The sequence below is a fragment of the Corynebacterium sp. P3-F1 genome (assembly GCF_030503635.1).
Lineage (GTDB): Bacteria > Actinomycetota > Actinomycetes > Mycobacteriales > Mycobacteriaceae > Corynebacterium.
In genome coordinates this window covers 519,045-576,715 of record NZ_CP129965.1, presented here as the reverse complement: position 1 = coordinate 576,715, position 57,671 = coordinate 519,045, and the positions used below count along the sequence as shown (strand labels likewise).

The 57,671-nt window shown below is 63.4% G+C and carries 51 protein-coding genes (2 of these 51 cut by a window edge); 40 read left to right on the top strand and 11 right to left on the bottom strand.

The window, feature by feature from the left end:
- The 5 genes from treY to QYQ98_RS02670 form a co-directional block, all read right to left on the bottom strand.
- Window positions 1-2,322, bottom strand: the 5' portion of a protein-coding gene (gene treY / locus QYQ98_RS02690) for a malto-oligosyltrehalose synthase (protein WP_302007232.1). 171 nt of this gene lie to the left of the window's left edge; only the first 2,322 of its 2,493 coding nucleotides appear in the window; the start codon lies at window positions 2,320-2,322; its stop codon lies beyond the left edge, outside the window.
- A 65-nt stretch (window positions 2,323-2,387) separates the two neighbouring features.
- Entirely contained in the window at window positions 2,388-3,044 is a 657-nt protein-coding gene (locus QYQ98_RS02685; protein WP_302007231.1) for a hypothetical protein, read from the bottom strand.
- A gap of 71 nt (window positions 3,045-3,115) precedes the next feature.
- A complete protein-coding gene (locus tag QYQ98_RS02680; RefSeq protein WP_302007230.1) occupies window positions 3,116-4,450 on the bottom strand; it encodes an exonuclease domain-containing protein in 1,335 nt (444 codons plus the stop codon).
- The gene (gene glgX, locus QYQ98_RS02675; RefSeq protein WP_302007229.1) at window positions 4,443-6,698 is read right to left on the bottom strand and encodes a glycogen debranching protein GlgX; all 2,256 of its coding nucleotides are present in this window, start codon (window positions 6,696-6,698) and stop codon (window positions 4,443-4,445) included. The genes QYQ98_RS02680 and glgX overlap by 8 nt, the downstream gene beginning before the upstream one ends.
- 39 nt (window positions 6,699-6,737) lie before the next feature.
- Entirely contained in the window at window positions 6,738-7,271 is a 534-nt protein-coding gene (locus QYQ98_RS02670) for a TetR family transcriptional regulator (protein ID WP_302007228.1), read from the bottom strand.
- Between the two features lie 261 nt (window positions 7,272-7,532).
- Between QYQ98_RS02670 and QYQ98_RS02665 the strand changes: the two genes are divergently transcribed.
- The 16 genes from QYQ98_RS02665 (at window position 7,533) to QYQ98_RS02590 (ending at window position 23,540) form a co-directional block, all read left to right on the top strand.
- Window positions 7,533-8,249: a hypothetical protein gene (locus tag QYQ98_RS02665; RefSeq protein ID WP_302007227.1), complete on the top strand. Its 717-nt coding sequence runs from the start codon at window positions 7,533-7,535 to the stop codon at window positions 8,247-8,249.
- Window positions 8,231-8,803: a hypothetical protein gene (locus QYQ98_RS02660; protein WP_302007226.1), complete on the top strand. Its 573-nt coding sequence runs from the start codon at window positions 8,231-8,233 to the stop codon at window positions 8,801-8,803. Before QYQ98_RS02665 ends, QYQ98_RS02660 begins: the two co-directional genes overlap by 19 nt.
- On the top strand, window positions 8,787-10,160 hold the full coding sequence (hisD, locus tag QYQ98_RS02655; protein ID WP_302007225.1) for a histidinol dehydrogenase: 1,374 nt from the start codon (window positions 8,787-8,789) through the stop codon (window positions 10,158-10,160). The genes QYQ98_RS02660 and hisD overlap by 17 nt, the downstream gene beginning before the upstream one ends.
- Window positions 10,161-11,303: a histidinol-phosphate transaminase gene (locus QYQ98_RS02650; RefSeq protein ID WP_302007224.1), complete on the top strand. Its 1,143-nt coding sequence runs from the start codon at window positions 10,161-10,163 to the stop codon at window positions 11,301-11,303.
- Entirely contained in the window at window positions 11,296-11,898 is a 603-nt protein-coding gene (gene hisB, locus QYQ98_RS02645) for an imidazoleglycerol-phosphate dehydratase HisB (RefSeq protein WP_302007223.1), read from the top strand. The genes QYQ98_RS02650 and hisB overlap by 8 nt, the downstream gene beginning before the upstream one ends.
- Window positions 11,899-12,053: 155 nt before the next feature.
- The gene (locus tag QYQ98_RS02640) at window positions 12,054-13,274 is read left to right on the top strand and encodes an MFS transporter (protein ID WP_302007222.1); all 1,221 of its coding nucleotides are present in this window, start codon (window positions 12,054-12,056) and stop codon (window positions 13,272-13,274) included.
- Between the two features lie 196 nt (window positions 13,275-13,470).
- Window positions 13,471-14,109: an imidazole glycerol phosphate synthase subunit HisH gene (hisH, locus tag QYQ98_RS02635; protein WP_302007221.1), complete on the top strand. Its 639-nt coding sequence runs from the start codon at window positions 13,471-13,473 to the stop codon at window positions 14,107-14,109.
- A gap of 9 nt (window positions 14,110-14,118) precedes the next feature.
- On the top strand, window positions 14,119-14,865 hold the full coding sequence (priA, locus tag QYQ98_RS02630) for a bifunctional 1-(5-phosphoribosyl)-5-((5-phosphoribosylamino)methylideneamino)imidazole-4-carboxamide isomerase/phosphoribosylanthranilate isomerase PriA (RefSeq protein WP_302007220.1): 747 nt from the start codon (window positions 14,119-14,121) through the stop codon (window positions 14,863-14,865).
- Window positions 14,866-14,871: 6 nt separating this feature from the next.
- Window positions 14,872-15,678 carry an inositol monophosphatase gene (locus QYQ98_RS02625; RefSeq protein ID WP_302007219.1) on the top strand — a complete coding sequence of 269 codons (807 nt, stop codon included), beginning with the start codon at window positions 14,872-14,874 and terminating at the stop codon, window positions 15,676-15,678.
- 7 nt (window positions 15,679-15,685) lie between these two features.
- Window positions 15,686-16,462 carry an imidazole glycerol phosphate synthase subunit HisF gene (hisF, locus tag QYQ98_RS02620; protein ID WP_302007218.1) on the top strand — a complete coding sequence of 259 codons (777 nt, stop codon included), beginning with the start codon at window positions 15,686-15,688 and terminating at the stop codon, window positions 16,460-16,462.
- Complete coding sequence (gene hisI, locus QYQ98_RS02615; protein ID WP_302007217.1) at window positions 16,463-16,852, top strand: phosphoribosyl-AMP cyclohydrolase; 390 nt, start codon at window positions 16,463-16,465, stop codon at window positions 16,850-16,852.
- The gene (locus QYQ98_RS02610; protein WP_302007216.1) at window positions 16,852-17,553 is read left to right on the top strand and encodes a TIGR02234 family membrane protein; all 702 of its coding nucleotides are present in this window, start codon (window positions 16,852-16,854) and stop codon (window positions 17,551-17,553) included. The genes hisI and QYQ98_RS02610 overlap by 1 nt, the downstream gene beginning before the upstream one ends.
- 80 nt (window positions 17,554-17,633) lie before the next feature.
- On the top strand, window positions 17,634-18,473 hold the full coding sequence (locus QYQ98_RS02605; RefSeq protein WP_302007215.1) for an indole-3-glycerol-phosphate synthase: 840 nt from the start codon (window positions 17,634-17,636) through the stop codon (window positions 18,471-18,473).
- Window positions 18,474-18,574: 101 nt separating this feature from the next.
- Entirely contained in the window at window positions 18,575-19,561 is a 987-nt protein-coding gene (gene lgt / locus QYQ98_RS02600; protein WP_302007214.1) for a prolipoprotein diacylglyceryl transferase, read from the top strand.
- 85 nt (window positions 19,562-19,646) lie between these two features.
- Window positions 19,647-21,074: a pyruvate kinase gene (gene pyk, locus QYQ98_RS02595; protein ID WP_302007213.1), complete on the top strand. Its 1,428-nt coding sequence runs from the start codon at window positions 19,647-19,649 to the stop codon at window positions 21,072-21,074.
- A 27-nt stretch (window positions 21,075-21,101) separates the two neighbouring features.
- Window positions 21,102-23,540, top strand: a complete 2,439-nt coding sequence (locus QYQ98_RS02590) for an excinuclease ABC subunit UvrA (protein WP_302007212.1) — start codon at window positions 21,102-21,104, stop codon at window positions 23,538-23,540.
- Between the two features lie 193 nt (window positions 23,541-23,733).
- Here QYQ98_RS02590 and QYQ98_RS02585 read toward each other — a convergent pair whose 3' ends face one another.
- The 3 genes from QYQ98_RS02585 to QYQ98_RS02575 form a co-directional block, all read right to left on the bottom strand.
- Entirely contained in the window at window positions 23,734-26,127 is a 2,394-nt protein-coding gene (locus tag QYQ98_RS02585; RefSeq protein ID WP_302007211.1) for a glycogen/starch/alpha-glucan phosphorylase, read from the bottom strand.
- A gap of 176 nt (window positions 26,128-26,303) precedes the next feature.
- Entirely contained in the window at window positions 26,304-27,611 is a 1,308-nt protein-coding gene (locus QYQ98_RS02580; protein WP_302007210.1) for an amidohydrolase, read from the bottom strand.
- Between the two features lie 110 nt (window positions 27,612-27,721).
- On the bottom strand, window positions 27,722-29,071 hold the full coding sequence (locus tag QYQ98_RS02575; protein ID WP_302007209.1) for a DUF4921 family protein: 1,350 nt from the start codon (window positions 29,069-29,071) through the stop codon (window positions 27,722-27,724).
- A 31-nt stretch (window positions 29,072-29,102) separates the two neighbouring features.
- Between QYQ98_RS02575 and QYQ98_RS02570 the strand changes: the two genes are divergently transcribed.
- Window positions 29,103-29,498, top strand: a complete 396-nt coding sequence (locus tag QYQ98_RS02570) for a hypothetical protein (RefSeq protein ID WP_302007208.1) — start codon at window positions 29,103-29,105, stop codon at window positions 29,496-29,498.
- Here QYQ98_RS02570 and QYQ98_RS02565 read toward each other — a convergent pair.
- Entirely contained in the window at window positions 29,468-30,661 is a 1,194-nt protein-coding gene (locus QYQ98_RS02565) for a glycerate kinase (RefSeq protein WP_302007207.1), read from the bottom strand. The genes QYQ98_RS02570 and QYQ98_RS02565 overlap by 31 nt on opposite strands.
- A 178-nt stretch (window positions 30,662-30,839) precedes the next feature.
- Between QYQ98_RS02565 and gdhA the strand changes: the two genes are divergently transcribed.
- The 11 genes from gdhA to ffh all read left to right on the top strand — a co-directional run bounded on the left by gdhA (window position 30,840) and on the right by ffh (window position 44,856).
- Complete coding sequence (gene gdhA / locus QYQ98_RS02560; RefSeq protein WP_302007206.1) at window positions 30,840-32,186, top strand: NADP-specific glutamate dehydrogenase; 1,347 nt, start codon at window positions 30,840-30,842, stop codon at window positions 32,184-32,186.
- Between the two features lie 106 nt (window positions 32,187-32,292).
- Entirely contained in the window at window positions 32,293-33,063 is a 771-nt protein-coding gene (locus tag QYQ98_RS02555) for a DivIVA domain-containing protein (RefSeq protein ID WP_302007205.1), read from the top strand.
- A gap of 110 nt (window positions 33,064-33,173) precedes the next feature.
- Window positions 33,174-33,728, top strand: coding sequence for a DUF177 domain-containing protein (locus QYQ98_RS02550; RefSeq protein ID WP_302007204.1), 555 nt, complete (start codon window positions 33,174-33,176; stop codon window positions 33,726-33,728).
- A gap of 12 nt (window positions 33,729-33,740) precedes the next feature.
- The gene (gene rnc, locus QYQ98_RS02545) at window positions 33,741-34,496 is read left to right on the top strand and encodes a ribonuclease III (RefSeq protein WP_302007203.1); all 756 of its coding nucleotides are present in this window, start codon (window positions 33,741-33,743) and stop codon (window positions 34,494-34,496) included.
- Between the two features lie 3 nt (window positions 34,497-34,499).
- Window positions 34,500-35,360 (top strand): bifunctional DNA-formamidopyrimidine glycosylase/DNA-(apurinic or apyrimidinic site) lyase, encoded by an 861-nt coding sequence (mutM, locus tag QYQ98_RS02540; protein ID WP_302007202.1) that lies wholly within the window; start codon window positions 34,500-34,502, stop codon window positions 35,358-35,360.
- 72 nt (window positions 35,361-35,432) lie between these two features.
- Window positions 35,433-36,983: a sodium:alanine symporter family protein gene (locus tag QYQ98_RS02535; protein WP_302007201.1), complete on the top strand. Its 1,551-nt coding sequence runs from the start codon at window positions 35,433-35,435 to the stop codon at window positions 36,981-36,983.
- A 63-nt stretch (window positions 36,984-37,046) separates the two neighbouring features.
- Entirely contained in the window at window positions 37,047-37,331 is a 285-nt protein-coding gene (locus QYQ98_RS02530; RefSeq protein WP_302007200.1) for an acylphosphatase, read from the top strand.
- Window positions 37,332-37,360: 29 nt separating this feature from the next.
- On the top strand, window positions 37,361-40,879 hold the full coding sequence (gene smc, locus QYQ98_RS02525) for a chromosome segregation protein SMC (protein WP_302007199.1): 3,519 nt from the start codon (window positions 37,361-37,363) through the stop codon (window positions 40,877-40,879).
- Between the two features lie 30 nt (window positions 40,880-40,909).
- The gene (ftsY, locus tag QYQ98_RS02520) at window positions 40,910-42,688 is read left to right on the top strand and encodes a signal recognition particle-docking protein FtsY (protein ID WP_302007198.1); all 1,779 of its coding nucleotides are present in this window, start codon (window positions 40,910-40,912) and stop codon (window positions 42,686-42,688) included.
- Window positions 42,689-42,871: 183 nt separating this feature from the next.
- Window positions 42,872-43,126, top strand: coding sequence for a P-II family nitrogen regulator (locus tag QYQ98_RS02515; RefSeq protein ID WP_302007197.1), 255 nt, complete (start codon window positions 42,872-42,874; stop codon window positions 43,124-43,126).
- A 104-nt stretch (window positions 43,127-43,230) separates the two neighbouring features.
- The gene (gene ffh / locus QYQ98_RS02510; protein WP_302007196.1) at window positions 43,231-44,856 is read left to right on the top strand and encodes a signal recognition particle protein; all 1,626 of its coding nucleotides are present in this window, start codon (window positions 43,231-43,233) and stop codon (window positions 44,854-44,856) included.
- Window positions 44,857-44,993: 137 nt separating this feature from the next.
- Here the strand turns inward: ffh and QYQ98_RS02505 are convergent, their stop codons facing one another.
- Window positions 44,994-47,186 carry an acyltransferase family protein gene (locus tag QYQ98_RS02505; RefSeq protein ID WP_302007195.1) on the bottom strand — a complete coding sequence of 731 codons (2,193 nt, stop codon included), beginning with the start codon at window positions 47,184-47,186 and terminating at the stop codon, window positions 44,994-44,996.
- A gap of 404 nt (window positions 47,187-47,590) precedes the next feature.
- Here QYQ98_RS02505 and rpsP point away from each other — a divergent pair, with 404 nt between their 5' ends.
- The 12 genes from rpsP to QYQ98_RS02445 all read left to right on the top strand — a co-directional run bounded on the left by rpsP (window position 47,591) and on the right by QYQ98_RS02445 (window position 57,420).
- The gene (rpsP, locus tag QYQ98_RS02500; RefSeq protein WP_302007194.1) at window positions 47,591-48,094 is read left to right on the top strand and encodes a 30S ribosomal protein S16; all 504 of its coding nucleotides are present in this window, start codon (window positions 47,591-47,593) and stop codon (window positions 48,092-48,094) included.
- 102 nt (window positions 48,095-48,196) lie between these two features.
- The gene (locus QYQ98_RS02495; protein ID WP_302007193.1) at window positions 48,197-48,976 is read left to right on the top strand and encodes an SDR family oxidoreductase; all 780 of its coding nucleotides are present in this window, start codon (window positions 48,197-48,199) and stop codon (window positions 48,974-48,976) included.
- A 35-nt stretch (window positions 48,977-49,011) separates the two neighbouring features.
- On the top strand, window positions 49,012-49,518 hold the full coding sequence (gene rimM / locus QYQ98_RS02490; protein WP_302007192.1) for a ribosome maturation factor RimM: 507 nt from the start codon (window positions 49,012-49,014) through the stop codon (window positions 49,516-49,518).
- Window positions 49,519-49,523: 5 nt separating this feature from the next.
- Window positions 49,524-50,822 (top strand): tRNA (guanine(37)-N(1))-methyltransferase, encoded by a 1,299-nt coding sequence (locus QYQ98_RS02485; protein ID WP_302007805.1) that lies wholly within the window; start codon window positions 49,524-49,526, stop codon window positions 50,820-50,822.
- A gap of 117 nt (window positions 50,823-50,939) precedes the next feature.
- Window positions 50,940-51,287: a 50S ribosomal protein L19 gene (gene rplS, locus QYQ98_RS02480; protein WP_076598777.1), complete on the top strand. Its 348-nt coding sequence runs from the start codon at window positions 50,940-50,942 to the stop codon at window positions 51,285-51,287.
- Window positions 51,288-51,409: 122 nt separating this feature from the next.
- On the top strand, window positions 51,410-52,153 hold the full coding sequence (gene lepB / locus QYQ98_RS02475) for a signal peptidase I (RefSeq protein ID WP_302007804.1): 744 nt from the start codon (window positions 51,410-51,412) through the stop codon (window positions 52,151-52,153).
- Window positions 52,154-52,163: 10 nt separating this feature from the next.
- Window positions 52,164-52,817, top strand: coding sequence for a ribonuclease HII (locus tag QYQ98_RS02470; RefSeq protein ID WP_302007191.1), 654 nt, complete (start codon window positions 52,164-52,166; stop codon window positions 52,815-52,817).
- Complete coding sequence (locus QYQ98_RS02465) at window positions 52,807-53,112, top strand: DUF2469 domain-containing protein (RefSeq protein WP_087118156.1); 306 nt, start codon at window positions 52,807-52,809, stop codon at window positions 53,110-53,112. Before QYQ98_RS02470 ends, QYQ98_RS02465 begins: the two co-directional genes overlap by 11 nt.
- 84 nt (window positions 53,113-53,196) lie before the next feature.
- Complete coding sequence (locus QYQ98_RS02460; protein WP_302007190.1) at window positions 53,197-53,580, top strand: YraN family protein; 384 nt, start codon at window positions 53,197-53,199, stop codon at window positions 53,578-53,580.
- Window positions 53,567-55,141 carry a YifB family Mg chelatase-like AAA ATPase gene (locus tag QYQ98_RS02455; RefSeq protein WP_302007189.1) on the top strand — a complete coding sequence of 525 codons (1,575 nt, stop codon included), beginning with the start codon at window positions 53,567-53,569 and terminating at the stop codon, window positions 55,139-55,141. The genes QYQ98_RS02460 and QYQ98_RS02455 overlap by 14 nt, the downstream gene beginning before the upstream one ends.
- The gene (gene dprA / locus QYQ98_RS02450) at window positions 55,141-56,307 is read left to right on the top strand and encodes a DNA-processing protein DprA (RefSeq protein ID WP_302007188.1); all 1,167 of its coding nucleotides are present in this window, start codon (window positions 55,141-55,143) and stop codon (window positions 56,305-56,307) included. Before QYQ98_RS02455 ends, dprA begins: the two co-directional genes overlap by 1 nt.
- Window positions 56,308-56,508: 201 nt before the next feature.
- The gene (locus QYQ98_RS02445; protein ID WP_302007187.1) at window positions 56,509-57,420 is read left to right on the top strand and encodes a tyrosine recombinase XerC; all 912 of its coding nucleotides are present in this window, start codon (window positions 56,509-56,511) and stop codon (window positions 57,418-57,420) included.
- Here the strand turns inward: QYQ98_RS02445 and QYQ98_RS02440 are convergent.
- Window positions 57,383-57,671: the 3' portion of a M23 family metallopeptidase gene (locus QYQ98_RS02440; protein ID WP_302007186.1), read on the bottom strand. Its footprint extends 191 nt past the window's final position; 289 of the gene's 480 nt are visible here — the last part of the coding sequence; the start codon falls outside the window, past its right edge — the gene reads right to left on this strand; the stop codon is at window positions 57,383-57,385. The genes QYQ98_RS02445 and QYQ98_RS02440 overlap by 38 nt on opposite strands.

Below are 57,671 nucleotides of genomic sequence, written 5' to 3'. Positions count from 1 at the left end.
TCGGCGGGTGGAAAGCGCCACCACGTCCAGCCCAGAGGCTCCACGCGCCATGCCGACGAGGTGGCTGGCGGCTTCGCCCACCGCGAAGACTGGCTGGTAATCGCCGGACAAGAACACATCCGGGTGCTGGCGGCGCAGATACAGGCCTTCGTGCACCACCGCCTGCTTCGCCCGGTCGGCCATGCCCTCCAGATGCGGATAGCACCCAGGAAGTCCTTCGGCGGCCGCTGAGTCCCGGGCGTGGATGAGCTCGTCGTGGATCCGGCCTGAAAGTGCAGAATCCTTGAACTGGTCGAGTGCTTGAGCGCGGTTGACGTAGTCGACGAAGCGGCGGTTGTCCGGGTCGACTAGGGAGAGGTCCACGAATTCTTGCCCCTGGTAGGTGTCCGGAATGCCGGGACCGATCAACTGCAGCATCTTGCGGCCGAGGGACACCTGTACGGCACCTCGGTGAATCTCTTTAACGAATTCGTCGACCATGGTTGACGCGGGGCCGTCGATAAGCGCGTCGACCCAATCGGTGACCGCTGTTTCAAAATGCGTGTCGTTGTCGAACCACGACGTGTGCACGCCCGCTTCCCGCACCGCCTTCACGGCATAATCCCGCACACGGTCCCGGATCCCGTCGGTGGAGCCCGCCAGCGGCCAGACACCGATGATGTTCTGGAGCAGGAAGTGCGCGGTCGCGTCGTCTGGGGCGGGTACGAGAGCCCTGACCTGCTGCGCCAGTTCCGCGAAGTCCTTGTGGCGCTCGGTGATCTCGATGATTCGTGCTCGGGTGTCCTCGCTCCGTTTCGTGTCGTGCGTGGTCAACGTTGTCATCGCGTGAGGCCACAGCATCGCGCGCTCTTGCTGGAGCAGGTGGAATTCCGCCGCGGAAACACCGAAGCGGCCTGGCGCACCGCCGACCTCTTGGAGTGCAACGAGGCGGCATGCACGGTAGAACAGCGTGTCCTCCACGCCTTTCGCCATCACCGCGCCACACACTTGGGCAAAGCGTGTTTTCGCTTCGCCGTTGGCCAGAAAAGCCGCGGAAATGAGATCGAGGGCGGCCCGGCGCGACGGGAAACGGCGCACCATATCGGCGATGATCGTGGAGGTCTGGCGCGATAACGAGATATAGTCCGCACGGTAGACAGGCATCGCTGCCACGAGGTCGATGACGGTGCGCTCCAAGTCCTCGTCGGAGACATCCGCACCGGCGGTCGAGAAATTATCGCGGCGGATCGCGCGGGTGAGTCGGCGGATTTCAGCGGCGAGCTCCGACTCGGCGACATCGCGCTTGAGCTGGTGCTCCGCGGCGGCGATGGCGGCCTCGTCCCACGTGGAGCCGGACTGTTGGAGGGAAAGCATGCTCAGCGAGTCTTCGGCCTCCCGTGAGACGAAGACGCCGTCGAGTTCCCGCAACGCGTCGTAGCCGGTGGTTCCGTCGACCGCGAGACGGGGGTCAAGGGGCTCGGTGACGCCGAGAATCTTTTCTGCCACCAGCCAGCGGTCGTCGCCGACGAGGTCACGCAATCGATTCAGGTAGGTGAAGGGATCGGAAAGGCCGTCTGGGTGGTCGACGCGGACTCCGTCGATAAGGTCTTCCGCGATGAGTTGCCGTAGAGTCCGGTGCGTGTGCTCGAAGATCAGCGGGTCCTCTTGGCGGATGCCGGCGAGTCCGTTGACGGAGAAGAACCTGCGGTAGGAAATCACTCCGTCGCGCCAGAACATCAGGCGGTAATTCTGTTTCTCGTACACCTCGCGGGGATCGTCGTCGAGGCTGTCGAAGGAACCGGGAGCGAGAGGGAAGTAGCTCTCGTAGTAGGCGAGGACAGGTTCGTCGATCTCGTCGAGATAGGTGAGCGTGAATTTGTCTTCGTCGCCGGGGTGCCCCAGCACCGGCAACCCAAGCTTCCCGCCAGCGCCGTTGTCCTCGTGCCAGTCAACGTCGAAGTAGCTCTCGAATTCGGAGTCTTTTCCGTTCTTCAGCACATCCCACCACCACTTGTTCAGGTGCGGAGTTTCAACACCGAGGTGGTTGGGCACGATGTCGACGATGAGCCCTAGGCCGGCTTCGTGCGCCACCGAGGCAAGGTGGCGTAGCCCCTCCACCCCGCCGAGCTCCGGATTCACCTCAGTCGGGTCGGTGACGTCGTAATTGTGGTTGGACTCCGGGTACGAGCTGAAGATGGGGGAGAGGTACAAGTGAGAGACGCCCAGGGACTTCAAATAAGGGACGAGGTCGGCGGCATCGGAGAAGCCGAAGCTCCTGCCCGCCGGGTCCGCTTTCGCGCCCCTCAGCTGCAGGCGGTAGGTCGAGGTGATGGGGCGGAACATGTGCGGGCACTCCTTTTCGTCGCCACTAGTACATCATCTCACCCTAGTGAGACAGCCTCGCGCTTTCATTTGTTATCGCCGCGGTGGTTCACGGGGAAGCCCAACGAGTAGGTCAACACTGCTGCTCGCGGAAAGAGCTCCCGGACGTCGTGGGCGCAGGCATCGAGGACAAAGAGCTCTCTGTGGTTGCGGGTGAGAAAGACGAGGTCGATCCGGGGCGAGAGCACGTCCGAGAAATGAGTGTGTAGGACATTGAACGTCCGTGGGTGCGCGAGCCACGCGGCGGGCGGGTGGGAGTCGCCGTAGACTTCGAATCCCCGGGGTGCCGAGTCGCCCAGGGCAAAAGACGCGTTCCGGACCGTGAACTTGATCTGGCCCCTTTGCGTGCGCAGAAGCGTGTCTGCCGCCGCATCCCAGGCCTGCCGGGTACTCAGCTCCATCTGTCCTAGATCGATTGGCGAGAGCAGACGTCCGTCGGGGGCTTTCAGCAAAGCCACATGGTCGCGCGACAAGGAGATGTACGCGGGCGATACCGACGACCCCGGACTGGCCCAGCTCTTAGATTTCACAGCGCGCACGCGCGGTGCCGGAATCGCGTGCAGCGCCCCCATCACCGGCAAGCGATGGTGGGAAGCTGCGAACGACGAATAGACGGCGGCGGATGTGGTCCCGGAAGTGGGCTTCACAGCAGTGGTCAAAGCAGTGGTCAAGGCGCTGTTCATGCCTTGTTAGACTGCGCCTGCGCCCCCGAGGTTCCCGGCCCGCCGAGAACTGGCGTGCTGTCAGCGTCGCTTTAGAACGGCGGTTGCTCGTTCAATCCCAAGACATCGAGAAGCTTCTCTGCCGGCCAGATCTCAATGTCCTGGCCTTTTTCCATAAGCTCGCGGGCGCGTTTCTCCTTCGACGTCATGCTCGCCCATTCACCGACGACGAGAATCGTCGTCTTTTTGGTCACGTTCTTGCCCACCTGACCCCCGCGAGCGGCAATGCCTTCCCAAAGCTGGCCTTTGTCAAATGGCTCGAACTCGCCTGTCAAGGTCACGTGCTGGTCGTAAAGCGGCGAATCCGGGTCCGCGTCCACCGCAGGTTCCGGGATCGTGTCAGGTGTGGCCACCGACTGCCACGGTGCGGGACCGCGGCCTGATTTTCCGGAGTTTCCAGCCCCGGACGCATCGTTCGTCTGGGATTCTCCTACGGCTGTGGTCTGCAGTGATGTTTGAGCGCCCGAGAGATCCTTGAGAACCGGAGTGACGCGGAGCTTGCCGACGGAGCCGAGAGCGAAACCGGTGGAATGGACGTAGTCGGCGAGGGTTCCTGAATGCTCCGCACGGCGAGCGAGGCCCAGCATGACACCGGCACACGCTTCAGCGTCAGCGCAGGCGTCGTGGTGGTTCTTCAGGGGGACGCCAAAGTACTCCGCCACGGTCGGAAGACGGTGGTTTGCCACATCGAGGCCGGCCGCTCGGGACTGTGCGAGGGAGCAACCGAATGTGATGGTGGGAATCTCCTTCCCAGTCGCCAATGCTGCGTAACGCAAGGCGGAAGCGTCGAAATAGGCGTTGTGCGCGACTACAGGGAGGTCTCCCACGAAATCGCTGAAGCGTTCGAACAGTTCCCCGACATCAGGTTCGTCGGCGACAGATTCCTCTGTGATCCCGTGGCAGTCCACGTTGAATGGATCGAACTCGTCGATCCCGGTAGGCGGGCGGCACAGCCACGATGCGCGCTCGGTGATTTCACCGTCGACAACCCGCACGAGGCCCATCTGACAGATTGAACCCCAATGCTGGTTCGCCGTCTCCACATCGAACGCGACGAAGCTGAACCCCGGGATGCTATCCGTGCTGATCTTCTTGCCAGATTGTGCCGCTTCTACCGTGGCGCGTAGGCGCTCAGGGCCCTTCGTATCTCCAGGGGTGAAGCGGATGACGGTTTCGTCGGCGCCGGATGTGACAGCTATGCGCGTCGCATCCCAGTCATCACCGGGAAGAACCGTTACACCCGTTACCCCTGCCAGTGGAAGCACCGTCGCATCGGTGGTGCCGGTCAAAGCCGCCTGGAGCGGATCCGGATGAATCTCAAGGGCAGTGTCGGTGACCAGGATCGTTGATCCGTGAGCACTAATCATCTGAAGTTTGTGCCTCCGCATCGTCGTCGACCGCGGGCTCATCCGGGGCATCGGCAGAGTCGCCGGCGTCCGCGGGTTCTTCGGCGAAGATGGGCGGTTCCACCTGGCGCAGCACGATCGTCGAGCGCGCGGCCACGTTCTTCGTTCCGCCAGCCTCAATTTCCTCGGTCTCAGCCGGGTAGCCGAGCGGCTCGGTGGTGTCGATTACCACTTCCCACTTCGCACCAAGGCTCTGCGGCGGCAAAGTGAATTCGATGTTCTCGTGGTACGCATTGAACATCAACAGGAACGAGTCGTCCACGACCCGCTGGCCCCTCGCATCCGGCTCGGCGATCTGGTTACCGTTCACATAGGCCTGCAGGGCTTTTCCGAAGGCGAACCCCCAGTCATCCTGTGTCATCAGCTGGCCGTCGGGCACGAACCAAGCCACATCGCGGTCCTGCACGTCGGTGCCCAGCGGCCCCCCGGCGAGGAAGCGGCGGCGGCGGAAGACAGGGTGCTCCTTGCGGATGGCAATGAGCCGTTTGGTGAAATCGTGCAAATCATCGCCGACCTCGAGACGGTCCCAGTTCATCCACGACGTCTCGTTGTCCTGGCAGTAGACGTTGTTGTTACCGCCCTGGGTGCGGGCGAATTCATCGCCGTGAGCGATCATCGGGGTGCCCAAGGACAGCAGAAGCGTGGTCAGGAAATTGCGGCGTTGCTGAGCACGCAGCGTCGCAACCTCAGGATCATCCGTCGGGCCTTCAACACCGCAGTTCCAGGAGCGGTTGTGGCTCTCACCGTCGCGGCCGTCTTCCTGGTTGGCTTCATTGTGTTTCTCGTTGTAGCTGACCAGGTCGTTAAGGGTGAAACCGTCGTGCGCCGTGATGAAATTGATGGACGCAGTCGGGCGGCGACCGTTGTGTTTGTACAGGTCCGACGAGCCAGTGAGCCGGGAAGCGAACTCACCGAGGGTTGAAGGTTCGCCGCGCCAGAAATCGCGCACCGTGTCACGGTACTTTCCGTTCCACTCGCTCCACAGCGGCGGGAAGTTGCCCACCTGGTAGCCGTTCTCGCCGACATCCCACGGCTCGGCAATGAGTTTGACTTGGGAGACAACCGGGTCTTGTTGGACGAGGTCGAAGAAGGTAGCCAGACGGTCCACGTCAGAGAATTCCCGGGCGAGCGTGGAGGCCAAGTCGAAGCGGAATCCGTCGACGTGCATCTCGGAGACCCAGTAGCGAAGGGAGTCCATGATCAGCTGCAGCGAGTGCGGATCGCGCACATTCAAGGAGTTGCCCGTCCCAGTGTAGTCCATGTAGTGAAACCGGTCTTCGTCGACAAGCCTGTAATAGGCCTCGTTGTCGATGCCGCGGAAGGCGATAGTGGGACCCAAGTGGTTGCCCTCGGCCGTGTGGTTGTACACCACATCGAGGATGACCTCCATGCCCGCTTCGTGGTAAGCGCGGACCATGCCCTTGAATTCGGAGACAGCATCGCCAGGCTTCTTGCTCGCAGCGTAATCCTGGTGCGGTGCGAAAAAACCGAACGTGTTGTAACCCCAGTAGTTGCGCAGTCCCAAGTCGCGCAGGCGGTCGTCCTGGAGGAACTGGTGGACCGGCATGAGCTCGACGGAAGTTACACCGAGATCCTGCAAATAGGAGATGACGCTGGGGTGCGCCAGGCCCGCATACGTTCCGCGGAGTTCTTCCGGAACATCCGGGTGCAGCTGGGTCATGCCCTTGACGTGCATCTCGTAGATGATCGTGTCGTTGTCCGGGATGCGCGGCGAGCGGTCATCGCCCCAGTCGAAGAACGGGTTGATCACCACAGACTTCATAGTGTGGCCGAGCGAGTCTTCTTCGTTGCGGCCTGAACCGGCGGGCTCGGCGTGGATGTCGTAGGAGAACAGGGAGGAATGGCCGTCGAATTCTCCGTCGAAGGCCCGAGCATAAGGATCGACCAGCAGTTTCGACGGGTCGCACCGCTTGCCGTTTTCCGGATCCCACGGGCCGTGAATGCGGTAACCGTAGCGTTGCCCCGGCAAAACACCCGGGAGGTAGGCGTGCCAGACGTGGTTATCCACCTCTTCGAGGTTGACGCGGACCTCGTTATCTTCGCGGTCGATCAGGCAGAGCTCCACCTTCTCCGCGACGTTGGAGAAAATGGCGAAATTGGTGCCGGCACCGTCATACGTGGATCCCAGGGGGTATGCGGATCCCGGCCACACCTGGACGGTCTGCTTGTTCGTGCTCGGATTTGTCATGAGAACCGATGGTAATAGATATCGGAGGTGGCGACGGCGCTAGCTCCTCTCCGCGCGGAGACCTGCGATAAGCAGGTCAACGGCATGCTCGAGTTCCTCCTCGGAACCGTACGTTGCAGCAGCGTCGCCAGTGGTGGCTCGCTGCAGTTGGGCACCTGCTTGGTGCAGGTTTGAAGCACCCAGCGTCAAGTAGAGCAGGCCTGCGGCCGCAGCATCATCCACCTTGTCGGGGAACGTCGAGCGGATGCCGGTCAACAGCGCGGAGAAGACATGGGAGGCGGGCTGCGCCGCGGCGCTGGAGACGACATCGGCTCCGTCAGTGTGGGAAAGGAGAGCGCCGCGAAGTGCGGTGCAGAATTCCTTCGGGCCGGCGTGAGAGGCGGCAAGAACGGGAGCGATGATTTGGTCGGCCATCGCCGCAATGAGGGCCTGTTTGCTGTCGATGTGCCAGTACAACGCGCCCGGAGCTACGTCGAGAGCCCCGGCGACCCGCCGCATGGAGACATCTGCGATGCCGTAGTTATCCAGTATCTCCACGGCAGTACGTGCGATAACTGAGCGAGACAGTTGCATGTCGCCTCAGCGTACACGCAGCTCGTCGGCTCATTTTACAGCTTCTTCACGGCATCTTCACCGTCTTGTGGTTGAAGTTCGTGACATTACGATTGCTATGATCTGGTGTGCATTGAAAGCAATACAAAGCAATTCGCGTTATCGAATCGGTTGCAGTGTCACGCAAGACAGCAACTCGATTGCCCTCTAGGATCGCATGTCCCCCGTAGCGGCCCCCGCGGGGGCGTTTAGATAACGGAATGGTTCGAGGAGACTTCTTTTATGACGTTGACCATCACTCCGAAGAAGACGGTCGCGGCAGCTGTGCTCGTTGCCCCGCTGGCCTTGGCTGCATGCGGGTCCAATGAGGATGAGAATGTCGTGTCGGGGATGGCTACGGAAACCAATATGGTGACTGTCGCTCCGGACGCGGTTGATCCTGCGGACAAGAAGGACGACAAGGACAAGGAAAAAAAGGACGGGGAGCCGAAGCCGGAGGATCAGGCTAACCCGGACGATCCGCAGGCTAAGGGCGTGCCCAATGAAGGGGCAGCTGGCGTGGTCAACCCGTTCGAGGACGGCACGCTTCCTACCGTCGAGATCAAGCCTGTGGAGGGTGGCAAGGCGGGCAGCGACGCCGACCTCAAGCAGATGACCGAAACGATGAACCGGATTTACAATCCGGACAACCTGGTGTCTTGGTCACGAGTCATCATGGATAACTCTTGCAAGAAGGTCGTTGACCAGACCAACCAGGAGCTGGCTAGCCGCGGTACCTCGCTCGAGCAGACGGAGCATGAGATGCAGCAGGCCGTTGACGCGGCCAAGGCGGCCGGCCGTCCCGTTCCGCCGGTGCCGAAGACAGACGCGAAGCTTAGCGACGTCCGTGTGGACGGCGACATCGCATCCGCGACCGTGACAGTCACCGCCAACGGCCAGACTGAGTCCGGTGTCCAGCGCTTCCAACGCGAGGGCGGCCAATGGAAGGTGTGCAACTAAAACGTTCCCCGCGTTTCTCGCGGCCAGTGGGCTGGGGCGCGGGGATTGTTGCGCTTTCAGTCGGTATCGCCACCCTTCTCGGAGCCGGGTGGGGGCTGACACGCCCAGGCTATACCGCCACCGTGGAAGGCGACCGGGCGCAGGTCGACCCACTTGTGGGCCCGGACAATGTCGAGTTCATCTCTTTCGCTGGTTTCACCGTTCTCACTGCGCTGCTCGGCCTAGTCATTGGGCTCGTCGCTTACGTCTCCGCGCAGCGGCGCGCGAGTATGGGCCGAATGGTTTTTGTGGCTGCTGTCGCGGCGTTTGCCAGCTGGTCCTTCTACATTCTCGGGACATGGACGGCTCAGTGGCACTCCGTCGTGCCTGATCCCCACGACCTGACGGAAGGGGAGACCCTGACGTTCGTGCCGTTGTTGAGGCCTGGTCCTGCTTGGCTGGCAGCCCCTTTTGTCGCGGCGCTTGCGTACTGGGTCGGTCTCGCGTTTTCGGTGGGATGTGACCCGGTGCCGCGCAGCTCCGAATATGATGAGCGCCATGCTCACTGTGATTGATCTCCGCGGCCGCACTCCTTCCACATCCGAGCTTCGCCGTGTGTTGCCCCGGGGCGGCATGGATGTCGCCTCCGTGGTGCCCACCGTGACGCCCATCATTGAGGACGTGAAGCAGGGCGGGGCACGCGCCGCGCTCAACTATGGGGAGAAATTCGATTCTGTCCGCCCCGATGCAGTCAGGGTGCCCGAAGACGTGATCGAGCGCTGCGCCAGGGAACTCGAACCGGACCTGCGCGCGGCTCTCGACGAGGCGATCGCACGCATTCGCGCGGTGCATACCGATCAGAAACCAGCCGGGCACACCACCAATCTTGCACCAGGGGCGCGGGTCACCGAGGCGTTCCTGCCAGTCGAGCGGGTCGGTTTGTACGTTCCGGGCGGCAAAGCCGTCTACCCGTCGTCGGTGCTCATGAACGCTATTCCGGCGCAGGAAGCCGGCGCCGGCGCTCTAGTTGTGTGCAGCCCGCCGCAGGCTGAGCACGGCGGATGGCCGCACCCGACGATTCTCGCGGCCTGCTCTTTGCTGGGGGTCGACGAGGTGTGGGCGGTTGGCGGAGCCCAGGCTGTGGCCCTCATGGCGTACGGCGACGACGAAGTGGGTCTCGAGCCGGTGGACATGGTCACGGGCCCCGGCAACGTGTTCGTGGCGGCAGCGAAGCGCGTGGTCAACGGCATCGTGGGAATCGACGCGGAGGCAGGTCCTTCGGAAATCGCGGTGCTTGCTGACGATTCCGCTGATCCGGTTTTCGTCGCCCTCGACCTCATCTCCCAGGCGGAGCACGACGAGAATGCGGCATCCGTTCTGATCACGGATTCCCAAGAGCTGGCTGCGGCCGTGGACAAGGAAATTGACGCACGTGCCGCCGCGACACTCAATGCCGACCGCGCCGCCACGGCACTGGGGGGTCAGCAGTCGGGCATCGTGCTGGTGGACGATCTGGAAGCCGGCGTCGCCGTTGCCGATGCTTACGCGGCTGAACACTTGGAAGTGCACACCCGCAACGCCCGCGAGGTCGCTCGCCGTATCACCCACGCCGGCGCCATCTTCGTCGGCCCGTTCTCGCCGGTCCCCCTCGGCGACTACATTGCCGGCTCCAACCACGTGCTTCCGACGTCTGGCACCGCCCGCTTCACCCCGGGCCTGTCCACGCACACGTTCCTGCGCCCCGTGAATATCGTCGAGTATGACGAGCAGGCGCTTGCGGAGGTGGGCCCGCACATCATCACGCTCGCCACCGATGAACAGTTGCCCGCACACGGCGAAGCGGTCAAGGCCCGCACGAAAGATTCACGCGCGGAAGATTCAACAGTGGCGTCAGCGGAGACAGCAGGAAAAACAGCAGGAGATGAGAAGTAAATGACAGGTCCAGATCCTCAGCCTCAGCCGAATCAGCCGAGCGAGCCGCGTTTGTCCGACTTGCCCCTGCGGGATGAACTGCGCGGCAAGTCCCCGTATGGCGCTCCGCAGCTGCAGGTTCCGGTGGCGTTGAACACGAATGAGAACCCGTACCCGCCGTCAGACGAGCTCATCGCAGATCTCGTCGCGGAGGTGCAAGCAGCTGCCGGAGGTTTGAACCGTTACCCGGAGCGCGACGCGGTGGAACTGCGCGACGACCTCGCCGCCTACGTGTCCGCACAGACGGGCGTGGCCGTCACCCGCGACAATGTCTGGGCAGCGAACGGCTCAAACGAGGTGCTGCAGCAGCTGCTCCAAGCTTTCGGCGGTCCGGGGCGCTCGGCGATGGGATTCGTGCCCAGCTACTCCATGCACCCGATCCTCTCGTCCGGAACGCAGACGGAATTCATCGGTATTCCCCGCGGGGAGGACTTCCGGATCAACGTCGACCGCGCTGTCCACGAGATCAACGAGCAGCAGCCGCACGTCGTTTTCATCACCACCCCGAATAACCCGACGGGTGACGTGACCGAGCTTGCGGATATCGAGCGGATTCTCGACGCAGCACCCGGAATCGTCATCGTAGACGAGGCGTATGCCGAGTTTTCGCCGTCACCGTCCGCACTGACGCTGTTGGACTCCTACTCGGACAAGCTCGTGGTCTCCCGCACTATGTCCAAGGCTTTCGATTTCGCCGGCGGCCGGCTGGGCTATTTCGTCGCAGCACCGGCGTTCATCGAGGCAGTGATGCTCGTCCGCCTGCCGTACCACCTGTCCGTTCTGTCCCAGGCCGCGGCGCGGGTGGCGCTGCAGCATGCGGGGGAGACGCTTGCGAACGTCGATAAGCTCGCGTCCGAGCGTGAGCGCGTGCAAGCTGCGCTGCTGGAGCTGGGGTACAAAGTCGTGCCCAGCGAATCGAACTTCCTCTTCTTCGGGGATTTCGACGATGCTTCCGCCGCATGGCAGAAATTTCTCGACCTCGGTGTGCTCATCCGCGATGTGGGGGTGCCCGGGCATTTGCGTGTGACAATCGGGTTGGACGAAGAAAACGACGCATTCCTCGCCGCGGCGGGGGAGTTGGCGAAGGAGGACAACAATGGCTGATCGCATCGGTAAGGCACAGCGGACAACGAACGAATCCGACATCTCCGTCGAGATCAACCTCGACGGAACCGGACAGGTTCAGGTGGACACGGGTTTGCCGTTCTTCGACCATATGCTCACGGCATTCGGCACCCACGGCAGCTTCGATCTGATCGTCAAGGCGGCAGGCGACACGCACATCGACGCGCACCATACCGTCGAGGACACCGCGATTACGCTCGGTTGGGCGCTGATTGACGCAGTCGGGGACAAAAAGGGTATCCGCCGCTTCGGCTCCATGTCGCTGCCGATGGACGAGACCCTCGTCGAGGCCGTCGTGGATATCTCCAACCGGCCCTACTACGTCATGAACGGCGAGCCGGAGAACATGGAATGGCAGATCATCGGCGGGCACTACGCCACCGTGATCAACCGCCACTTCTTCGAGACGTTGGCGTACAACGCGCGCATCACCCTCCACGTCAATGTCCAGTACGGCCGCGACCCGCACCACATCACGGAAGCCGAGTACAAGGCCGTCGCACGCGCTCTGCGCCAGGCCTACGCGCACGATCCGCGCGTGACAGGCGTACCCTCAACCAAGGGCGCGCTCTAACAGCACGCTTATCGACGTCAGCGTTGGGCGGTTGCCACCGCCCAACGCTGCGTTTTCGGGCTGGCTCCAACTGCATGTCTCATGCTGCGGAGCGGGCCTGATTTTTCTTGCTTGAAGCACGGTGCACATGGTGTCGATTTTTGGGAGGGTTTTACGTGGGTTCCCCGCGCGGGGCCGGTCAGGCTGACAAGAATTCGGTGTGGGCGGCCCCTGGCTTTATTCCGACATTGATTGCTGTCGCCGCCGCTTTCGGTTCGTGGGCCCTGTTGCTGCCGGTGGTCCCGGTGGCCGTCCTCGATGCAGGCGGCTCACATGCGCTGGCCGGTGCGTCGACAGGCGTGTTCATGGCGGCGACAGTGCTCACGCAGGTGTTCATGCCGCGGCTGCTCCGTAAATTCAGTTACCGCTCGGCGATCGCGTTCTCGGCGGTGTTGTTGGGTGTCCCGGCGCTGGCGTTCATATGGAACATGGACCCGTCTGTCGTGCTGGCCGTTAGCGTCCTGCGCGGCATCGGCTTCGGTGCCATGACGGTTTCTGAGGCCGCCATCATCGCCGAGCTGGTTCCTCGCTCACTGCTGGGCAAGGCCTCCGGCGTCTTCGGCGCGTCGAGCGGTTCCGCCCAAATGATCGCTTTGCCGCTGGGCTTGTTTCTCAGCGAGCGCATCGGATACGGCCCGGTGTGGATTCTGGCGCTGGTGATCGCCGCTGTCGGCGGCCTCGCCTGCGGCGGCATTCCGCCGATCAAGGGCGCGCAGCCGGACCCGGTCGCCAACGGCGCAGTGTCTGCGCCGACGTGGAAGCTCGTGCTCGTGCCTACGCTGGCGCTGGCAATCGCCGCCGTCGCATACAGCTTGATCGCGAACTTCCTGCCTGCCGCCGCCCGCGACACCGGCATCACCTCGGGCACTGCGCTGGGCGGCTTGATCCTGGCGGTGATCAACTTGGCGGTCATGGGCGCCCGTATCTTTACCGGCGTCGTCGCTGACCGGCGCGGCGAACCGGGCACACTGATGATCCCGTTCCAAATCGCTGCCGCAGTGGGCATGTTCGGTTTCGCCGCCTGCCTGGCTTCCAGCGCGCACCCGGCATGGTTGGTCGTCTCCGCCGTCCTCTTCGGTGCCGGTTTCGGTGCCGTGCAGAACGAATCCCTGCTGAGCATGTTCTACCGCCTACCCCAGTCGAAGGTGAGCCACGCCTCCGCCGTGTGGAACGTTGGCTTCGATGGCGGCCAGGGCATTGGGTCCTTCCTGTTCGGCGGTCTCATCGCGGGTCTCGGCGCCGTCGGGGCGTTCGCGGTCTCCGGCGTGGTTGTCGTCGCGGGCATCGTGATGACAACGGCGGATTGGATCGTGGGCAAGCGCCGGCTCGGGCGGTAGTCGGCGGGGGGCGTCCCGGCGAAAACGCGAACGGTAACAATCACACGGTAACCCGGGCTTTTTACGTCTGCGATTTTAGACATACCGGCCGATAAGAGAGCATTGTTACCGTTTGACAGTTACCGTTCGCCCAAATCTGGCGGCGAGGGGACGCCATGGGGTAGCACTGCGCTCAGCGGGTTAGACTTTCTGAGCTATGAGCAACGTGGTAGCCCTCCTGGATTACGGCGCAGGCAATCTGCGCTCGGCGCAGCGCGCGCTGGAGCATGTCGGGGCAGATGTGGTGGTGACGCGGGACCCGATGATCGCGGTGGAAGCCGACGGTCTGGTCGTCCCAGGGGTGGGCGCATTCGACGCGTGCATGCGCGGACTGCGCGATGTTGCGGGACCGCGCCTGATCGGCCAGCGTCTGGCGGGCGACCGCCCGGTGCTAGGTATTTGTGTGGGGCTGCAGGTCATGTTCGACAAGGGAGTCGAGCACGGAATTGAGGCGCAAGGGTGCGGGGAGTGGCCGGGGGTCGTCGATAAGCTCGATGCTCCTGTGCTCCCGCATATGGGCTGGAACACCGTCGATATTGCGGATGGCTCGCACATGTTCGCCGGGCTGGATGCGGAGACGCGGTTTTATTTCGTGCACTCCTACGGTGTGCAGAACTGGGAGATGCAAGAAGACGAATTCATCGCCGCGCCCAAGGTGTCCTGGTCCACGCACGGTAATTCGCGCTTCGTCGCGGCTGTGGAGAATGGGCCTTTGTGGGCCACGCAGTTCCACCCGGAGAAGTCGGGTGATGCCGGGTTGGCGCTGCTGCGGAACTGGGTCGGACATCTGAATTAGACTGCGGATATGAGTTTCACCGTTCTGCCCGCAGTAGACGTTGTCGACGGCCAGGCCGTCCGTTTGGATCAGGGGGAAGCAGGCACCGAAAAGAATTACGGTGCGCCTCTTGACGCGGCGCTTCAATGGCAGCGAGAGGGAGCCCAGTGGCTTCATTTCGTCGATCTCGATGCGGCGTTCGGGCGCGGATCAAACCATGAATTAATGGCTGAGATCACCCGCGAGTTGTCCATCAACGTGGAGTTGACGGGTGGTATCCGGGACGATGCGAGTCTGGAGCGCGCGCTGGCAACGGGAGCTAAGCGTGTGAACATCGGAACCGCGGCGTTGGAGAACCCTGAGTGGGCCGCTGAAGCGATCGCCCGGCACGGTGAGGCCATCGCCATCGATATCGCGGTGCGATTGGAGGACGGCCAGTGGCGCACGAAGGGCCGCGGCTGGACCTCGGACGGCGGTGACTTGTGGGAGGTGCTCGAGTTCTTCGACGCAGCCGGGTGTGCCCGTTTCGTGGTCACCGACGTGAGCAAGGATGGCACGCTCACGGGGCCGAATGCCGATCTGCTGCGCGACGTTTCCGCTGCTACAGACGCGGCGGTGACCGCGTCCGGCGGCGTGTCGTCGCTCGAGGATATCGCCGAGATTGCAAGGTACGTCGGCGAGGGAGTCGACAGCGTCATCGTGGGCAAGGCGCTGTATGAAAAGCGTTTCACTCTGCGCGAGGCCCTAGACATCGCGGCGAGGCCGGGGGACGAGTAAGACACCATGCAGCTAGACGAGTTGAACACCTACCTCGCGGTCGCCGAGGAGGCCGCGGATATCGCGCGCCGGCAGTTCGTTGAGGGCATCGGTGCAGCTCCCGCGCTGTACAAAGGGTGCAACGACTTCGCCACCGAGGTCGACCTGCAGATTGAGACCGCACTGCGCGAGTACCTCACAGCCTCAACGGGCTTTTCGGTCCTCGGTGAAGAAGCGGGAGGGCAGAAGCGTGGCGAGGCCTTGTGGGTCGTCGACCCCATTGATGGGACCGCCAACTTCTCCTCCGGCAACCCGAATTGTGCTGTCCTTATCTCGCTCGTGGTGGACGGCCAGCCGGTCGCGTCGGTGACAGATGTGCCGATGTTGAACATGCGGCTCACCGGCACGGAGGGTTCGCCTGTGACTCTCAACGGCAAGCAACTGCCGCGGATCAGTGAGGTGGAGCCGGCGAGCAACCAAGTCGGCGTAGGGGCCGTGGGTACCGATGACAGCAGCCGTGTGCCACCCGACAGCCGGCTGAGGCTGATCAAGGCGCTCGAATACTCCAACATGCGCCCGCGCATCAGCGGATCTGTCGGTCTGGACCTCGCGTTTGTCGCCCAGGGGATTTATGAGGCGGCGGTCAGCTTCTCCCCGTTCCCGTGGGATAACGCATCCGGAGTGCTGTTGGCGCGTTGCGCGGGTGCCGTGGTCACGGATGTGGATGGCGAGCCGTGGTCGTTGGGCTCGCTCGGCGTGATCGCTGGGTCTCCGGCTGTTCACGAGTCTGTGCTGCGTACCATGAAGTCCATTCAGCGCGACGGAAGGAAGTGATGGGGAAGTGGCTGTAGCAACCAGGGTCATCCCATGCTTGGACGTGGATAACGGCCGGGTAGTCAAGGGCGTGAATTTTGAGAATCTGCGCGATGCCGGCGACCCGGTGGAGCTGGCGAAACTTTACGGGGACCAGGGCGCGGACGAGCTGACATTCCTTGACGTGACTGCGTCGAAGCAGGGTCGGGGGACCATGCTCGACGTAGTCCGCCGCACAGCCGACCAGGTCTTCATTCCGCTGACCGTCGGTGGCGGGGTCCGCACCGAGGATGATGTCCGTGAATTGCTGCGCGCGGGCGCCGACAAGGTCTCCGTCAACACGGCAGCCATTGCCCGTCCGGAACTCCTGCGCGAATTGTCGCAGGTCTTCGGTGCCCAGTGCATCGTGCTGTCCGTGGATGCGCGGCGCGTCCCGCAAGGCGGAACGCCCCAGCCGTCCGGTTTCGAGGTGACCACTCATGGCGGCACCCGTTCCGCTGAGCTGGACGCGGTGGAGTGGGCCAAAACTGGCGAGAAGCTCGGGGTCGGGGAGATTCTGCTCAACTCCATGGACGGCGACGGGACGAAGGAAGGCTTCGATCTGGAACTGATCAGTCGCGTCCGGGAGGCGGTCTCGATACCGGTGATCGCATCGGGCGGTGCCGGTCGGGCTGAGCACTTTCCTCCGGCTGTTGAAGCGGGTGCGGATGCCGTGCTCGCGGCGTCCATCTTCCACTTCCGCGAAGTGAGTATCGGAGAGGTCAAAAGGGCTCTCGCCGATGACGGGTGTGAGGTGAGGCTCTGAATGAACCAGGATTCTCACGTCGCGTTGACACCCGAACAGGCCCAGCTGCCAGCTGACATCGCGCAGCGCGTGCGCTTCAACGACGCTGGACTGGTCCCGGTGATTGTGCAGGCAGCCGGAACCGGTGAGGTGCTCATGATGGCGTGGATGGATGCCCATGCCCTTGCCTACACGTTGGCCACCCGCCAGGGCACCTATTACTCCCGTTCGCGCCAGGAGTATTGGATCAAGGGACTGACCAGCGGGAACACGCAACGGGTCGCAGAAGTGCGCCTCGACTGCGATGGCGACACTGTGTTGATGAAGGTGGAGCAGCTCGGTGGAGCCTGCCATACCGGCGACCGCACATGTTTCGACAACGATCTCCTTCTCCCGCCGGAGGAGGAGTAGTGAACGCGACAGAGCCGGGCACCGCAGAGACCGCGGGGGATGAAAAAGGTCTCGGGCGCGTGGGCGCACTGCTCATTGGGGTTGGCGCGCTTGTACTGTGGCTCGCCTCGCGCGCTACGTGGATGACCGTCCACTACGAGGACGACCGGACCGGCAGCGGCACGGTAGAAGTCAACGGTGCCACGTGGTCCACGGAGGTCACCGCCGTCGTCCTTCTATTGCTCGCGGCCTCGGTGGCCGGTCTCGCGCTGCGCCGCTGGGGCCGCCGTATCGTCGGGGTGGTCGGAGCGGTCGCGGCTCTCGGGGTGGTGATCCCGCCTCTGAGTCTGTTGGTCGGCTCACCGAGCACGGAACGGGCAAAGGCCCTACTCACCTACGGTGGTGAGGAAACCACGATCGGTAGCACCACGGGCCAGACCGCTATCCCGGAGTGGGCGACGATCTCGGCTATCGACGTCGCCGCGCTCGCACCGGTAGCCGCCGTTGTCGGAGCGCTCCTCGCCACCGCGGGTGGTGTGCTCCTCGCGGTCCGGCCCGGCAGGGATTCCGCCACGGTGAACAAGTACGAGAAAGCGTCCCAGCGCCGGGAGAAAATCGAGCAGGATTTGGAAGCCGAGCCTGATTCTGGCCGCGTTCTCTGGGATGCCATCGACGCGGACGTGGATCCGACGGACACGAACACGCCGCCGAGGTCGCGGTAGTGTGCGTCGGGGCGAGCTTTTCATTCCCCCGAAAATCGCTTGATTTCGCGGACTGCGGGTGACGGGATAGTCTCGGTGTCATGACCGCGGCGCAGGGGAATCGGCAGCTGGTCAGTAACGCGACCCTCAATCCGGTTGTCGCCGGGGTGCTCGATGACGTCGCGGCACGGGAAGCGCTTATTCCATTCAAGGAGATCAAGGCGCGTTCGCGCAGCATGCCGGACACCAGGGACGTGCGTGCAGCGCTGCTGGGCCCTGGATGCGGGGTGATCGTGGAAATCAAGCGCACCTCGCCCGTCTTCGGCCCGACCGGGGTGATCGACTCCATGGCACAGCTCGCCTCCGAGATCGAGGCTGGGGGAGCCGCCCTCATCGCATGCCAGACGGAGCGACTGCGTTTCGACGGCTCCTTGAACGACATGGAGCAGGCCCGCAACGCCACCACATTGCCGATGGTCTGCCGCGATGTGATCGTCGATCCGTACCAGATCCACGAGGCCCGCTGTTACGGCGCCGACATGGTGCCTCTGCAAGTGGGCCTGCTCGAGCAGGCGCGTCTGGAGAGCTTGCTCGACCGCGTGGAATCGCTCGGCATGGTGGGTATGGCGGAGGTGCGCACCATGGAGGAAGCGGACCGTGCGCTGCGCGCCGGGGCGACCGTCATCGGGGTGAATTCCTGGACCTTCGACACCAACGATCTCAACCGCGAAGCTTTCGGCGAGATAGAACCCGGTCTGCCGGAAAGCGTTCTGAGGATCAGCCTCGGTGGTGTGCGCAATGCCCGCGATTTGATCGCCGCGGCATCCATCGGTGCGGATGCCGTCCTCACAGGCGAAGCTGTGATGTCGAGCACGAACGTCACAACGGCAACCCGGAGGCTGGTCGCCGCTGGACAGCACCCGGCTTGTCCATCGCGGTAGCAACTACGTCAAAGGATCTGGGGCGAGTAAGCAGGACGGAGAGGTTTCTCCGGTGGACCTCGTTGTCGCGCTCGTGACCCGAATCAGGCAAACTGTTCTGCGTGGTTACTGAGTTCCTGGCTAATTTTCCGTCGCCCCCGCAAGGCGTGTGGTACCTCGGTCCGATCCCGATCCGCGCTTATGCACTGTGCATCATCACCGGCATCATCGTCGCGATGGCGCTGACCTTGCGTAGGTATAGGGCGCGCGGCGGCGACACGGACATGGTGTGGGACGCGGCGATTGTGGCTATTCCCGCCGGCATCATCGGCGGGCGCATGTACCACGTGATCACGGACCACGACAGTTATTTCGGCCCCGGCAAGGACCCGTGGCAGGTGTTCAATTTCTCCGCTGGCGGCTTAGGCATCATGGGGGCGGTCGCTCTAGGCACCCTCGCTGTGTGGGCGTTGTTTGCGTACCGTAAGGTGCCGCTCGCCCCGTTCGCTGACGCCGTCGGCCCGACGATTATTCTTGCGCAGGCGATCGGGCGCTTGGGCAACTACTTCAACCAGGAGCTCTACGGCCGCCCGACTGATGTCCCGTGGGCGTTGGATATCTTCTACCGCGTCGACGCTAACGGCAATTTCGCGCCGCTGACGGGCCGCTCCACTGGGGAGATTGTCGCGAGCGTGCACCCGACGTTCCTGTACGAGATGATCTGGAATGTCGCCGCGTTCGCCTTTCTGTTGTGGGCGGAGCGCCGTTTCCGGTTGGGGCACGGCCGCGTGTTCGTGCTCTACATCGCCTCGTACACGCTCGGCCGGATCTTCATGGAGCTGATGCGCGACGATGCTGCGAATACGATCTTTGGGCTCCGCGTGAACTTCGTGGTGTCGGCGGTGATCTTCGTTGCGGCAACTACCGTTTTCTTCCTCATGCGTCGCGGGCGCGAGACTCCGGAGGAAGTCGATCCGCACGGTTCGGGGGAGGAACCGGGGGCGCAGGCCGATGGCCCCGCAAAAGGTGGCGAAGCAGCCGGAGCCGTGTCCAACGATGAAGCGGCCGTGAACCGCTTCAAGGGAAAACCACAGAAGCAAAAACCATAGTGTTTCGGTAGCGTAGAAGCGTATCCAATCCTTACCCGGTCAGCTGAAAGCACGGGCTGGCCGCACAGATCAGAAGAAGGAAGCTGTGGATAGACGCACCAAGATTGTTTGTACTCTCGGACCTGCAGTAGCCAGCAAGGACGCAATCCTTGGACTCGTGCGTGACGGCATGAACGTCGCCCGCCTGAATTTCTCGCACGGTGATTACCCGGACCACGAGCAGAATTACAAGTGGGTCCGCGAAGCAACGGACGAGACTGGGCACGCCGTCGGTATCCTCGCCGATTTGCAGGGACCGAAGATCCGTCTCGGCCGCTTCGAGGGCGACGGCAAGACGTACTGGGAGACCGGTGAAACAGTTCGGATCACGGTCGACGACATCGAAGGCACGCATGACCGCGTGTCCACCACGTACAAGAACCTCGCGGAAGACGCGAAGCCGGGGGACCGTTTGCTTGTCGATGACGGCAAGGTCGCCCTCGTCTGCAAAGACATCGATGGGAACGATGTAGTGTGCGAGGTCACCGAGGGTGGCCCTGTGTCCAACAACAAGGGCGTGTCCCTGCCGGGCATGGACATCTCGGTGCCGGCCCTGTCGGAGAAGGACAAGGCGGACCTTCGTTTCGCCCTGCAGCTCGGTGTCGATTTCATCGCGCTGTCGTTCGTGCGCTCCCCGTCCGACGTGGACCTGGTCCACGAGATCATGGACGAGGAAGGACGCCGTGTTCCCGTCATCGCGAAGCTGGAAAAGCCGGAGGCCGTTGACGCTCTCGAGTCCATCATTCTCGCTTTTGACGCTGTCATGGTCGCCCGCGGTGACTTGGGCGTGGAGATCGCGCTCGAGCAGGTTCCGCTGGTGCAAAAGCGAGTGATCCAGATCGCGCGCGAGAACGCCAAGCCGGTGATCGTGGCAACGCAGATGCTGGATTCGATGATCGACAACTCGCGCCCGACTCGAGCAGAGGCTTCCGATGTGGCCAACGCAGTTCTCGACGGAACGGACGCGGTCATGCTGTCGGGCGAGACCTCGATCGGCGTGGACCCGCACAACGTCGTCCGCACCATGGACCGCATTGTGCGCGTGGCGGAATCAATGGGCAGCGTCCCGCCACTCAACCACATCCCGCGCACGAAGCGCGGCGTCATCTCTTACTCGGCACGCGATATCGCCGAGCGGCTCAACTCCCGTGCGCTGGTGGCGTTCACCAGCTCGGGTGAGACTGCTCGCCGCATGGCTCGCCTCCACTCCCACCTGCCGCTGTTGGTTTTCACCCCGAACCAGGAGGTGCGTTCGCAGCTGGCGCTGACGTGGGGCGCGGAAACGTTCCTGTGCCAGAAGGTGGATAACACCGACGAAATGATGCGGGTTGTCGACGAGTCGCTACTGACCATCGACAGGTACAAGGAAGGCGACACGATGGTGGTCGTGGCCGGCACCCCGCCGGGTGTCGCGGGAACGACGAACATGATTCACGTGCACCAGCTTGGCGAGGACACACGCCACCCGCAGTAACCTCCGCCTCTGGTTACCCTGGTGGGTATGTCTGAAACACCTGAGATCCCGGCCGGAATCACGGTGCGGGATGCCCATCTGCACAATTTGCGGAATGTCGATGTTGATATTCCCCGGGACACCCTCGTTGCAGTGACGGGGGTGTCCGGATCCGGCAAATCCTCGCTCGCCTTCGGCACCATTCATGGCGAGGGGCAAAGACGCTACCTCGAATCGGTTGCGCCGTTCGCGCGCCGCCTCATCGGTTCGGCGGTTGACCCGCAAGTAAGCGAGGTCGATGGTCTGCCTCCGACCGTCGCTCTGCAGCAATCTACCTCCGGAGGCGGGGCACGTTCCACGGTGGGCACTGTGTCCGCCTTGTCGAACAGCATCCGGCTGCTTTACTCGCGTGCCGGCGACAACCCGCAGGGCTTGTACTCCGACTCGTTCTCACCGAATACCCCGGAGGGCATGTGTCCGACATGCCAGGGGACCGGTGTCGTTCACGAGCCGACGGAGCAATCGATGGTGCCAGACCCGACACTGTCCATCGAGGACGGAGCTATCCAGGCATGGCCCGGCGCTTGGGCGGGGAAGAATTTCCACGACATCCTGCAAACGCTCGGCTACGACCTGGACTCGCCGTGGCAGGACCTTCCGCAGGAGGACCGCGACTGGATTCTCTTCACCGATGAGCGGCCGGTGGTGACTGTGAAGCCGTTGCGCGGCGCCGACCAGATCCAGCGGAACTACAAGGGAACGTGGCGCTCGGTGGCGAGCTACCTCACCAACACCCTCGCAGAGACCCAGTCCGACACCCTGCGCAGGCGCGTTCTGTCTTTCATGGAGTCCCGCACGTGCGAGACATGCGACGGGCGCCGCTTGAATCCGGAAGCACTTAAAGTCACCTATGCGGGCATGCCTATCGACGAGCTCGGTGCTCTGCCCCTCGATCGAGTTCATGCGGTCCTCGCGGAGCAAGAGCCGGACGAGAACTCGGCGGAGGATTTGCTGCTCAAACAAATCCTGCCCGCGCTGCAGTCAGCGCTCGACCTCGGGCTGGCTCACCTGAGTCTCGACCGTCCCGCACCGACACTGTCTGCGGGCGAATTGCAACGCATCCGTCTCTCCGCCCAGCTGCGTTCGGGGCTCTTCGGGGTGGCGTACGTGCTTGACGAGCCGTCAGCAGGATTGCACCCAGAAGAGCGTGGCGCCGTTCTAGACATTTGCCGCCGTTTCATCGCCGCCGGCAATTCGGTTCTGCTCGTGGAGCATGACATGGACTTGGTTGCGGAGACCGACTGGCTCGTCGATGTCGGGCCACTCGCTGGCGAGCAGGGCGGTGAAGTGGTTTACTCCGGCCCGACCGCGAATTACGACGCGGATACACCGACAGCTCACGCCCTGAACAACCGCACGCTGCGGCTTAAAGGCGACCCGCGCCCCGCGACGGGGACTCTGTCGCTCAATGGGATCGATGCCCGGTCGATCGACGGCCTCGACGTCGATTTCGGCCTCGGCCAGTTCACTGCGGTGGCGGGGGTGTCCGGCTCGGGGAAGTCGACTCTCGTTAGCACGGTCCTCGCTGGTGTGCTGCGCGACTCGGCGAGAGCCGTGGCTGACCCTGACGACGAGGACGGAATGCAGGACGCGGGGGAATGGAACGTCGATACGCATTCCGGCGTTGACGCCGTGAGCCGTGTCGTGCAAATCACCCAGAAACCGATCGGGCGCACACCGCGCTCGACACTCGCCACCTACACTGGGCTTTTCGACGATGTCCGCAAACTCTTCGCTTCCACTCCTGAGGCGAAGAAGCGTGCATGGACCGTCTCGCGTTTTTCCTACAACGTGAAACAGGGGCAGTGCCCGACCTGCGGCGGTGCGGGCAAGATTGAGGTCGAGCTTGTCTTCCTCCCTGGTTCGTACACCACTTGCCCGGACTGCGGCGGAGCCCGCTACAACGACGAGACTCTCGAGGTGACGTGGCAGGGCCGGACAATCGCGGAGATCCTCGACCTCACCGTCGATGAAGCAGCGGGGGCATTCGCCGAGGAACCCAAGATTCTTCGAGCTGTGGAGACGCTCCAAGCAGTCGGCCTGGGATACCTTCGGCTGGGGCAGGGCGCCCCGGAGCTTTCCGGTGGTGAGGCCCAGCGCATCAAGCTCGCCACCGAGCTACAGCGTTCCCGAACTTCGCGCCGTGGCCACACGGTGTATCTCCTGGATGAACCGACAACTGGCCTCCACCCGGCGGATATCGAGCTCCTCGTGGCTGAGCTCAACTCTCTCGTCGACGCGGGCCAGACCGTGATTGTCGTCGAACACGATCTCTCCGTGCTCGCTCAGGCTGACCGCGTCATTGAGATGGGGCCGGGAGCGGGCGCAGCAGGTGGGCACGTCATCGCGGACGGAACACCGATTGATCTAGCGGAGAAAGACACCGCCACCGGACGTGCGCTGGGTGCGCGGCGCCGGGCGCACTAGCGGGACGCGGGCAACGTAGCCACGCGTCGCCCCGCCCCCGGAAGCCAAATGCAGCTACCAACTTGCAGCTAACAGCCGTATTTAGGCGTTTAGCTGCAGCCTAGTAGCTGCATTTGGTGTTCTGATGCGGCCCAGCCAGGGCTGTTCCCGGCTGGGCCAGCCGCCGCGGTCGGGGAGCGTCGGCGGAGGTGGTTTAGGCCTTGTTGATCGGGGTCGGCTCGATCTTCCAAACCTCATTGGCGTAGTCGCGGATCGTGCGGTCGGAGGAGAAGCGGCCCGACTCGCAGATATTGATCCAGCACATCCGTGCCCAGTGCAGCGGGTCCTCGTAGTACTCAGCGGCCATACGGTCGCGGGTCTCCTTGTAGGACTCGAAGTCGCCCAGGACGTAGTAAGGGTCGGGGGTGTTCCAGCCACCGTCGACAAGCAGGGAATCGCGCAGGTCGGAGAACATGCCGGTGTGGTTGTCGTCGAGGGTGCCGTCGATAAGCGCGTCGAGTGCGCGCTTGATGGCGGGGTTGGACTCGTAGAGCTCGCTCGGGTTGTAGTTCTTTTTCAGCTCCGGAAGCTCCTCTTCCCGTGCGCCGAAGATGTACGCGTTCTCCTCGCCGACGGAATCGACGATCTCGACGTTGGCGCCGTCCATCGTGCCGAGGGTGAGCGCGCCGTTCATCATGAACTTCATGTTCGAGGTGCCGGATGCCTCCTTGCCCGCAGTGGAGATCTGCTCGGAGACGTCCGTGGCCGGAATGATGTGCTCGGCGGGCGAGACGTTGTAATTCTCGACAAAGACAACGCGCAGGTACTGCGATGTCTCCGGGTCGTTATTGACCACGTCGCCGATCGCGTTGATCAGCTTGATGATGGCCTTGGCGCGGTCGTAGCCCGGCGCCGCCTTCGCACCGAAGATGAACGTGCGCTTCGGGATGCCCCGCTCGCCGTCCTTAATGCGGAAGTGCAGGTCGAGGATGTAGAGGGCGTTGAGCAGCTGGCGCTTGTACTCGTGCAGGCGCTTAATCTGGGTGTCGTAGACCGACTCCGGGTCGATGTCCACGTGCTCGTGGACGCGCACCCAGTCGGCGAAGTCGCGCTTATTCGCCGCCTTGATTTCGCGCAGCTCCTCCATCACTGCGTCGTCGTCGGCGAAGTGGCGCAGCTCCTTGAGCTTGTCCATGTCGGTGACCCATTCATCGGAGCCCACGAGGCGGTCCAAGAGTTCGGATAGGCGCGGATTGCTCATGCGCAGCCAGCGGCGCGGGGTGACACCGTTGGTCTTGTTGTTGAACCTCTCCGGGTACAGGTCGTGCCAGAAACCGAGGGTGTCGCGTTTGATGATCTCGGTATGGATCGCGGCCACGCCGTTGACGGAGTACGAGCTGTAGCAGGCAATCCAGGCCATGTGGACCTTGCCGTCATGGATCGGGGAATAGTGGTGGATCGTGTCGGGTTCGAGGCCGCGGCCCGCCATGTCTTCACGGTAACGGCGGTCGATCTCCACCACGATTTCCCAGATGCGCCCGAAGAGCTTCTGGAAGATCGACACATCCCAGGTCTCCAGGGCCTCCTGCAGCACGGTGTGGTTGGTGTAGGCGAATGTCTTGGTGGTCACGTCCCAGGCGTCTTCCCAGGACATGCCGTGTTCGTCGAGAAGCAGGCGCATGAGTTCTGGGATGCCCAGCACCGGGTGGGTGTCGTTGAGCTGCACGGAGTTATAGTCGGCGAAGCCGCGCAGGTCCTCGCCGTGGTGCGCGATGTAGTTGTCCACCATCTCCTGCAGCGACGCGGACACGAAGAAGTACTGCTGCCGCACGCGCAGCACCTTGCCGTCATACGTGGTGTCGTTCGGGTACAGCACGCGGGTGAGGTCGTGGACGGCCTCGCGCTCCAAGATTGCGTCGGAGAAGCGCTGGGAGTTGAAGGCGTCGTAGTCGAATTCGGTCATTGGGGACGCGTCCCACAGACGCAGTGTTCCGACATTGTCGGTGCCGTAGCCGGTGATCGGCATGTCGAAGGGGATGGCGCGAACGTGCATGTCGTCGAATTTGACGATGCGCTGCTGGGTCCCACGGCGGACGACGAACGGGTAGAAGCTCTCCTTCCACGCGTCCGGGTGTTCTTTCTGGAAACCGTCCACGATCTCCTGGCGGAACAAGCCGTAGCGGTAGAGCAGGCCGTAACCGGTGACCGGGTAGTCCTGAGCCGCAGCGGAGTCGAGGAAGCACGCGGCGAGACGCCCCAAGCCGCCGTTGCCGAGTGCCGCGTCGTGCTCAGCCTCGAGAACGTTGAGGAAATCCTGGCCATTCTCCTCTGCAGCCTTGATCGCGTCGTCGACGAGCCCCAGGTTGGTCAGGTTGTTCAGCAGTGCCCGGCCCATGAGGAATTCGGCGGAGAAGTAGGCCTGCTGGCGCGTCGCCGCGTACGCCTCGCGGGTGGCGTCCCACTTGTCGGCGAATTGCTCGATGGCCGCGAGGGATAGGCCGGTCCAGAATTTCTTTCGGCTGGACGTGTCGGGGGCCGAGCCCGAAACCGAGCGGACATGGCCGCCGACAGTGTCGATGAATGCAGGTGGGTGAGCTGGCAGATTCATGCGTTGATACCTCAGGTAGTCAAATCGTCTACAGGATCGCTAACGCCCGCCACTGTACCGGGATTGATGGTGGGCGGTGGTCGTCGTTCTAGCTATGCTGAGGCTGTTGCAGGCGGAAACGAGAGCTCTTGCGCGGGGAAAATAGTGTGGCAGCTCGTGCGGGGGCTGCGCGGCTGCTAGGGCCGGCGATCATGGGGCGTGGCCAGGTACGTCAACACTGCTGCCGCCGCGGCATTGGTGGCAGCGTAAACCGTCGGCTCATATTCCGGCAGGAATGTCGGCATGTGGTTGACGGGCACATCGGTGACAACGCGGTCTTCGGCGACGGCCTTGTCCCACACGGTGCGGGGAGTGGAGCCGATGAGCCAGAAGATATAGGGGACTCCGAACGCGAGGGGAATGTTGGCGAAGTCCTCGGAGACTGTCGACGGTTCGGCATCCACGGAGTCCGGGCCGAAGACCTCGTCGAAGGTCGAGCGAACTGTCATGAATGCGCCTCGGTCGTTGTCCAGCAGCTCGCCGTGGGCGAAGTACTCGAAATACGGTTCCTCTTTGATGCCGGAGGCCTCGCACTCGGCGATGACGATGCGCTGGATGGCCTCGTAGACCTTGTTCTTCACTGCGTCGTTGTAGAAGCGGCAGTTGAGCACTAACTCAGCGTGGTCCGGAATGATGTTGTTGGTGGTGCCTGCCTTGATCTGCCCGACGGACACCACGGCAAAGTCGCGCGGGTTCACTTCGCGGCCGACAATGCCTTGCAGCCGCAGGACGATGTGCGCTGCGGTGTAGGTCGGGTCGACGGCAGCATGCGGCATGGACCCGTGGGCGCCGCGGCCCGGAATGCGGATGCGGATGGAATCACAGGCCGCGAACTGCGGACCTGGTTTTGTTTGAACCTGGCCAGCACGACCAGGCATGACGTGCTGGCCTAAGCAAATGTCCGGGCGGGGGATCCGGTCGGTGAGGTGGTCGGTGATCATGTCGGTGGCACCGCGACCGAGCTCCTCACCCGGCTGGAAGAGAGCCACAAAAGTGCCCGACCAGTGGTCCCGGTTGTTGTCCATGATGTCGCACAGACCCAGTAGGGCAGTCACGTGCATATCGTGGCCGCAGGCGTGCATGAGGCCGGTGACGGAGCCGTCGTCACGCGTTGCTGTGTCCCGCGATGCGTACGGCGCACCGGTGGTCTCTGTGACGGGGAGTCCGTCGATATCCGCGCGGAAGAGAACTGTCGGCCCCGCGGTGCCGTTGACTGCTTGCCCGCTGTGGAACACTGCGACGATGCCGTATCCGCCGATCGGCGAAATGATCTGGCAGTCGAACCTCTCGAGCTCCTTCAGGATGCGCTCGTGGGTGTTCTTCTCCTGCAGGGACAGCTCTGGGTGGGCGTGGAGGTGCTCGTACAGCTCGCGCTGCCACGCGGGATCCACCGTGTAATTCCGCAGAATCTCTTTGATCTCGCTTGGGTCGGCGTGTGCGGGCATGTAAGTCGAGGCCTCCTTGGAGCGGCTGGTGCTGCTGTGTTATTAAACGACCAGTGTAAGCGGGAAGCCGTTGCGGCGTTCCGTGACTCGGCGGGCGGTCGTGCCACGCCTTAGCGGTTCAGGGCCGGGTTGTAGAGCAAAGTGTTGCGTGGTGGCGCGCATTCGGTGGCGATACGGATGTTCCCCGCGATAGAGCCTTCTTCGCGCAGGCGGTACAGGCTGCTGACCATGCGGTCGCGGATGTCGTAAGGCGAGAGGGTGTTCACGTAGACCTTGGTCCCGCCCTCGAAACCGGCGAGGGTGGACACACGCCATTTGATGTTGATGCGCCAAGGCATAGGAACATCGAGGTCGACGGGCTTGTGGTGCCACTCCTCGTTGCAGGGAACCTGCGCACCCGTTCCGGCGTGCCCGGCGTGGAGCAGGTCGGACATGGCGCGGACTTCTTCCTCCGTCTGCAGCCAGGGCTCCGGGGTGGGGGACTTCGAGTACACGCTGATGGTGGGGTAGCGGTGGCCGATCCCGGCGCACATGATCGCGTGGTCGTTCTCCGCGATGATCAGGTTGTGGTAGCTCGAATAATTGATGCCCCACTCGTTGTACATGTTGGGGTTCTGCCGCAACTTGGCTATCTCGATGTCGGCCTGGACGCCGCGCTCGTCGATAGCTACGAGCTGCTTGTGCAGGTGCTCGAAGGAGGCGCCCGCGGGTGCCAGCCAATTCTGGAAGACCGAGACGTACGGCGCGTAGCGGTTGTGCTCGTAAAGGTCGCGCATGGAGTCGATTGTGAAGGCGATGAATGCGTAGTGCTCGTCGAGGGACAAGCTGCCGGAGGACGCCAGCTGGGTCGAGTTCTCTGCTCCGTCGGTGTAGTGGCGCCGGCCGATGATCACGTCGTGTCCTCCGCCGAAATACGCCGGGACGTGGGCGAGAAGTTCGTCTTCGCTGACGTTGTCGTCCCGTCCAGAGGCTTTGAGGCGGGTGCGCACGATGTTAAAGACATGGCGCCGCCCCTCGTCGTCGGCGAGGTACCGCTCCATCTGGTTCTGCCGCGACTCGTCCATGGTGAAGCCGTAATTTTGTGCCCAGTAGTCGTAGGACACGATCTCGAACAGGTTGGGTACGCGGCGGAACGCCGCTTCGGTGTGACTTAGCTGGTGGGGGAGAAGGTTGCGTTGGATCTCCCAGTGCCCATCGCGGTTGACCATGCGGGACTTCTCGGGAGGCGTGTTCAGTTGCTTATCGACGCAGAAATTGCAGTTGGCCGTGAAATCCCCCGGTTCGAGCGGACGCGGCTCTTGCTTGGGCACTGACAGCGGCCGGTTGCCGCGTCCCGGCACTGTCCACACCTGCGTGCCGGAGAACGGATTGAGTTGCTTGATGGTGCCGTCCGCCATCTGGTTCAGCGGATCGCGGGACGTTGCCAGGGGAGTCGACATGGGAAGCGTCGGATGTGTCATGGCTTCCAAGGCTATTCGCTACTCTGGCGTCATGCCGACGATTCAGTTTGACGTGCTCGTTCCCGACGATGCGGCGGGAAAGCAGGTAGAAGATGCTTTCGCGAACGCGGTGGACATCCTTGTCCGCCACGAGCGGCTCACCTCGGGCACGGTGACGCGGGATGCCTCCCCGGAGGTGCACGAGGACACCGAAGCGCAACTGCGCCACGCATTCGAGGAGGAGCGCGGGGAGGACCCTGGTGCAGCCGTGGTGCAGCGCTTCCTCATCACCGCGGAAGGGGCGAGCTCCGTGAACCAGTTGGCGATGGGCCTGTCCCGCGTGCTCACCCCCAAGGCTGACCTGCCCAAAGACCCGGTGGCCCTGGAGCGTCAGCTGGATTTCGAGCTGCCGGCGCTCTACCCCTGGGCCGTGGAAGTGTTGAGGTAGTCCACCGCCGCCTGCGCGCCGGCGCGCATCAACTGCGCGCGGACATCGTCAGTCTGCTCCCCGATGTCGACGGCGAGCACTCCTTCGGGCACCTCGGTATCAAATTCGCCGGCGAGGACGGCGACGATGGCATCGGTTCCTTCTGCCAGCTCAGTCACCACAGACACCACCTTGCCCGCGGTGGACTGGCCGTCGTATTTCCCTTCGCCAGTGACAACGAAGTGGGCATTAGCGATCGTCTCTTTGAGGCCCTGTGCGGAAGCGACGGTGCGTGCGCCCGAAACAACGTGAACGTGCTCGGTGTTGCCGTGCATCAGCTCGGACAACCAGGTGATGCCCACCGCAATGGCCCCGGCGGCACCGTAACCGGGCTGCTCCGGGTCTACGCCCGTCACCTCACACAGGTGGGCGAGCGCGGCATCAACCTTGTTTATCTCTTCCAAGCTTGCGCCTTTCTGCGGGCCGAAGACGTGGGCCGCCCCGTTAGGACCTGTGGCGGGGAACTCGGAATCCGCGAGGAGAACCCACTCGACGGACGCGGCCGGGATATTCACCTTCGCGGTGTCGAAATGGTCGAGATCGCCCAAGGCTCCTCCGCCGTGGCGCAGCGGGTGGCCGTCGGAGTCGAGCGGGTTCGCGCCTAGGGCGACGAGGACGCCCGTTCCGCCGTCGATTGTCGCAGATCCGCCAAGGCCGAGCACGATGCGGCGGGAGCCGCGGGTTTGCGCGTCCGCGATGAGCACACCGGTGCCGTAGGTGTCGCCGGTTAGCGGCACCGGATTGTCTTTGACAGCCGGCAGGCCTGAGGCCGCGGACACATCGATGTAGGCAGTCTGTTCGGCCGCGTTGAAGGTGTAGCTTGCCTCCGTCAGACGGCCCGCAGCGTCGGTCGTGGGCAGTGTGATGGTCTCACCACTAAACAGTGCTGCTGTTCCCTCGCCCCCATCAGCCATGGGTATGTGATTAATGTCACAATCTACAATGACGGATTGAATACCCTCCGCGATCCACTCCGCCGCCTGTTGCGACGTCGCGGATCCTTTGAAAGAATCCGGCGCCACAACGACACGGAGCGTTTCCGCGTCGGCATCGAAATTTGCTGGTAAGCCCGCGCCCTCATCCTCCTGCGATGATGGGGTAGAAGTCGGTCTGTAGTTCACCATGGTGGAGGTGCTCCTTTATTTTCAGGCGGCGCGGGGCAGAATCGGCGGCGCGAAATATGTGTGTATGTAACGCGTCTGCTCTCCCTGACGTTATCAATTCGCCTTTGAAGGGGCCTTGGGCGCTCTTTGCGGGACTATAGTTTTTTAATCGTCGAGTAGTTGTGAGAAAGGATCGACGATGACATCAAGCGAGAATCAACTTTCGGAGTACTACAGCAAACTCCTCAAGCGCAATGCGGGGGAGCCGGAGTTCCACCAGGCAGTCGCTGAGGTGCTGGACTCGCTGAAAATTGTCCTGCAGAAGGATCCCCACTACAACGATTATGGTCTGATCGAGCGTCTCTGCGAGCCGGAGCGCCAGATCATCTTCCGCGTCCCGTGGGTCGCGGACAACGGCGATGTCCGCGTCAACCGCGGCTTCCGCGTCCAGTTTAACTCGGCACTCGGCCCCTACAAGGGCGGTCTGCGTTTCCACCCGAGCGTGAACCTCTCCATTATCAAGTTCCTTGGTTTCGAGCAGATCTTCAAGAACTCCCTGACCGGCCTGCCCATCGGCGGCGGCAAGGGCGGCTCCGACTTCGACCCGAAGGGCAAGTCCGAAGCTGAGATCATGCGCTTCTGCCAGTCGTTTATGACTGAGCTTTACCGCCACATCGGCGAGTACCGCGACGTGCCCGCCGGCGACATCGGCGTCGGCGGCCGTGAGATCGGTTTCCTCTTCGGCCAGTACCGTCGCCTGGCCAACGAGCATGAGTCCGGTGTGCTCACCGGCAAGGGCCTGACGTGGGGCGGATCACTCGTGCGCACCGAGGCAACCGGTTACGGCGTCGTGTACATCACCGCCGAGGCGATGAAGCACAACAACGAGAGCCTGTCCGGCGCCAAGGTGATCGTCTCCGGTTCCGGTAACGTTGCCATCTACGCAATTGAGAAGGCCCAGGAACTCGGCGCCACCGTCATCGGTTTCTCCGACTCCTCCGGCTGGGTTGAGACCCCCAACGGTGTCGACGTCGAGCTGCTCAAGGAGATCAAGGAAGTCCGCCGCGGCCGCGTCAGCGAATACGCTGGCGAGATCGAGGACGCGACCTTCCACGACGACGGCTCCATCTGGGACCTGAAGGCCGATGTTGCCCTGCCTTGCGCTACCCAGAACGAGCTGGACGGCGACCACGCCCAAAAGCTCGTGGACAACGGGGTCAAGTACGTGGCCGAGGGCGCGAACATGCCGTCGACCGCCGAGGCGATCGAGACCTTCCGCGCGAACAAGATTCACTTCCTGCCTGGCAAGGCCGCCAACGCCGGTGGTGTGGCAACCTCAGCGCTGGAGATGCAGCAGAACGCTTCGCGCGACTCCTGGAACTTCGAGTACACGGATACCCGCCTGAAGCACATCATGGAGAACATCTTCCGAAACGCGTCGGCCACGGCAGCCGAATACGGCCACGAGGGCGACTATGTCGTGGGTGCGAACATCGCCGGTTTCAAGAAGGTCGCCGACGCTATGCTTGCCCAAGGCGTCATCTAGCCAGCATTCCTTCAGACCGAACCGCGGCCTGACCCGCTCCGACCCATTTCGGACACGCGCCCCGGCTTGCCGGGGCGTTTGCCGTTTCGCCAGTACGCTAAAGCCCATGTACCGCGTATTTGAAGCTCTCGATGAACTGGTCAACACCGTCGAACAGGCCTACGGCGTTCCGATGACGTCGAACTGCATGGTTCCTCGCAATGAAGTGCTCGCGCTTCTCGACGATATCCGCAACGCTTTCCCCGTCGAGATCGACGATGCGCAAGACGTCCTAGACAAACAGGATGAAATCCTGCGCGGCGCCGAGGACCGCGCCGACGCCATTATCGGCGACGCGGAAGGCGAGGCCCAGCGACTGGTCACCGAGGCGCACGACGAGTCCGAATCGATGTTGAGCGATGCTCAGCAGCGTTCAACCCTCATGGTGTCTAACGCCGAAGAGGATGCGAACAATACCGTCAACCGTGCCCGTGAAGAAGCAGATGAGATGGTGGAGCGCGCACGCCGCGAGGCTGAGCGTCTCGTCGCCGACGGCAACGAGTCTTACGACCGTTCTGTCGCCGAGGGCCTGCAGGAGCAGCAGCGCCTGGTGTCCGAGGCTGAGGTCACCAGACGTGCCGACGAGGAGGCGCACCGCATCGTCGAGTCGGCGCACGCCGAGTCCAGCCGCCTGCGTGGTGAATGCGACGAGTACGTCGACGGCAAGCTTGCCGAGTTCGAGGAGACGCTCACCAGTGTGCTTCGCACCGTCACCTCGGACCGTTCCGCACTGCGCCACGGGGCAGGCGCGTCGGGCCACTACGACCGGGGTGCCAGGGAGGTCCGCGGGGACCGCGAGATGCGCGACCTGCGCGGTGGCTACTCTCGCGGCAACTAATGCTTCGGCATTCGCGGTAACGAAACGCGTCAACGAAAAGCTCCCGTTCGCCCCGCATTGGTAGCAGGGGCGAACGGCGGGTTGCACTGCAATGTATCCTGGTGGGCGTTATGGCTACTAATCCGTTTCTCGTGGATGTCTCCGCCGCCTTGCACGGAGATGGTCTTCCGGTGACCACCACCCAAACCGGCCCGGCACCATCGCGCATCGGCCCAGAGATGATCGCTATTCCGGAAGGCCAGGAGGTCACCGTCGAGTCCACGGTCACTCCGCTTGGCGGAGGAGTGCTGGTGGATGCGACGGTTACTGCCCAGCTGAAAGGGCAGTGCGTGCGCTGTCTGCGCGAGCTGACTCCGACGGAGACGATCAGGGTTTCCCAGGTCTTCTCCGGGTCGGATGATTTCATTACTGGCGACGATCAAGTGGCCGAGGATGACGGTTCGGGCGATGACGTGCCGCAAATCGTCGACGACACCGTGGACTTGGAGCAGTCTTTCGTGGATGAGGCGGGTCTGAATCTTCCGTTCAACCCGGTGTGCGAGCCAGCATGCCCCGCAGATTCCGATGTGCCGGCGCCCGACGGTGTCTCCGGTGAGGCGAACGACGTGGTGGATCCGCGCTGGGCCGGGTTGGAGAAATTCCTGTCCGACAGCTCCGACAACTAGCGGGGGAGTCACGTGCCACGCGCTAAGAAGAATAGGATTCCCGGCGACCAAGCTCTGGCTGAAGCATTCGCGGCAGTGGATCACGCTCCGCTGCTTGAGAAGATTGGTGTGGACATCGCCGAGGAGAACCTGCGTCTAGCTCTCACGCACCGCTCGTTCGCGAACGAGCACGGAACGTTGCCGAATAACGAGCGTCTTGAGTTCGTCGGTGATGCTGTGCTCGGCTTGACCATCGCCAACGCACTCTTTGAGCGCTTTCCGTCCCGCCCGGAGTCGGATCTGTCCCCAATGCGCGCGCGGATCGTCTCGCGTTACGGGCTTGCGGACATCGCGCGCGAGATCGGTCTCGGCGCCCACATTCTGCTGGGCAAAGGCGAGGAGACCAGCGGAGGCCGTGACAAAGACTCCATCCTGGCCGACACGACGGAGGCAGTTCTTGGCGCGGTCTTTCGCCAGCACGGCTTCAACGCCACTCGCGACGTCATCTTGCGCTTGTTCGGGGACAAGATCGACAACGCGCACTGGATCCAGGATTGGAAGACCGAGCTACAGGAGCGCGTCGCGGAGCTCGGCGGCCACCCGCCGCTGTACACCGCCACGGCCGAGGGGCCGGAGCACGAGCAGGTCTTCACTGCGCAGGCGCTTATCGACGGAACGTCCCGCGGCACCGGACGCGGCCACAACAAGAAGACGGCGGAGCAGAATGCTGCCCGCGAGGCCTTCTTCTTCCTCAAAGATCACCCAGAGACCATCGCACTGCGGGGGTAGATCGTGCCTGAACTTCCTGAGGTGGAGGTGGTGCGCCGCGGGCTCGATGCGCACGTCGTCGGTTCGACATTCGGCGCGGTCGAGGTCCTCCACCCGCGTGTTGTCCGCGGTAACGACGTGGATCTTGCTGAGGTCTTGCCGGGGTTGCGCATCACCGGTACTGACCGTCGCGGCAAATTCCTCTGGCTCACGCTTTCCGACTATGCCGCGTTGCTCATCCACCTCCGCATGTCCGGCCAGATGCTCGTGAGCGAGCCGGGGTTAGTGGACAGCCCGCATCTGCGCATCCGAGCGCAGTTGACGGGCCCGGACGGCATCAAGGAATTGGCTTTCGTCGACCAGCGAACCTTCGGCTCGTGGCAGTACGTCCCGCTCGCTGAGCCCAGTTCCGGTCCCAGTCACAACCGCCCCGTCCCCGCAGCCATCCCGCACATCGCTGCGGACCCTTTCGAGCCCGATTTCGACACGGTTGCCGTGGCCCGGAGAATGCGCACGAAGAACGTCGCCGTGAAGACGATCCTGCTGGACCAATCCGTGGTCAGCGGCATCGGTTCGATCTACGCCGACGAGGCGATGTGGGCGGCGAGGGTGAAACCCACCCGCAAAGGCCGAGCGCTGCGCCAGCGCGATGCGGTGGCACTGCTTGAGGAATCCCGTGCTGTGATGGCCCGCGCGCTGGAGGCCGGCGGCACCAGCTTCGATTCCTTGTATGTGAACGTCAACGGTGCCAGCGGCTACTTCTCCCGTTCGCTGAACGCCTACGGCCAGGCTGGCAAACCGTGCGCGCGGTGCGGCGCACCGATCGAGAAAACCGTAGTCAACGGTCGGTCGAGCTATTTCTGCCCGGTGTGCCAAACGCTGTGAGCTCAGATGCTGTGAGCTGCTGGGGCACCCGGAAATCGTTGGTGTGTCCCACCAGCGTATAGAATCCCCCGCATGGAAGAACTCGAGTCGTTTGTGACGGACAACGTCAACGACAACCTCTGGAAGGTCATCCCGTTCCTACTGCTAGCGGCGGGCATCTACTTCGGCCTTCGGACGATCTTCGTCCAGATCCGCATGGTGCCGGACATGTTCAAGGCAGTCGCCGAAAGCCCTAAGGGCAAGGACCGTGAAGGCCGCGACTTGGATGAAGAATACGGTGGCATCTCTGCGTTCAAAGCGTTCACCATCTCCGCAGCGTCCCGTGTGGGCACCGGCAATATCGCAGGTGTGGCGCTGGCCATCACCATGGGCGGCCCGGGCGCGGTGTTCTGGATGTGGATCATCGCACTCGTCGGCGGCGCGACCTCGTTCGTCGAATCCACCCTGGCGCAGTTGTGGAAGACAAAGGATGCGGAGGGCAACTATCACGGCGGACCCGCTTACTACATCACCCGGGGCATGGGTGAGAAGTGGAAGCCGCTGGCCGTGATTTTCGCCGTGGCCATTTCGATCACCTACGGCTTTATCTACAACGCGATCCAGACCAACTCCATCGTCGAAGCCGTCGGAGGCTCCTTCGGCAGCGATTCCACCACACTGAAGACGGTGGTTGCCGCGCTCGTGGCCATTGTCACTGCATTGGTCATCTTCGGCGGCGTTACCCGCATCGCGAATGTCACACAGATCGTGGTCCCGTTCATGGCGGGTGCCTACATCATCGTCGGTGTCATCGTTCTCGTAGCGAATTACCGCGAGATCCCCGGAATGTTCGCCCTCATTGTGGAGCACGCTCTGGGTATTAAGGAGGTCGCCGGCGCGACCGTGGGCTACGCATTTATGAACGGCATGCGCCGCGGCTTGTTCTCCAACGAGGCTGGCCAGGGTTCGTCCCCGAACGCGGCCGCGACGGCGACAGTCTCCCACCCGGTCAAGCAGGGGCTGGTGCAGACTCTGGGCGTCTACTTCGACACCCTCATCGTCTGCTCGATCACGGCGTTCATCATTCTTCTCGGCCCCGCCCCGATGTACGGGGAAGAAGTGCAGGGCGCGGCGCTAACACAGTCCTCCCTCGCTGATTCGGTCGGTGCCTGGGGCACCCACTTCATCACCTTCATTCTGTTCTTCCTGGCGTTTTCCTCCGTGATCGGTAACTACTACCTCGCTCAGGCGAATATCGAGTACCTGACCAACAAGAAGTCGGTTCTGACGGTCTTCCGTCTCGGTGTCATCGGCTTTGTCATCTTCGGAGCCTTCGGCTCCCTGCCGTTGGTGTGGGCGCTGGGCGACACCATGGCCGCCACCATGGTCTTCATCAACCTCATCGCGATCATTCCGCTCGGTGGCATCGCATTCAAGCTGCTGAAGAACTTCAACGAGCAGCGTTCCCAGGGCATCGACCCGGTCTTCCACCGCGAAATGCTGCCTGAAGTCAAGAACATCGAGTACTGGGACGGGTCCGACCCGGTCACCCGCCGCAGCGCGGAAGACCGCGTTACCGTGGACGAGGTGCTCCGTGACGGCGCTGCCGAGGGCACCGATGAGGGCGGTCTCACCAGCCTGTAGCGGCCGGGCTGGACATCACGGCGAAAAGAAAAACGGCAGCGAATGCTGGCTAGTGTGGGTGCCATGAGCACAACACGAATGACAGCATTTGTTTCCGGCCGCGTCCAAGGAGTCGGCTTCCGCTGGTGGACCCGCAGCCGTGCCCTTGAACTGGGGTTGTCCGGTTACGCGAAAAACCTGCAGGACGGCCGGGTGGAAGTGGTTGCGGAAGGGGAACAGGGGGACGTCGATAAGCTTCTTGCTCTTCTTGAGGAACAGCCTACGAGCACCGACCGCCCCGGCGAAGTCACCGCGGTTGTTCCGCAGTACAGCGAGCCGAAGGGCGCTACAGGCTTCGAGGAGCGCTAGGCACAGAGCCGTTCGGTAAGATCACCACAATGCACCTGACATCGCTGACGCTCAAAGGATTCAAGTCCTTCGCGTCCGCGACGACGATGAAATTCGAGCCAGGCATCTGCGCGGTCGTCGGGCCGAACGGCTCAGGCAAGTCGAATGTGGTGGATGCCCTCGCCTGGGTCATGGGCGAGCAGGGCGCGAAGAACCTCCGCGGCGGAAAGATGGAGGACGTCATCTTCGCGGGCGCCGGGGAGCGCAAACAGCTCGGCCGCGCGGAAGTCACGCTGACCTTCGACAACACCGACGGCAGGCTGCCGATCGACTATTCGGAAGTGGCCATCACCCGCCGCATGTTCAGGGACGGTGCCAGCGAGTACGAGATCAACGGCTCCAAAGCGCGCCTGATGGATATCCAGGAGCTGTTGTCAGATTCGGGCATCGGACGCGAGATGCACATCATCGTGGGCCAGGGCAAGCTCAACGAGATCCTCGAGTCCCGTCCGGAGGACCGCCGCGCGTTCATCGAGGAAGCGGCAGGCGTACTCAAGCACCGTCGCCGCCGCGAGAAAGCGCAGCGCAAACTCACCGGCATGCGGGCCAACCTCGACCGCCTCACCGACCTCACTGATGAGCTGGGCAAACAGCTCAAACCGCTGGCGCGCCAAGCCAAGACTGCTCAACGCGCGGCGACCGTGCAGGCGGACGTCCGTGACGCCCGATTGCGCCTCGCGGGGTACCAGGTGGTCACTCTGAGAGCATCGCTTGACGACGCTGCACGTGCCGCCCACCTCCACGCCCAGCAGGTGGAGACCGTGACAGAACAGCTCGCGGAAGCTGAAGCTCATCAAAGTGAAGTCGAACAGTTGCATTCCGCTGCGTCCGCGAATTCGGAGCGAGCCCAGCAGTTGTGGTTCGGTCTGTCGTCCTTGGCGGAGCGAACATCCGCGACCCTGCGCATCGCCACGGAACGCGCGTCGCATGTTGGCGGCATCACCGAGTACCGCGGTCAGGATCCTGATGAATTGATCGCGCGTGCGGAGCGCGCTGAGCAACAGCACGCGGATGCGTTCGCCGCGTTTGAAAAGGCTGAGACCCAGCGCGTGAACACGGTGGCACGGGTGGAGGAGCTGGCCGAGAAGGCCAAAGCTGCCGAGGTCGAGCACATGGCGCAGGTGCGCGCGATCGCCGACCGGCGCGAAGGCGTTGTGCGCCTGCTTGCGCAGGAGGAGAGCCACGTCGCAGCGGTTGAGAACATGAGGCAGGAGATCGAGCGGCTCGCAGCTGCCGCAGACGAGACCCGCGTGCGTGCGCAGGAGGCCGCTGGGGAAGTACAGGCTGCCGCTGAGAAGGTTGCTAAATGCGCTCGGGGCCGCGAGCCGCTCGAAAACGCCCACGTCCGCGCCACCGCCGAAGCCGATGCTGCCGAGCAACGTCTCGAGCAGCTGCGCACGGAGCAGAAGGCGCGGGAGAAAACGGTGTACTCGCTGTCGGCGCGCATTGCCACGCTCAGCGAGACAGCACCCGTGGCGGAGGCCGCCGACGTGCTGGGAGACGCATTCGCGCCGTTGGCCGACCGAATGAAACCCGGTAGCGGAGTGGAGAAAGCCCTCGCAGCGGCTCTCGGCGCGCACGCGGAAGCACTTGTGGGAGACCTGGCGTCGGGAGCTGATAGCGCCGATGGTGATGAAGTCGCTGAGAGCGCTGAGGGCGCTGCTGCTGTCGCGGCAAAGCTGCGTGGAGCATCCCGCGCCGTCGTTGTGGACACCTCCGCGGGCGGCGCATCCTGGCGCCTGGAAGGAACGCCCCCGGCCGGGACGTCCTGGCTGCTCGACCACGTCACGCTCGACGACTCTGTGGCCGGGCCCATTACCCGTCTGCTTGTCGACGTCGTCCTTGTCGACGATGTCGCCGCCGCGCGCCGGGCTGTCCGCGACGATCCTCGTCTTCGCGCCGTGACGCCGGATGGAATTGTGGTCGGTGAGGGCTGGCTCGCTGCTGGTTCAGGGGGAGCATCCAGCGTGGAGGTCGCGGCCCAGATCGAGTCCGCCAGCAGTGAACTCGAGAATGCGCAACGTAGACTCGACGAGCTCTCCGGGACCCTCGAAGGGGCGAAGATCGCGGCGGAGGAAGCCCGCGTGGCCGCGGCAACAGCCAAGGCTGCGCTCAGGGAGCACGACGCGACGGCAGAAGCGTGGAAACGCGATCACCAGCGCCTGGTCAAACAGGCAGAGCAGGCCACTGCACGGCACGAGAAGTCAGCCGAACAAGCCACCGAGGCGGACATTCGGCTCAGCGGCCGGGAGAAAGCACTCGCCGAGGTCCGCGACCGGCTCTCGCGGGTGGAACGCCCAGAGAGCGACGAGGAAGCCGACGCGACCGCACGCGACGAAGCGAATGCGGCACTTTCCGCGGTCCGCGCGGAAGAAATGGATGCCACGCTCGCAGCGCGTGCCGCCCAGCAGGCGGTGGAAAACGTGGCGGGGAGGGGAGCAGCGTTGCGCCGGCAAGCCGAGCACGAGCGCCAGGCCAAGGCGCGGCACGACGCCGCAATGACCCGCAAGCGGGCGCAGGCTGAGCTGGCCCAGGCAGTTGCCGAACTCGCGGGCGATCTCGCCGACCGCATTTCCGTTTCACTGGAAGGTGCTACGCAGCGGCGCGACGAACTCGCGGCGGACGTGAAGCAGCTCGCCGCCCGCCAGACACAGGCACGCGAGAAGGTCAGTGCACTGCGGCAGCAGCTCGCCCGGCTCGGCGACACCTCCCACGCCGCCGACATCGCGCGCGAGCAGGCGCAGGTGCGCATCGACGAAGCCGAAGCGAAGATCACCGAGCAACTCGGGATCGCCATCGACGATCTTCTCGCGGATTACACACCCGCCGACGACTTCGACGAGGCTGGCGAGAAAAAGCACCTGAAAAAGGCGGAAAAGGATCTCGCCGCGCTGGGCAAGGTCAACCCGCTGGCGCTCGAGGAGTACAAGGCGCTCGAGGAGCGCTACAGCTTCCTGTCCACCCAACTTGCCGATGTGGTCCAGGCGAGGAAGGACCTGGCGGGGGTGATCGAAGACGTCGATAAGCAGATCCTGCAATTGTTCACCGACGCGTGGCACGACGTCGAACGCGAATTCCCGCGCGTGTTCCAGACGCTGTTCCCGGGCGGCGAAGCGCGCCTGTTGCTCACCGACCCGTCTGACATGCTCACCACCGGCATCGAGATCGAGGCGCGTCCGCCCGGCAAGAAAGTCAAGCGGCTATCGCTTTTGTCCGGCGGCGAGAAATCGCTGACCGCGCTGGCGATGCTCGTGGCCATTTTCCGCGCACGCCCGAGCCCCTTCTACGTGCTCGACGAGGTCGAGGCCGCGCTTGACGACGTCAATCTCCGCCGCCTCATCGCTCTCCTCGAAGAACTGCGCGAAGATTCGCAGCTCATCGTCATCACGCACCAAAAGCCCACCATGGACGTGGCCAACGTGCTCTACGGCGTGACCATGCGCGGCGACGGCGTCACACGCGTGATCTCCCAACGCATGAGTCCCGCTCCCCGCGAAACAGCCGATTAGCTTCTTCCCATGCCGTGATTCGGTGGCACTATGGGGAACATGACCAATTCAACTGTTCTGTGGGTTGTCATCGCCGTCATCGTGGCGCTGCTCATCATCGTGGGCATCGTTGTCGTTGTGGGCAACAACCGCAAGAAATCCAAGACCGTCTCCTTTGAAAAGAAGGAGCCGGAGCAGCAGAAAGAGCTCACCCAACAGGAGAAGTCCGGCAACTACCAGGCCAAGGGGGGCTTCAACTTCGCACCCGCCGGCGCACCGACAGCCGAGAAAGAGCCCGTGCGTATCGACGAACCGTTGAACTCCGACCGTCCCTCGAAGCCCGCCCCGGATGCCGGTGCCGCGGGAATTGCGGGTTCTGGGGCTGCCGGTGCCACTGCCGCTGCTGCCGCCTCCGGCAAGCCCGATGCGACCGCGCAGGAGAAGCCCGCTGCTGAGACGGTGAAGGAGCAGGACCCAGCCCCTGCGCAGGCCACCGACCAGGTCGTGGGTCCGGCCGAAACCGACGCAGAGACCGAAGCCGAGACTGTGCTGATCGAGCCCGACCCGGAAGAAGTTGAACCGGTGGAGCTCGCGAACGCACAGGCAGTCGATTCTGAACCGGTTGTGAACGCTGACAATGCCGCAGCCGCAGACGAAGCTGCAGTTACGGCCGGGACTGGGGCTGGCTCCGAGGCAGACACCGGGGCACAAGCTGCAGACGAAGCGCAAAAGGCGGAAGCGCAAGAAGCGGAAGCGCAGGAGGCGGCTGAAGCGGCCCGTACCACGGCGGACGCAGCTGAGGAGGCACGTGAGCAGACTCCGGTGCCCGCTCCGGCAGAGGCCACCGAAGAAACCGCGGACAGCGTCATCGAGACCGAACCGGTCCCTGAGGAGCAGCTCGACGACATCGAGCCGGCGGCGGGTCGTATCGGCAAACTGCGTGGGCGCCTGTCCCGCTCCCAGAACGCGATCGGGCAGGGGCTGCTCGGCATTCTCTCCGCAGGCGATCTCGATGAAGATGCATGGGAGGAGATCGAGGACACACTCATCATGGCGGACCTCGGTGCCGAGCTGACTATGAAGGTGACCGAATCGTTGCGCGAGAAGATCGCCGAGCGCGGCGTGTCCAGCGAAGACGAAGCTCGCGCCATGCTGCGTGAGACGCTCATCGAGGCCGGAAAACCTGAGCTGGATCGTTCCATCAGGGCGATGCCGAACAATGGTAAACCCGCCGTCATCCTCGTCGTTGGCGTCAACGGCACCGGCAAAACCACGACTACCGGCAAGCTCGCCCGCGTCCTCATTTCCATGGGGCACAGTGTGGTGCTCGGCGCGGCTGACACCTTCCGCGCGGCGGCTGCAGACCAGCTTGAGACATGGGGCCGTCGTGTGGGTGCGTCGACTGTCCGTGGCAAGGAGGGGGCGGACCCAGCATCCGTCGCCTTCGATGCTGTGAAGACGGGTGTCGAGCAACAGGCGGATGTCGTGCTCATCGACACCGCCGGGCGCCTGCACACCTCCACCGGACTCATGGACCAACTGGGCAAGGTCAAGCGCGTGGTGGAGAAGAAATCCCAGGTCGACGAGGTGCTCTTGGTACTCGACGCCACTGTCGGCCAGAACGGCCTGATGCAGGCCCGCGTTTTCAAGGACGTCGTCGAGATCACCGGTGTTGTCCTGACCAAGCTGGACGGAACTGCCAAGGGCGGCATTGTCTTCCAGGTCCAGGAGGAGCTCGGAGTGCCCGTCAAGCTCGTCGGACTCGGCGAGGGCGCGGACGATCTCGCTCCGTTCGAAGTGGAGGGATTCGTCGACGCGCTGCTCGGCTAGTCAGTAGTGGCACGCGGTTCGAGGTGCACCTCTCGAACGACATATTCGATACGCATAATTGAATGAAAGTGCGGCATAAGTGTGACTTGTGTCGCATTTTCGTCGGTTTGGGACTTCTCTAGGTTCACGTTGTTTTCGGTTGGCTAAACCACTCCAACCATTCCGACGAGATCCTGTGAGGTGATGAAGGTGATACCCGAACACGCTGCCACGGTGGCAGTCGAGTTCTACCGCGGTGCGCGGTATTCCTCGCCGTACGTGGCCAAGCTCAAGGTCGAGGTCGTGGTCACAGATACCCAATTGGATGCGGCGGTGGACGCCATTTTGTCGTCGGCATGCACCGGCGAGGTCGGTGACGGCAAGATTTGGGTGTCGCCCGTTGAGCGCGTCATCCGCGTGCGCACGGGTGAGACGGACGAAGCCGCTATCGTCGATTAGTGTGGCTAAGGGCCTGTGCTTATCAGTGCAGCGCCCAGGCGCGCTAGGGTATAGGGAAGTTTCTGTCTTCAACCCTCTACCGTTCTCCAAGGAGCGTGCCACTCGTGTTCGAGTCATTGTCCGACCGCTTGCAAACAGCGCTCAAAGGTCTGCGCGGCAAGGGCAAACTCACGGAAGAGGACATCAACGCCACTGCCCGTGAGATCCGTATCGCCCTGCTCGAGGCCGATGTGTCCTTGCCGGTCGTCCGCGCCTTCATCAAACGCGTCAAGGAACGCGCTCTCGGCGCCGACGTGTCGGAGGCGCTCAACCCGGCGCAGCAAGTCATCAAAATTGTCGACGAGGAGCTCACGAACATCCTCGGCGGCGAGACCCGCCGGTTGAACCTGGCCAAGAACCCGCCGACCGTGATCATGCTCGCCGGTCTGCAGGGTGCAGGTAAGACCACACTCGCGGGCAAGCTCGCCCTCCACCTGACCAAGCAGGGGCACACCCCGATGCTGGTTGCCTGCGATTTGCAGCGTCCGGGGGCGGTGCAGCAGCTGGAGATCGTGGGCAAGCGTGCCGGCGTTCCCACTTTCGCGCCGGACCCTGGCACCTCGCTCGACTCGGGCGACCACGAAATGGGCACGTCCCACGGCGACCCCGTCGAGGTGGCCAAGGCGTCGATCGAGGAAGCGCGCCGCACCCACGCCGACGTGGTCATCATCGATACCGCAGGTCGCCTGGGTATCGACGAAACCCTGATGACGCAGGCGCGCAACATTCGCGACGCTGTCAACCCCGACGAAGTCCTCTTCGTCATCGATGCGATGATCGGCCAGGACGCCGTGGCCACCGCGCAGGCCTTCGCCGACGGTGTTGATTTCACCGGCGTGGTCTTGACCAAGCTCGACGGTGATGCCCGCGGTGGTGCGGCTCTATCCATCCGTGAGGTCACCGGCAAGCCGATCCTATTCGCGTCCACAGGCGAGAAACTCGAGGACTTCGACGTTTTCCACCCGGACCGCATGTCCAGCCGCATCCTCGGCATGGGCGACTTGCTCTCCCTGATCGAGCAAGCCGAAGCGACGATGGACCAGCAAAAGGCGGAAGAAGCCGCCATGAAGCTGGGCTCCGGTGAGCTCACCCTCGAGGACTTCCTCGACCAGCTGCTGATGATCCGGCGTATGGGGCCGATCGGCAACCTGCTGAAGATGATGCCCGGCGGCAAGCAGATGAACGAGATGGCCGACATGGTCGACGAAAAGCAGCTCGACCGCATTCAGGCCATTATCCGCGGCATGACCCCGCAGGAGCGCGAGGATCCGAAGATCCTCAACGCTTCCCGCCGCAAGCGCATTGCGAACGGTTCTGGTGTCACCGTCGCAGAGGTGAATCAGCTAGTTGAGCGCTTCTTCGAAGCGAAGAAGATGATGGGCAAGATGGCCAGCCAGTTCGGTCTGTCTGGCATGCCGGGCATGGGCGGAATGCCAGGGATGGGGCGCTCTGCCACGAAGAAGAAGCCGAAAGGCCGCAAAGGCAAGAACGGCAAGCGCAAGCCCGCCAAGAAGGGTGGAGGCCCGAAGATGCCGGGCATGGGCGGAATGCCGGGTATGCCGGGTATGGATCAGCTCGATCCCGCCCAACTGCGCAAAATGCAGGAGCAGCTGCCACCAGGGATGGACGGCATCGACCTGAACAACCTCGACTTCAACGAGGCCATGAAACGCATGGGCAAGGGCAAGTAAGCCCAGGGGATGGCCCTTCCGCTACGTGTCCACGAGCGGGAGGGCCTTTTCATTGCTCAGTATTGCTCGCCGAGTTCAGGGAAGATCTCCGGTTCCGGCTCCACGCTCGGCTTGCCGACGCCCCCCGTGTCCGCTCCCTACGCCTGAGTCCCCGCGAGCACGCCCTTTTCCGGGTCGAGCTTCGGGCCGTCCTCCAAGCCTTTAACAGGGGTGCCCAGAGCCGTGAAAATCTCTTGCAGTTTCGCCCAGATCAGCGGGGCGGTGGTCGCGACGAACGCGTTGGACACATGGTTCTGGTCGCGGTAGACGTACACGTTGCCAATGATGGGCGGGCACAGTTCTTCTTCGCAGTACCACTCAGATGTGTCCAAACCCCATTGCTTGTTCTCCGGGAAGAGATACTCAGCTGACGGGTCCGCACCGCCGTACACCGTTTCGCGGAGAGTCGAGCAGGACTTCACGGTGTTGCCTGCGACCAGGCACTCATTCGGGTCCATGTGTTCGCCCTCACGACTGAAAACCCACGGGTTATCGCGGAGTCCAAGGAACGGGATGTCGTTGGCCTGGAGCTCTTCCCACACGCTGGCGTAGGAATATGGGACGGAGTCTGGTCCGGGGCTACCCTCGCCAGCGCGCCCGACGGGTCGGGTGGCGGTGGAGATAGCCAGGTCGGGCTGGAGCTCAATGATCCGGTCGAACGCCAGCCGCGACCATTGGGCGCACTCCGGACTCACTGTGTCCAAGTCGTCCAGAATGAGAGGGCATGCTTGGCGCACGATAGGAATGACCTTGAACCCGTGTTCGCGCCCGAGTTGGTCCAGCGGGATGATCCATGGTTCTGAATGAGATCCGCCGAAGAGGACGACGGTCGTCTCCGCCTCCGGGTCGCCCCACACGCACTGCGGCCCCGGCAGCATGTCTGAGGGCTGATCCATGAAGATGATGCAGTTGTTGTCCGCTGTCGGCGGGAAGATGTCCGCGATTAGCGCTGGGTCGGGCTCCGGGTTCACTTCTGGGACTTCCGACCCGAAGTGAGCCATAGCACCCGGGTACTCGCTGGAGGCGAGATTGAAATCTGCGTTGTTGACCTGGCGGGCGTAGATCGGCTGAATGGACAGCAATCCCAGAAGTAGCGCACCGATCAACGCTCCGCCGACTGCGCGGCCACGGCCTTCAAAGGTCTGCAAGCTCGCGCGTGCCTTCTTCACCGGCGCGTCGGTGGCCTTGGGGCGTTTGCCATGTTGACGCAGCGGGTCCTCCACAAGGGTGTAGGTGAGGTGCGCCAGGCACAGTGAAAGCGCAATGACGAGAACGCCAAGAGCCACCGTCGGTGTCGGGCGCCCCGACTTCACCGTAAACAGGATGAGAAGTGGCCAGTGCCACAGGTACAGCGAATACGCGACCTTGCCCAGCCACAGGATCGGGCCCGACGACAGGACGCGGGCCACTGGCTGGTCCGGCCCCGCCATGACGACAAGGGCCGCACCCAGCAGCGGAATCAAAGCGGCCGGCCCCGGGAAGGCGAGGGACGTGGTGATGATCGCGCCCGTCGCCGCGATGGCTGCGACACCGAGACCGGCGGCGAGTCCGCGCAGTTTTTCCGGAATGAGATTAGTCACCGGCAACATGGCCAAGAGTGCACCGAAAGCCAACTCCCACAGCCGCGACGGGAACTCGTAGTAATTCTTCGGGGTGCCCACCAACCCATGCCGCGATGCGTATGCGAACGATGCCACTGTCAGCACAACCAGCACAGCGATGATGCCGCGGCGCAGCTTCTCGGTAGCCACGCCGCGTCGGCTGGCCAGGAATGCCACGATGATCCCCACCGTGATAGCGAAGACATAGAACTGGCCCTGCACGCTCATGGACCACAGGTGTTGTAGTGGTGAGGTCTCCGCACCTGCCGCAGCGTAATCGAGGTTCTGCGACGCCAGCTCGTAGTTCTGGAAATACAGGACTGAGGCGGTGAATTGCCGGGCCAGGTCATTGCTCATGATCTCCGGCGTCAACCACTTGATACCCGCAAAAATCGCCGCCAGAACAATCGCGAGGGCGGGGAGCAGGCGGCGCGCCGTGCGCCAGAATGGCCACCACGGATTCAATGAGGGATTCGGGCGCATCGCGTACCGGAGCTGAGAACCCATGAAGAAGTAGCCCGACAACAGAAGGAACACGTCAACACCACCGGAAACGCGGCCGACGAAAACGTGGAACAGCACGACCAAACCAATTGCGACACCGCGCAATCCATCGAGATCGTTCCGGTACGCTTGCTTCGGCGCAGGCTTGGAGGCCTTTTCTTGCTGGGCGGTAACCGTGGTCGTCATTGCGTGAAAATCCGTTGCGTCAAGAGGGGAATGAGACTGATGGTGGACAGCTTGCGGTCTTGTCCGCGACACACTGCCGCCAGTCCCGGCTTTTCTGGGGTTTCTGGGTCTTCCCGTGCAGACCTTACCGCTGAAGGCGGCCAATCCCGTTAACCCGCACGATGTTTTGGTTATCAGGAGTAGACGGGGGTAAGGTACTTCGGGTCGATGCGCACTTGACAGCATTTCCCGCCGAGTACGCCACGGCAAAACTGCGTTAGCGCCGGAAGCGGCACAACCTCCGGAGGGTCGGAGATCACACCGGCCGGCCAGTCACACGCAGGTGAAACTCAAGGGCTGAACCGGCTCGTCGATAGGCGGCGAGCGTCTGCACTGCCCAGTGACCACGTAAGGACTTTTGAATCATGGCTGTAAAGATCAAGCTGCAGCGTCTGGGTAAGATCCGCAACGCCCAGTACCGTGTTGTCGTCGCCGATGCCCGCACCCGCCGCGACGGCCGCGTCATCGAGAACATCGGTATCTACCACCCGAAGGAAGAGCCGTCGCTCATCCAGATCGACTCTGAGCGCGCCCAGTACTGGCTCGGTGTCGGCGCACAGCCGACCGAACCGGTGCTCGCTCTGCTGAAGGTCACCGGTGACTGGCAGAAGCACAAGGGTGAGGAAGGCGCCGAGGGCACCCTCAAGGTCGCCGAGGAGAAGCCGTCCAAACTCGACCTGTTCAACCAGGCTCTCGAGGAGGCATCCAACGGCCCGACCGCTGAGGCCATCACCGAGAAGCGCAAGAAGGCCAAGGAAGAGGCTGAGGCTAAGGCAGCTGCCGAGGCTGCCGCTGAGGCAGAGGCTCAGGCTGCCGAGTCCGAGGACGCCGAAGCTCCGGCTGAGGATGCCGAGGCTGAGGAGAACTAAGAGAACTAAGCGGAACGCTAAACTGCGTCCCGTCCACCTCCCCAGACGTAAACTGGGAAGAGCAAGAATATGTTCTTTCCCAACGTCTAGGGAGGTTTTCTCATGTCACGCACCTATCTGATCACCGGAGGTACCGGCGGCATCGGTAAAGCCACCGCGGAGCTTCTGCGCTCACGTGGCGAGAAGGTCATCACCGCAGACATCAAAGGCGCGGATATCAACTGCGACCTGACCACGGCAGAGGGCCGCGAAGAGCTGGCGGAGAAGACGCGCGAGCTCTCCGGAGGGCAGCTCAACGCCGTCATCGCGAACGCGGGTATGCAGGCGCCTATCGCCAAGACAGTTCAGGTGAACTACTTCGGTGCCGTGGCCACGCTCGACGGTGTGTACGACCTGCTCGCGGCGTCCGACAACCCGCGTGCCGTCGTCACGGCGTCCATGGCTTCCCTTCAGCCGACCGACGTCGAGCTGCTCAATGCCCTTTTGGATAACGATGAGGAGCGCGCAGTCGCCCGAGGCACGGAGCTCGCGGAAGCGGGGCCGCGCGAGGGGTACGCCAACTACTCCGCTTCCAAGCAGGCGATCGCGCGTTGGGTGCGCCGCAACGCCCCGACGCAGAAGTGGGCCGGCGCCGGCATCGCACTCAACGCCATCGCCCCGGCTGTCGTTGTGTCCCCGATGACGGAGGAGCTGCGGAACAGCAAGGAGGGCCTGGCCCAGTTGGAGCAGGTGCCCATGCCACTCAACGGCTGGCTCGAGCCGGAGCAGGCGGCCGCCATGCTCGCCTTCCTCACCAGCGTGGAGAACACTCACCTGTGCGGCCAGGTCATTTTCGTCGACGGCGGATACGACGCGATCACCCGCGGCGACTCGACGTGGTAACTCGGCCTGAGAAGAGGTTGGTAGCCTGTTAAAGCATGCAGCTATTGATCGGCAAGGTGGTCAAATCTCACGGCGTTAAAGGAGAGGTCGCCGTCGAGGTGACCACCGATGACCCGGAGATCCGCTACGCCGTCGGTGAGGTTCTCCACGGCACACAAGCGGGCAAGGAGCGCGACTTGACCATCGCGTCGGTGCGCCCGCACCAGAAACGCCTGCTTGTCACATTCGAGGAGATCCCTGACCGCACGGCTGCCGATTCGTTGCGGGGCATGCAGTTCTTCGCCGAGCCGCTCGAGCGCGCCGAGGACGCGGACGAGGACGAGTTCTACGACCACGAACTCATCGGCTTGCGCGTGCTTATCGACGGCACACCCGCCGGCACCGTCACCGGCGTCACCCACACCCCCGGCCGCCAACTGCTCGAGGTGGAGATGGACGGCCGGGAAGTCCTGATTCCGTTCGTCATCGACATCGTCCCCGAAGTCGATCTGGAGGAAGGATTCCTCGTGGCAACCCCGCCGGAGGGTCTACTGGAGCTGTGAGTGCGATGAGGCTGGATGTCATCACGATTTTCCCGGAGTACCTCGAACCGCTGCGCCACGCGCTGCTAGGTAAGGCTATCGAGCAGGGGATTCTCTCCGTCGGCGTGCACGATCTGCGCGACTGGGCGACCGGAAACCACAAGTCTGTGGACGCGCCGCCTTTGGGCGGCGGACCCGGCATGGTCATGCTGCCGGAGGTCTGGGGCAGTGCACTCGACGATGTGGCTACCGGTCGCGCAGGCACCGAGCTGGCTACCGCCGTCGCGCACCGCAACGACAAGCTGCGCCACGACGATGTCGAGCAGGTCGCCCCGCGTCCCTACCCAGCTGGCAGAGACGGGGCGAATACTGCGCCTACGCCGAATACGGCGAATAAGGCGCATAGAGCTGATGGGGCGCAGCCGGCGCATTCGGAGTATGAGGACGAGGACGATAGCAAACCCCTGCTGCTGGTTCCCACTCCCGCCGGCACTCCCTTCACCCAGGCGGATGCCCAGGCGTGGTCGCGCGAGGAGCACATCGTCTTCGCTTGCGGCCGCTACGAGGGGATCGACCAACGCGTCTTCGACGATGCACGGAGAAACTACCGGGTGAGAGAGGTATCCATCGGCGACTACGTGCTCATCGGCGGGGAAGTGGCCGTGCTCGTCATCGCGGAAGCAGTGACCCGCCTCGTTCCCGGAGTGCTGGGAAACACCGAAAGCCACGAGGAAGACAGCTTCTCCGACGGACTGCTCGAGGGCCCGTCGTACACAAGACCACGGCAGTGGCGCGGCATCGACGTTCCGGAGGTGCTGCTATCGGGGGACCACGGCAAGATCGCTCGTTGGAGACGCGACCAGTCGCTCGAGCGCACCCGGCACGTGAGACCGGACCTCATTGAGCGCGCACGCAGAGAGAACCTGCTGGACAAGGACGACTTGTTCACACTCGACGCGCAGGAGCTGTCCACCGACATCGCCGTGATCATGAACGCCGTGGCGTGGGAGAAAACCCGGAACAAGCTGGCCAAGAAACTCCGCCGTGCCGGCTACCTCGCAGACAACATCAGCGTCGAGCTCATGGACACTCGCTGCGAGCCCGACAATATCGTGGTCAACCAATATCTGGCCGCCGAGGACCGCCCACTGCTCGACCCCGTCTACCGCGTTGTCGTCGAAGGACGCTCCACATTGCCGCCGAAGAAAGCCACGGCAGTAGTCGTGGGCGCACTCCCCGGAGTCGAGTACTGGTACGGGACAACGGCAGCTGCGGCCGCCGGGGACGCGGGGAAGAAGAGGACAGGGGAGCCGTCGATAAGCTGAATTTGGAAGCTACCGGCCTCTATGCAAGAATGTTCGGGTCATGTAGCCGACATGAACCAGTTGAGCGCGGACAGCGCCGCTAGGGTCCTCTGTCCAAATCTGAAAAGGAATTCTGCCATGTCCAACGGCATTATCGACAAGGTCGACGCAGGCCAGCTGCGCGACGACATCCCGGACTTCCGCCCCGGCGACACCCTTGGCGTCCACGTTAAGGTCATCGAGGGCAACGTCACCCGTACCCAGCTCTTCGAGGGCTTCGTTGTCCGCCGTCAGGGCTCCGGCATCCGCGAGACGTTCACCGTCCGCAAGATCTCCTTCGGTATCGGTGTGGAGCGTACTTTCCCGGTGCACTCCCCGAACATCGACCACATCGAGGTGCTGCGCCGCGGCCGCGTCCGCCGCGCGAAGCTGTACTACATGCGCGACTTGCGCGGTAAGGCAGCCCGCATCAAGGAGCGTCGCTAAGACGTGCCCGTCGCCCCCTCCCGTTCCCTGCTTCGCCAAAGCGCAACGGGAGGGGGCGTTTCGTTTTCCCGCTGATAAGGTGATTTGCCGTGACTAATAACGCACAGCCCCGACCCCGCCCAGTGCGCCGCCCGCGACCCGAACAGGAGCAGGCGGAAAGGGCTACGCCGTGGTACATCGAGATTCCGCTGGTTGTTGTTCTTACACTCGCACTGATCTTTGTGTTGCAGACATTCGTGGGCCGTGTGTACCTGATTCCTTCGGCATCCATGGAGCCGACGTTGCACGGCTGCGAAGGCTGCAACGGCGACCGCATCTTTGTGCAGAAGGTCAGCTACTACTTCTCCGACCCGGAGCCGGGTGATGTCGTGGTGTTCGAGGGAACGCCGTCGTGGAACACCGGTTACCAGTCCAACCGCTCCGACAACGCCTTTGTGGCCGGTCTTCAGCAGCTCGGCTCCTACGTGGGGTTGGTGGCTCCGGACGAGAACGATCTGGTCAAACGTGTCGTGGCCACCGGCGGGCAGACGGTCTCGTGCCAGGCCGGTGATCCAGCGGTGATGGTGGACGGCCAGCCGATCGACCAGTCGTACATTCTTGAGCCGCCGGCTAATCCCGTTATCGGAGAAGACGGGTCCACCGAGTGCGGCGGCAACTTCTTCGGCCCGATCACGGTACCGGAGGGCAACGTCTTCGTCATGGGCGACAACCGCACGAACTCTGCCGATTCGCGCTACCACTCCGGCGATGAATTCCAGGGCACGATCCCGGAGGAGAACATCCGCGGCAAAGTGTCGTTCATCATTCTGCCGCTGACACGCATCGGGCCTGTCAAGGACCGCGAGATCCAACCGCAGCAGCAGTAGGGTAGCGCGTATGCGCAGACTGAAGCAGCTGCGCACCTACGAGGTCGCGCTGGAAAAAGCCGGATTCGGGCCCGTCGCGGGAATCGACGAAGCAGGCCGGGGAGCGTGCTTCGGCCCCATCACCATTGCAGCATGCGTCCTTCCCTTGCGGCCAATCGCCGCGCTCGAGGGGCTCACAGATTCGAAGCAGCTCACGCATAAGCGCCGCGAGGAGCTGTACACGGCGATCGTGGACACCGCGGTCGCGCATTCGGTCATCCACATTCCCGCCGCGGATATCGACAGCCGCGGAATCCAGAACGCCAACCTCGACGGTGCGCGTCGCGCCATCGCCGCGCTTGGCATCACCCCGGGGTATGTGCTTGTGGACGCCTTCCGCGTCCCCGGCCTCACCGCACCCCAGCTTCCCATTGTTGGCGGGGACTACACCGTCCGCTGCATCGCAGCGGCGAGCGTGTTGGCCAAAGTCAGCCGGGACCGACTGGTCACGGAGATGGGGGAGGAGTACCCGGGGTACGGCGTCGATAAGCATAAAGGCTATTCCACGCGCGCCCACATGGACGCGGTGCGCCGCCACGGAGCGAGTGCCCAGCATCGCTACACTTATGCCAACGTTGCAGCAGCACACGAGACGTACATGAGGAGCACCAACGATGAGCGCTGAGGACCTGGACAATTACGAGGCCGAGGTCGAACTGTCCCTCTACCGCGAATACCGCGACGTAGTCAGCCAGTTCTCCTACGTCGTGGAGACGGACCGCCGCTTCTACCTCGCGAACGCAGTCGAGCTCATCCCGCACACCGAGGGCAAGGACGTGTACTACGAGGTCCGCATGTCGGACGCGTGGGTGTGGGACATGTACCGCGCGGTGCGCTTCGTGCGTTACGTGCGGGTGATCACGTACAAGGACGTCAACATCGAGGAGCTGGACAAGCCCGAGATGGTCATCCCCGAGTAATTTTTCGCTTATCGACGGATCCTTCCGCCTCTTCTCCTCGTCTAACTAAGCACAAGCACTTAGTAGATCAGAGGGGATTTTTTCATGAGTCTGCAGCAGGTCCGGCACGACCAGTACATGCTGGGCGCGTACGGGGAATCCAGCGCCGCCGCCTGGTACGAGGAGCTGGGATACGGCGTTCTGCAATTGCGGTACCGCGCGCGCGACGGGGAGATCGACGTGATCGCGCGGGCGCCTGACGGCACGGTGGTGTTCGCGGAGGTGAAAACACGGCGCGGCACCAATTTCGGCGCGGCGGAGGCCGTCACTGAGGTGAAGCTGCGGCGCATCCGGGCGGCGGCGGTGCAGTGGCTGGCGGAGCAGTCCGAGAATTTCGCGTCGGTGCGCTTCGATGTCGTTGAAGTGCTTTTCGACGGTGTGAATGTCTCCTGCCGCATGTACCAGGGGGTCGACGATGGCTCTTGCTAGTACCTGCTCCGCGACTGTCGAAGGGATCGGTGCCCACCTCGTCACCGTCGAGGCCAATGTCGGGCCCGGTCTGCCCGGAATGCACATCGTGGGGTTGGGCGATAAAGCCGTCGGCGAGTCCCGAGAGCGGATCCGCACCGCCGTGGCCAATTCCACGTTGCTCTGGCCCCGCACCAAAGTAATGGTGTCACTCTCGCCGGCGAACCTCCCGAAGGCGGGCTCGCAGTTCGATCTCGCCGTTGCTCTCGCTGTTTTGGCAAGCATGGATCCGCGTGCCGAGCGACGTCTCAAACGGAGCTTGATCGTGGGTGAGCTGGGGCTCGGCGGGCAGCTGCGGCGTGTCGACGGAATACTGCAGATCATTCTCGAGACATTGCACGGCGGTGCCGACGCCGGTGCCGGTGCTGGGACTGGTGCTGATGCCGGGGCCGGGGCTGGCATCGACGAGATTCTCATTCCCGCCAGCAACGCTCATGAAGCCGCGCTGATTGGCCACCCTGCAGTGAAGATCGCGAAAACGCTCACCGAGGCGTGGCAGTGGGTGATCGGGGAGCGGGACCTGCCGGGGCTGGAAACTATCGATCATACGGTGGCACCGGTTCATGCACCGGATTTCCGAGACATCGTCGGCCAGGAGAAGGAGCGCCGCGCGATGGAAGTCGCGGCAGCCGGGGCTCACCACGTTCTCATGATCGGCTCACCAGGTTCGGGGAAGTCGATGCTGGCTGAGCGCCTGCCGTCGATCCTGCCCGACCTGACGCCCAAGCAGGTGGTGGAAGCCACCGCGATCCACTCCATTTCCGGGAACTCGTCCGGCGAGGTCATCGTGCAGGCTCCGTTCGTCGCACCGCACCCGTCGCTGGGGCGAGCTGCTCTGATCGGCGGCGGATCTGGGATCCCGCGGCCCGGGGCAGTCAGCCACGCTCACCACGGTGTGCTGTTTCTCGACGAGGTCAGCGAGATCGACGCGCACACACTCGACGCTCTGCGCGTCCCCCTGGAAAAAGGCGAGGTGCGTCTGACCCGGGCGCGCCGCGAGGTCGTGTACCCCGCAGATTTCCAGCTCGTCATGGCCGCCAACCCGTGCCGGTGCGGTGCGGAGAACGCCGTCGATTGCTCGTGCACGTCCGCCGAGCGGGCAAAATACCTGCGCAACCTATCGGGTCCGCTGCGGGATCGCATCGACATCAGCTTATCGACGTCCTCCGTCGGCGCCCTCGTCTCCTCCCGCGACAACGAGCCATCCGCCGCCATCGCGCAGCGCGTCCTCGCCGCCCGAGACAGGGCGAAGCACCGCTGGTTCCGGGCGGGCCTGTCCGCCGCCACAAATGCTCGAGTGCCGGGGGCAGTGTTGCGTCGGGATTTCCCGGCCACCGACGATGGGATGGGAGTGATCAGCTCTTCTCTCGCCAGCGGCACCATTACGCAGCGCGGAGTCGACCGGCTGCTACGCCTGGCCTGGACAGTTGCGGATCTGGCCGGCGTGGACCAGCCGCGTCTTGCCGAGGTGATGGACGCCCTCGACCTCCGCGCCTCCCGACAGTCGGGGGTGGTGGTCTGATGAGTTCGCTCGAATCCTGGGCCTACTTGAACCGCGTCGTCGAAGGCCCGAACAGGCACATCCAAGCCATGCTCGCAGCCGGGCGCGATGCCGACGAGCTCGCCCACGGCATCCGTCACCGCGCCAGCTGGCTCGCTGAGCTAGGTCCCGCCACCGAGACCCGCTACACCTGGGACCAGCCAGCCGAAGACCTCGCCGCCGCCGAGGAATACGGTTACGCCCTTCTCACCCCCGAATCCACGGAATGGCCCCGAGAGATGATGGGGGAGTCTTTCGGGGCGGCGTTGGCGGGAGCGTCGAAAAGCGGTGCGAAACTTCCTCCCGACGCGTACCCGCCGCATGCCCTGTGGGTGCGCGGCTCTACGGATATCGCGCAGCTGACAGCGAGCGCCGTCGGAATTGTGGGCACCCGCGCCGCGTCCTCCTACGGGCACCACGCCACCGCTGACCTGTCCAAGGGGTTGGTGCGCCACCAGCACACGATCGTGTCCGGCGGCGCACTCGGAATCGACACGGTCGCCCACACCACGGCCCTCGACGCTGGCGGCGCCACCATGGTCGTCGCCGCATGTGGCGCCGGACAATCGTACCCGCGGCGCAACGAGGCACTCTTCACCCGGATCGCTACCGAAGGCGGTGCCGTCATCACCGAGTACCCGCCGGGTGTCACCCCCGACCGCCACCGGTTTCTCACGCGCAACCGCCTCGTCGCTGCGCTCACCCAAGGCACCATCGTCGTTGAGGCGGCGTTTCGCTCCGGCGCTTTGAACACGCTGAAATGGGCCGAGGTTTTCAACCGCCGCGCGATGGCCGTGCCGGGCCCGATCCTCGGGCCAGGTTCGCTGGGCACCAATCTGGCCATCCGCGACGGCCGCGCCATGATGGTGCTCAGCGCCGACGACGCCCACGAGCAACTCAGCCCCGTCGGCACGTCCGATGTCGACGGCCAATACGAGATCGATTTCGCCTCCGATGCCGTCCAGCAGCTCTCGCGTAACGAGCTCCGCGTCTACGACGCCCTCCCACTTACCGACACCGGTGGGATGGAAGCCAGCGACATCGCCCAGGCATGCGGTTTCACGGTGGGACTGACCGTCCACCTACTCATGGATCTCTCCACCACAGGTCTCGTCGCCCGCGAGGGCCAGTTCTGGCGGCGCGTGTAGATCACCCCGCCGCACTGTGCCATGCCTTGCCGTGTGCCCCCGCACCCGTCGTGCGACGCAGCACTATACTGCCGCGAAGAAACCCCGCTGACGGTTTTCATCGCGGCGGTTAATTTTGTGTACGAGACTCTTGTGCACACGGCTCTGGTGCACACGGCTCGCAACGTGGTGACAGAGAGCAGGAAGACAAGGCAGGCGGCGGTGGCAGAGCACATTACCCAGATCGAAGCAGCGATCGACGACTTCGCCGACCACGCCCTCCTAGTCAAAGGACGCTCGCCCGCCACGGTGAGGGGGTACCGCAGCGATTTGCGCACCCTTGTGCCGTTCGCGGCCACCTTCGCCGAGTTCACGCTCCCCACGCTCAGAGCATGGCTTGCCGACGCCCACCGCTCCGGCCTCTCCCGCTCCACCATGGCTCGCCGCACCGCCTCCGCCCGAGCGTTTTCCACCTGGGCTTATGAACGCGGTCACCTCGACTCCGATGTCGCAGCCCGTCTAGCCACCCCTCAGATCAACCGACACCTTCCCGACGTGGTCACACCCGCCCGCGCCGGGCAGCTCGTGGAAGCGGACATCAACGCCGACGCTGCCTCCCCAGAAGCCGCACGCGACCGGGCCATGCTTGAGCTCCTCTACGCAACGGGAATGAGGGTCGCTGAACTTACAGCTCTCGACATCGCCGACATCGACACGTCCAAACACCTTGCCCGGGTGACCGGTAAAGGCAATAAACAGCGCGTCGTGCCTTTCGGGGATAGCGCCACCGCGGCGCTAGAGACGTGGCTCGCGCGACGCGGGGAATTGCTCTCCCCGGACCCCGGCAGCACGGCGGATGCTCACGCACTGTTTCTCGGCTCACGTGGAGGGCGCATCGACCAGCGGCAGGTTCGCCGCGTCGTGGAGCGGGCCGCTCAACGCACCGGCGATAGCGACCTGAGCCCCCACGCCTTACGGCACAGCGCCGCGACACACATGCTTGAGGGCGGGGCAGATCTTCGGGTGGTCCAAGAACTGCTCGGGCACTCCTCACTCCAGACGACGCAGATTTACACCCACGTTTCCGCCCAGCGTCTCAAGAGCGTTTACGACCAGGCGCATCCACGGGCTTGAGGCGGATCTCGGGAGCGTCGAGAAGCGACAGCGGATTGATGTACGCGTCCTTCCCGGTGCGCGCGCCCCAATGCAGGCCGGCATGGTCCCCTGACGCTGGAGCCATCCGACCGATCGGCTCACCCTCCTGCACCTTCTCGCCCGTCCTGACCGTGGCATGCACAGGCTGGTAGGTCGTACGGATACCGTCAGCATGGTCCACCGATACCACCGGCACACCTGCGACCACACCCGTGAACGCGACCACACCG

What these genes read in the sequence shown, in the direction of transcription:
- hisB (WP_302007223.1), top strand. Translation starts at nt 11,296, where the DNA reads ATGGCTGATCGCATCGGTAAGGCACAGCGGACAACGAACGAATCCGAC.
- QYQ98_RS02585 (WP_302007211.1), bottom strand. Translation starts at nt 26,127, where the DNA reads ATGAATCTGCCAGCTCACCCACCTGCATTCATCGACACTGTCGGCGGC.
- QYQ98_RS02660 (WP_302007226.1), top strand. Translation starts at nt 8,231, where the DNA reads ATGGAAGGTGTGCAACTAAAACGTTCCCCGCGTTTCTCGCGGCCAGTG.
- QYQ98_RS02470 (WP_302007191.1), top strand. Translation starts at nt 52,164, where the DNA reads ATGCGCAGACTGAAGCAGCTGCGCACCTACGAGGTCGCGCTGGAAAAA.
- hisD (WP_302007225.1), top strand. Translation starts at nt 8,787, where the DNA reads ATGCTCACTGTGATTGATCTCCGCGGCCGCACTCCTTCCACATCCGAG.
- rpsP (WP_302007194.1), top strand. Translation starts at nt 47,591, where the DNA reads ATGGCTGTAAAGATCAAGCTGCAGCGTCTGGGTAAGATCCGCAACGCC.
- QYQ98_RS02605 (WP_302007215.1), top strand. Translation starts at nt 17,634, where the DNA reads ATGACCGCGGCGCAGGGGAATCGGCAGCTGGTCAGTAACGCGACCCTC.
- QYQ98_RS02550 (WP_302007204.1), top strand. Translation starts at nt 33,174, where the DNA reads ATGGCTACTAATCCGTTTCTCGTGGATGTCTCCGCCGCCTTGCACGGA.
- QYQ98_RS02460 (WP_302007190.1), top strand. Translation starts at nt 53,197, where the DNA reads ATGAGTCTGCAGCAGGTCCGGCACGACCAGTACATGCTGGGCGCGTAC.
- glgX (WP_302007229.1), bottom strand. Translation starts at nt 6,698, where the DNA reads ATGACAAATCCGAGCACGAACAAGCAGACCGTCCAGGTGTGGCCGGGA.
- QYQ98_RS02535 (WP_302007201.1), top strand. Translation starts at nt 35,433, where the DNA reads ATGGAAGAACTCGAGTCGTTTGTGACGGACAACGTCAACGACAACCTC.
- gdhA (WP_302007206.1), top strand. Translation starts at nt 30,840, where the DNA reads ATGACATCAAGCGAGAATCAACTTTCGGAGTACTACAGCAAACTCCTC.
- rimM (WP_302007192.1), top strand. Translation starts at nt 49,012, where the DNA reads ATGCAGCTATTGATCGGCAAGGTGGTCAAATCTCACGGCGTTAAAGGA.
- QYQ98_RS02485 (WP_302007805.1), top strand. Translation starts at nt 49,524, where the DNA reads ATGAGGCTGGATGTCATCACGATTTTCCCGGAGTACCTCGAACCGCTG.
- smc (WP_302007199.1), top strand. Translation starts at nt 37,361, where the DNA reads ATGCACCTGACATCGCTGACGCTCAAAGGATTCAAGTCCTTCGCGTCC.
- QYQ98_RS02555 (WP_302007205.1), top strand. Translation starts at nt 32,293, where the DNA reads ATGTACCGCGTATTTGAAGCTCTCGATGAACTGGTCAACACCGTCGAA.
- hisI (WP_302007217.1), top strand. Translation starts at nt 16,463, where the DNA reads ATGAACCAGGATTCTCACGTCGCGTTGACACCCGAACAGGCCCAGCTG.
- QYQ98_RS02665 (WP_302007227.1), top strand. Translation starts at nt 7,533, where the DNA reads ATGACGTTGACCATCACTCCGAAGAAGACGGTCGCGGCAGCTGTGCTC.
- QYQ98_RS02565 (WP_302007207.1), bottom strand. Translation starts at nt 30,661, where the DNA reads ATGGTGAACTACAGACCGACTTCTACCCCATCATCGCAGGAGGATGAG.
- QYQ98_RS02575 (WP_302007209.1), bottom strand. Translation starts at nt 29,071, where the DNA reads ATGACACATCCGACGCTTCCCATGTCGACTCCCCTGGCAACGTCCCGC.
- QYQ98_RS02495 (WP_302007193.1), top strand. Translation starts at nt 48,197, where the DNA reads ATGTCACGCACCTATCTGATCACCGGAGGTACCGGCGGCATCGGTAAA.
- QYQ98_RS02670 (WP_302007228.1), bottom strand. Translation starts at nt 7,271, where the DNA reads ATGCAACTGTCTCGCTCAGTTATCGCACGTACTGCCGTGGAGATACTG.
- QYQ98_RS02680 (WP_302007230.1), bottom strand. Translation starts at nt 4,450, where the DNA reads ATGATTAGTGCTCACGGATCAACGATCCTGGTCACCGACACTGCCCTT.
- QYQ98_RS02515 (WP_302007197.1), top strand. Translation starts at nt 42,872, where the DNA reads ATGAAGGTGATACCCGAACACGCTGCCACGGTGGCAGTCGAGTTCTAC.
- QYQ98_RS02465 (WP_087118156.1), top strand. Translation starts at nt 52,807, where the DNA reads ATGAGCGCTGAGGACCTGGACAATTACGAGGCCGAGGTCGAACTGTCC.
- QYQ98_RS02625 (WP_302007219.1), top strand. Translation starts at nt 14,872, where the DNA reads ATGCAGCTAGACGAGTTGAACACCTACCTCGCGGTCGCCGAGGAGGCC.
- ftsY (WP_302007198.1), top strand. Translation starts at nt 40,910, where the DNA reads ATGGGGAACATGACCAATTCAACTGTTCTGTGGGTTGTCATCGCCGTC.
- QYQ98_RS02455 (WP_302007189.1), top strand. Translation starts at nt 53,567, where the DNA reads ATGGCTCTTGCTAGTACCTGCTCCGCGACTGTCGAAGGGATCGGTGCC.
- priA (WP_302007220.1), top strand. Translation starts at nt 14,119, where the DNA reads ATGAGTTTCACCGTTCTGCCCGCAGTAGACGTTGTCGACGGCCAGGCC.
- QYQ98_RS02685 (WP_302007231.1), bottom strand. Translation starts at nt 3,044, where the DNA reads ATGAACAGCGCCTTGACCACTGCTTTGACCACTGCTGTGAAGCCCACT.
- QYQ98_RS02650 (WP_302007224.1), top strand. Translation starts at nt 10,161, where the DNA reads ATGACAGGTCCAGATCCTCAGCCTCAGCCGAATCAGCCGAGCGAGCCG.
- QYQ98_RS02530 (WP_302007200.1), top strand. Translation starts at nt 37,047, where the DNA reads ATGAGCACAACACGAATGACAGCATTTGTTTCCGGCCGCGTCCAAGGA.
- dprA (WP_302007188.1), top strand. Translation starts at nt 55,141, where the DNA reads ATGAGTTCGCTCGAATCCTGGGCCTACTTGAACCGCGTCGTCGAAGGC.
- QYQ98_RS02590 (WP_302007212.1), top strand. Translation starts at nt 21,102, where the DNA reads ATGTCTGAAACACCTGAGATCCCGGCCGGAATCACGGTGCGGGATGCC.
- QYQ98_RS02505 (WP_302007195.1), bottom strand. Translation starts at nt 47,186, where the DNA reads ATGACGACCACGGTTACCGCCCAGCAAGAAAAGGCCTCCAAGCCTGCG.
- rplS (WP_076598777.1), top strand. Translation starts at nt 50,940, where the DNA reads ATGTCCAACGGCATTATCGACAAGGTCGACGCAGGCCAGCTGCGCGAC.
- hisH (WP_302007221.1), top strand. Translation starts at nt 13,471, where the DNA reads ATGAGCAACGTGGTAGCCCTCCTGGATTACGGCGCAGGCAATCTGCGC.
- QYQ98_RS02570 (WP_302007208.1), top strand. Translation starts at nt 29,103, where the DNA reads ATGCCGACGATTCAGTTTGACGTGCTCGTTCCCGACGATGCGGCGGGA.
- QYQ98_RS02580 (WP_302007210.1), bottom strand. Translation starts at nt 27,611, where the DNA reads ATGCCCGCACACGCCGACCCAAGCGAGATCAAAGAGATTCTGCGGAAT.